Annotated in this window: 50 protein-coding genes and 1 pseudogene (2 of these 51 running past the window's edge); 17 read left to right on the top strand and 34 right to left on the bottom strand. The window is 71.9% G+C overall.

The features are described from left to right. Positions 1–204 carry the 3' end of a GvpL/GvpF family gas vesicle protein gene (locus tag ACIQHQ_RS09890; RefSeq protein ID WP_402611290.1) on the top strand. The gene continues 336 nt to the left of window position 1, outside the view, so 204 of the gene's 540 nt are visible here — the last part of the coding sequence; the start codon falls outside the window, past its left edge; the stop codon is at positions 202–204. Positions 205–282: 78 nt separating this feature from the next. Here the strand turns inward: ACIQHQ_RS09890 and ACIQHQ_RS09885 are convergent, their stop codons facing one another. From ACIQHQ_RS09885 to ACIQHQ_RS09815, 15 genes are all read right to left on the bottom strand, one after another. Continuing rightward, positions 283–1,035 carry a sirohydrochlorin chelatase gene (locus ACIQHQ_RS09885; protein ID WP_402611289.1) on the bottom strand — a complete coding sequence of 251 codons (753 nt, stop codon included), beginning with the start codon at positions 1,033–1,035 and terminating at the stop codon, positions 283–285. Positions 1,036–1,040: 5 nt separating this feature from the next. Continuing rightward, complete coding sequence (locus ACIQHQ_RS09880; protein WP_402611287.1) at positions 1,041–1,937, bottom strand: ABC transporter permease; 897 nt, start codon at positions 1,935–1,937, stop codon at positions 1,041–1,043. Continuing rightward, positions 1,924–2,712, bottom strand: coding sequence for an ABC transporter ATP-binding protein (locus ACIQHQ_RS09875; protein WP_402611286.1), 789 nt, complete (start codon positions 2,710–2,712; stop codon positions 1,924–1,926). The genes ACIQHQ_RS09880 and ACIQHQ_RS09875 overlap by 14 nt, the downstream gene beginning before the upstream one ends. Before the next feature lie 49 nt (positions 2,713–2,761). Next, positions 2,762–3,865, bottom strand: coding sequence for an aliphatic sulfonate ABC transporter substrate-binding protein (locus ACIQHQ_RS09870; RefSeq protein ID WP_402611285.1), 1,104 nt, complete (start codon positions 3,863–3,865; stop codon positions 2,762–2,764). Between the two features lie 223 nt (positions 3,866–4,088). Further along, positions 4,089–5,423: a sulfate adenylyltransferase subunit 1 gene (locus ACIQHQ_RS09865; protein WP_402611284.1), complete on the bottom strand. Its 1,335-nt coding sequence runs from the start codon at positions 5,421–5,423 to the stop codon at positions 4,089–4,091. A gap of 2 nt (positions 5,424–5,425) precedes the next feature. After that, a complete protein-coding gene (gene cysD, locus ACIQHQ_RS09860) occupies positions 5,426–6,361 on the bottom strand; it encodes a sulfate adenylyltransferase subunit CysD (protein WP_402611282.1) in 936 nt (311 codons plus the stop codon). Then, positions 6,358–6,894 carry an adenylyl-sulfate kinase gene (gene cysC / locus ACIQHQ_RS09855; protein ID WP_402611280.1) on the bottom strand — a complete coding sequence of 179 codons (537 nt, stop codon included), beginning with the start codon at positions 6,892–6,894 and terminating at the stop codon, positions 6,358–6,360. Before cysC ends, cysD begins: the two co-directional genes overlap by 4 nt. A 23-nt stretch (positions 6,895–6,917) precedes the next feature. After that, positions 6,918–7,628 (bottom strand): phosphoadenylyl-sulfate reductase, encoded by a 711-nt coding sequence (locus tag ACIQHQ_RS09850; protein ID WP_402611278.1) that lies wholly within the window; start codon positions 7,626–7,628, stop codon positions 6,918–6,920. Beyond that, entirely contained in the window at positions 7,625–7,813 is a 189-nt protein-coding gene (locus ACIQHQ_RS09845) for a hypothetical protein (RefSeq protein WP_031133932.1), read from the bottom strand. The genes ACIQHQ_RS09850 and ACIQHQ_RS09845 overlap by 4 nt, the downstream gene beginning before the upstream one ends. Continuing rightward, complete coding sequence (locus tag ACIQHQ_RS09840; protein ID WP_402611276.1) at positions 7,810–9,507, bottom strand: nitrite/sulfite reductase; 1,698 nt, start codon at positions 9,505–9,507, stop codon at positions 7,810–7,812. The genes ACIQHQ_RS09845 and ACIQHQ_RS09840 overlap by 4 nt, the downstream gene beginning before the upstream one ends. A 180-nt stretch (positions 9,508–9,687) precedes the next feature. Then, positions 9,688–9,771 carry a putative leader peptide gene (locus tag ACIQHQ_RS09835; RefSeq protein ID WP_311241247.1) on the bottom strand — a complete coding sequence of 28 codons (84 nt, stop codon included), beginning with the start codon at positions 9,769–9,771 and terminating at the stop codon, positions 9,688–9,690. Positions 9,772–9,897: 126 nt separating this feature from the next. Beyond that, positions 9,898–10,470, bottom strand: a complete 573-nt coding sequence (locus ACIQHQ_RS09830; protein WP_402611274.1) for a GNAT family N-acetyltransferase — start codon at positions 10,468–10,470, stop codon at positions 9,898–9,900. A 67-nt stretch (positions 10,471–10,537) separates the two neighbouring features. After that, positions 10,538–11,848 carry a hypothetical protein gene (locus ACIQHQ_RS09825; RefSeq protein WP_402611272.1) on the bottom strand — a complete coding sequence of 437 codons (1,311 nt, stop codon included), beginning with the start codon at positions 11,846–11,848 and terminating at the stop codon, positions 10,538–10,540. Between the two features lie 175 nt (positions 11,849–12,023). Beyond that, positions 12,024–13,301, bottom strand: a complete 1,278-nt coding sequence (locus ACIQHQ_RS09820; RefSeq protein WP_402611270.1) for a GAF domain-containing protein — start codon at positions 13,299–13,301, stop codon at positions 12,024–12,026. 262 nt (positions 13,302–13,563) lie between these two features. Beyond that, positions 13,564–15,198, bottom strand: coding sequence for an acyl-CoA dehydrogenase family protein (locus ACIQHQ_RS09815; RefSeq protein ID WP_402611268.1), 1,635 nt, complete (start codon positions 15,196–15,198; stop codon positions 13,564–13,566). 110 nt (positions 15,199–15,308) lie between these two features. On the opposite strand from ACIQHQ_RS09815, the gene ACIQHQ_RS09810 reads away from it, so the two are divergent. Further along, complete coding sequence (locus ACIQHQ_RS09810; RefSeq protein ID WP_402611266.1) at positions 15,309–16,490, top strand: YihY/virulence factor BrkB family protein; 1,182 nt, start codon at positions 15,309–15,311, stop codon at positions 16,488–16,490. A 12-nt stretch (positions 16,491–16,502) separates the two neighbouring features. Here the strand turns inward: ACIQHQ_RS09810 and ACIQHQ_RS09805 are convergent, their stop codons facing one another. Continuing rightward, on the bottom strand, positions 16,503–17,372 hold the full coding sequence (locus ACIQHQ_RS09805) for an NmrA family transcriptional regulator (RefSeq protein WP_402611264.1): 870 nt from the start codon (positions 17,370–17,372) through the stop codon (positions 16,503–16,505). A 168-nt stretch (positions 17,373–17,540) separates the two neighbouring features. On the opposite strand from ACIQHQ_RS09805, the gene ACIQHQ_RS09800 reads away from it, so the two are divergent. Together ACIQHQ_RS09800 and ACIQHQ_RS09795 are read left to right on the top strand one after the other, a co-directional pair. Continuing rightward, positions 17,541–18,425: an AraC family transcriptional regulator gene (locus tag ACIQHQ_RS09800; RefSeq protein ID WP_402611634.1), complete on the top strand. Its 885-nt coding sequence runs from the start codon at positions 17,541–17,543 to the stop codon at positions 18,423–18,425. A gap of 108 nt (positions 18,426–18,533) precedes the next feature. Continuing rightward, a complete protein-coding gene (locus tag ACIQHQ_RS09795; RefSeq protein ID WP_402611262.1) occupies positions 18,534–19,235 on the top strand; it encodes a helix-turn-helix domain-containing protein in 702 nt (233 codons plus the stop codon). Here ACIQHQ_RS09795 and ACIQHQ_RS09790 read toward each other — a convergent pair. Beyond that, positions 19,203–19,607, bottom strand: a complete 405-nt coding sequence (locus ACIQHQ_RS09790; RefSeq protein WP_402611260.1) for a VOC family protein — start codon at positions 19,605–19,607, stop codon at positions 19,203–19,205. The genes ACIQHQ_RS09795 and ACIQHQ_RS09790 overlap by 33 nt on opposite strands. Before the next feature lie 328 nt (positions 19,608–19,935). Then, positions 19,936–20,979 (bottom strand): LacI family DNA-binding transcriptional regulator, encoded by a 1,044-nt coding sequence (locus tag ACIQHQ_RS09785; protein ID WP_402611258.1) that lies wholly within the window; start codon positions 20,977–20,979, stop codon positions 19,936–19,938. Positions 20,980–21,943: 964 nt separating this feature from the next. Here ACIQHQ_RS09785 and ACIQHQ_RS09780 point away from each other — a divergent pair. Next, a complete protein-coding gene (locus tag ACIQHQ_RS09780; protein ID WP_402611256.1) occupies positions 21,944–23,548 on the top strand; it encodes a carboxylesterase/lipase family protein in 1,605 nt (534 codons plus the stop codon). A gap of 266 nt (positions 23,549–23,814) precedes the next feature. Here the strand turns inward: ACIQHQ_RS09780 and mmuM are convergent, their stop codons facing one another. Continuing rightward, positions 23,815–24,726, bottom strand: a complete 912-nt coding sequence (gene mmuM, locus ACIQHQ_RS09775; RefSeq protein ID WP_402611254.1) for a homocysteine S-methyltransferase — start codon at positions 24,724–24,726, stop codon at positions 23,815–23,817. Between the two features lie 132 nt (positions 24,727–24,858). On the opposite strand from mmuM, the gene ACIQHQ_RS09770 reads away from it, so the two are divergent. The 5 genes from ACIQHQ_RS09770 to ACIQHQ_RS09750 all read left to right on the top strand — a co-directional run bounded on the left by ACIQHQ_RS09770 (position 24,859) and on the right by ACIQHQ_RS09750 (position 31,332). After that, positions 24,859–26,262 carry an amino acid permease gene (locus ACIQHQ_RS09770; protein WP_402611252.1) on the top strand — a complete coding sequence of 468 codons (1,404 nt, stop codon included), beginning with the start codon at positions 24,859–24,861 and terminating at the stop codon, positions 26,260–26,262. 9 nt (positions 26,263–26,271) lie between these two features. Next, entirely contained in the window at positions 26,272–27,387 is a 1,116-nt protein-coding gene (locus ACIQHQ_RS09765) for an aminoglycoside phosphotransferase (protein ID WP_402611251.1), read from the top strand. A 23-nt stretch (positions 27,388–27,410) separates the two neighbouring features. Beyond that, positions 27,411–28,238, top strand: coding sequence for an MOSC domain-containing protein (locus tag ACIQHQ_RS09760; RefSeq protein WP_402611249.1), 828 nt, complete (start codon positions 27,411–27,413; stop codon positions 28,236–28,238). 558 nt (positions 28,239–28,796) lie between these two features. Then, positions 28,797–29,918, top strand: a complete 1,122-nt coding sequence (locus ACIQHQ_RS09755; protein WP_402611247.1) for a family 43 glycosylhydrolase — start codon at positions 28,797–28,799, stop codon at positions 29,916–29,918. 1 nt (position 29,919) lies between these two features. Then, complete coding sequence (locus tag ACIQHQ_RS09750; protein ID WP_402611246.1) at positions 29,920–31,332, top strand: RICIN domain-containing protein; 1,413 nt, start codon at positions 29,920–29,922, stop codon at positions 31,330–31,332. 9 nt (positions 31,333–31,341) lie between these two features. On the opposite strand, the pseudogene ACIQHQ_RS09745 reads toward ACIQHQ_RS09750, so the two are convergent. Continuing rightward, a pseudogene (locus ACIQHQ_RS09745) lies at positions 31,342–31,896 on the bottom strand (polysaccharide lyase family protein); the annotation flags it as partial. Positions 31,897–32,053: 157 nt separating this feature from the next. Between ACIQHQ_RS09745 and ACIQHQ_RS09740 the strand changes: the two are divergent. The 3 genes from ACIQHQ_RS09740 (at position 32,054) to ACIQHQ_RS09730 (ending at position 35,763) form a co-directional block, all read left to right on the top strand. After that, entirely contained in the window at positions 32,054–33,136 is a 1,083-nt protein-coding gene (locus ACIQHQ_RS09740; RefSeq protein WP_402611244.1) for a rhamnogalacturonan acetylesterase, read from the top strand. 79 nt (positions 33,137–33,215) lie between these two features. After that, a complete protein-coding gene (locus tag ACIQHQ_RS09735; RefSeq protein WP_402611242.1) occupies positions 33,216–34,898 on the top strand; it encodes a DUF2264 domain-containing protein in 1,683 nt (560 codons plus the stop codon). Positions 34,899–34,974: 76 nt separating this feature from the next. After that, entirely contained in the window at positions 34,975–35,763 is a 789-nt protein-coding gene (locus ACIQHQ_RS09730) for an isocitrate lyase/phosphoenolpyruvate mutase family protein (RefSeq protein WP_402611240.1), read from the top strand. Here ACIQHQ_RS09730 and ACIQHQ_RS09725 read toward each other — a convergent pair. The 4 genes from ACIQHQ_RS09725 to ACIQHQ_RS09710 form a co-directional block, all read right to left on the bottom strand. Beyond that, complete coding sequence (locus tag ACIQHQ_RS09725; protein ID WP_402611238.1) at positions 35,760–36,770, bottom strand: phosphotransferase enzyme family protein; 1,011 nt, start codon at positions 36,768–36,770, stop codon at positions 35,760–35,762. The genes ACIQHQ_RS09730 and ACIQHQ_RS09725 overlap by 4 nt on opposite strands. Further along, on the bottom strand, positions 36,763–37,353 hold the full coding sequence (locus ACIQHQ_RS09720; RefSeq protein ID WP_402611236.1) for a TetR/AcrR family transcriptional regulator: 591 nt from the start codon (positions 37,351–37,353) through the stop codon (positions 36,763–36,765). Before ACIQHQ_RS09720 ends, ACIQHQ_RS09725 begins: the two co-directional genes overlap by 8 nt. A 169-nt stretch (positions 37,354–37,522) precedes the next feature. After that, on the bottom strand, positions 37,523–38,842 hold the full coding sequence (locus ACIQHQ_RS09715; protein WP_402611234.1) for a jacalin-like lectin: 1,320 nt from the start codon (positions 38,840–38,842) through the stop codon (positions 37,523–37,525). Between the two features lie 114 nt (positions 38,843–38,956). Next, a complete protein-coding gene (locus ACIQHQ_RS09710) occupies positions 38,957–39,739 on the bottom strand; it encodes a hypothetical protein (protein WP_402611232.1) in 783 nt (260 codons plus the stop codon). A gap of 278 nt (positions 39,740–40,017) precedes the next feature. Between ACIQHQ_RS09710 and ACIQHQ_RS09705 the strand changes: the two genes are divergently transcribed. Continuing rightward, on the top strand, positions 40,018–41,307 hold the full coding sequence (locus tag ACIQHQ_RS09705; protein ID WP_402611230.1) for an MFS transporter: 1,290 nt from the start codon (positions 40,018–40,020) through the stop codon (positions 41,305–41,307). Here ACIQHQ_RS09705 and ACIQHQ_RS09700 read toward each other — a convergent pair. The 9 genes from ACIQHQ_RS09700 to ACIQHQ_RS09660 all read right to left on the bottom strand — a co-directional run bounded on the left by ACIQHQ_RS09700 (position 41,297) and on the right by ACIQHQ_RS09660 (position 52,415). Beyond that, positions 41,297–42,103: an ABC transporter permease gene (locus ACIQHQ_RS09700; RefSeq protein ID WP_402611228.1), complete on the bottom strand. Its 807-nt coding sequence runs from the start codon at positions 42,101–42,103 to the stop codon at positions 41,297–41,299. The two genes, ACIQHQ_RS09705 and ACIQHQ_RS09700, sit on opposite strands and share 11 nt — an antisense overlap. 1 nt (position 42,104) lies before the next feature. Beyond that, positions 42,105–42,908, bottom strand: coding sequence for an ABC-2 family transporter protein (locus tag ACIQHQ_RS09695; protein ID WP_402611226.1), 804 nt, complete (start codon positions 42,906–42,908; stop codon positions 42,105–42,107). 1 nt (position 42,909) lies between these two features. Continuing rightward, on the bottom strand, positions 42,910–43,905 hold the full coding sequence (locus ACIQHQ_RS09690) for an ATP-binding cassette domain-containing protein (RefSeq protein WP_402611632.1): 996 nt from the start codon (positions 43,903–43,905) through the stop codon (positions 42,910–42,912). A gap of 125 nt (positions 43,906–44,030) precedes the next feature. Next, positions 44,031–46,904 carry a glycoside hydrolase family 2 TIM barrel-domain containing protein gene (locus ACIQHQ_RS09685; protein WP_402611224.1) on the bottom strand — a complete coding sequence of 958 codons (2,874 nt, stop codon included), beginning with the start codon at positions 46,902–46,904 and terminating at the stop codon, positions 44,031–44,033. 12 nt (positions 46,905–46,916) lie between these two features. Further along, a complete protein-coding gene (locus ACIQHQ_RS09680) occupies positions 46,917–47,798 on the bottom strand; it encodes a carbohydrate ABC transporter permease (RefSeq protein ID WP_402611222.1) in 882 nt (293 codons plus the stop codon). Then, the gene (locus tag ACIQHQ_RS09675) at positions 47,795–48,760 is read right to left on the bottom strand and encodes a carbohydrate ABC transporter permease (protein ID WP_402611221.1); all 966 of its coding nucleotides are present in this window, start codon (positions 48,758–48,760) and stop codon (positions 47,795–47,797) included. The genes ACIQHQ_RS09680 and ACIQHQ_RS09675 overlap by 4 nt, the downstream gene beginning before the upstream one ends. Before the next feature lie 20 nt (positions 48,761–48,780). Continuing rightward, positions 48,781–50,046: an ABC transporter substrate-binding protein gene (locus ACIQHQ_RS09670; protein WP_402611219.1), complete on the bottom strand. Its 1,266-nt coding sequence runs from the start codon at positions 50,044–50,046 to the stop codon at positions 48,781–48,783. Between the two features lie 220 nt (positions 50,047–50,266). Then, entirely contained in the window at positions 50,267–51,514 is a 1,248-nt protein-coding gene (locus tag ACIQHQ_RS09665) for an ROK family transcriptional regulator (protein WP_402611218.1), read from the bottom strand. 238 nt (positions 51,515–51,752) lie between these two features. Beyond that, entirely contained in the window at positions 51,753–52,415 is a 663-nt protein-coding gene (locus tag ACIQHQ_RS09660) for an ANTAR domain-containing protein (protein ID WP_402611630.1), read from the bottom strand. Between the two features lie 227 nt (positions 52,416–52,642). Between ACIQHQ_RS09660 and ACIQHQ_RS09655 the strand changes: the two genes are divergently transcribed. After that, positions 52,643–52,993 carry a helix-turn-helix transcriptional regulator gene (locus tag ACIQHQ_RS09655; protein WP_402611216.1) on the top strand — a complete coding sequence of 117 codons (351 nt, stop codon included), beginning with the start codon at positions 52,643–52,645 and terminating at the stop codon, positions 52,991–52,993. 248 nt (positions 52,994–53,241) lie between these two features. On the opposite strand, the gene ACIQHQ_RS09650 is transcribed toward ACIQHQ_RS09655, so the two are convergent. Further along, positions 53,242–54,498, bottom strand: coding sequence for a D-arabinono-1,4-lactone oxidase (locus ACIQHQ_RS09650; RefSeq protein ID WP_402611214.1), 1,257 nt, complete (start codon positions 54,496–54,498; stop codon positions 53,242–53,244). A 176-nt stretch (positions 54,499–54,674) separates the two neighbouring features. Between ACIQHQ_RS09650 and ACIQHQ_RS09645 the strand changes: the two genes are divergently transcribed. Both ACIQHQ_RS09645 and ACIQHQ_RS09640 read left to right on the top strand, forming a co-directional pair. Beyond that, a complete protein-coding gene (locus ACIQHQ_RS09645) occupies positions 54,675–55,682 on the top strand; it encodes a hydroxyacid dehydrogenase (RefSeq protein ID WP_402611213.1) in 1,008 nt (335 codons plus the stop codon). 134 nt (positions 55,683–55,816) lie between these two features. Continuing rightward, positions 55,817–55,871, top strand: partial view of a radical SAM protein gene (locus tag ACIQHQ_RS09640; protein ID WP_402611211.1) — the 5' portion only. The gene runs 1,265 nt beyond the window's last position; the window shows 55 of its 1,320 coding nt (coding positions 1–55); its start codon is at positions 55,817–55,819; its stop codon lies off the right edge, out of view.

The following is a 55,871-nucleotide window of genomic DNA, read 5'->3' as shown; positions in this document are numbered from 1 at the left end:
CGCGGCAGCCTGGCGGGCTCGGCCCCCGGCACCAACATCGGCAACGACGCCTACCTCGTCCCGAAGGACCGGGTCGCCGCCTTCCGCACGGGCATCCTCGCGGCCGCCCGGGGCGTCCCCGGCCTCCGCGTGGAGATCAGCGGCCCATGGGCCCCTTACTCCTTCGCCCTCCAGCCCCAGCCGCACGAGGAGACGGCGGCGTGAGGGGCACCGTGACCGCATTCCCGACCTGACGGCTTCGAGCCGGGCCCGTTCGGAGCCCGCCCCGCCGGCCGGCCGAGGTCAGGCGCTGACCGCCGCGAGCAGCGGCACCCGTGCCGCCTCGTACCGTTCCAGCACCACCCGCGCCACCTCCGGCGCCGAGCCCAGGACGCCCGCCAGGACGTCCGCCTGCGCCGCGCCCCGGGCGATGCGGTCCGGGAGGAAGCCGGGGGCCAGGACGTAGGGGGCGACGGCGACGCGCGAGCAACCCGACGCGCGCAGTTCGCGGACGGCGTCCTCGGTGCGGGGGAACCCCGCGGGAGAACCAGCGGAGGCGAACGCAGGCCGCACGGCGCACCAACCGGTGTGCCGCCACTCCCGCGCGATTGCTGCGATCACCGCGATCGCCTCCGGGTCGGTGGACCCGGCCGAGGCCAGGACGACCCCGGTCGAGGACTTGTCGGCGGGGGTCAGCCCCGCCTCGTACAGGCGTCGTTCCAGGGCCCCCACGAGGAGGGGGGAAGGGCCGAGGACCTCCGCCTGGTGGATGCGCAGCTGCGGGGGCGCGTCCGCGAGGACCGCGGGGATGTCCGCCTTCGCGTGGAACGCCCGCGTCAGGAGCAGGGGCAGGGCGACGACGTCGCGGACGCCCTGCACCGCCAGGGACTCCAGGACCCCCTGCGCGGAAGGGACGTTGAACTCCAGAAAGCCCGTCTCCACCCGCACGTCGGGGCGCTGTGCGCGCACCCGGCGCACCAGGGCGTGCACCGTCGCGGCGTGGCGCGGGTCGCGGCTGCCGTGGGCGATGACGAGGAGAACGGGCTTGTCGATCATGGGCGTCAGTTCTTCACCAGCAGGCCCCGGCTGCGCAGCACCCACCGCTCGAGCGGGCTGAAGATGAGCAGGTCGATGGCGATGCCGACGATGAGGATCAGGAGGATGGCCTCGAACACCATGGCCATGTCGCTGGCGTTGCGGCCGTTCTCCAGCAACTGGCCGAGGCCGACGCCGAGGTCGGGGAAGGACGCGATGATCTCGGCGGCCATCAGGGAGCGCCAGGAGAAGGCCCAGCCCTGCTTCAGGCCCGCCACGTAGCCGGGCAGGGCGGCCGGAAGGACGATGTGCCAGGTGCCCTTCAGGCCCGTCGCGCCGAGCGTGCGGCCCGCGCGCAGGAACAGCGGGGGCACCTGGTCGACGCCGGAAACCAGGCCGTTGGCGATCGACGGCACCGCGCCGAGCAGGATCACCGCGTACATCATCGAGTTGTTCAGGCCGAGCCAGATCACCGCAGGCGGTACCCAGGCGACCGACGGCAGGGACTGCAGACCCGACAGGATCGGGCCGATCGCGGCGCGGACGAACTTCACCCGGGCCACGATCAGACCCAGCGGCGTGCCGATCAGCAGGGCGAAGCAGAAGCCGAGCAGACCGCGCGAGACGCTGGTCCAGATGTAGCCGAGCAGCTCGCCCTGGAGCCATGCCGTGTGGACGACGTCCCACACCGCGGACGGAGCGGGCAGCTTGGTCGGGTCGTCGACGATCTTGAAGGAGACGAGCGCCTGCCAGAGGGCCAGCACCAGCGCGACGGCGAGGACGGGTGGCAGGATCTTCTGGACGAAGGTCTGCCGGAACGGCGTGCGGAGCGTCTGCCTCGACTCCAGCGCGTCGAGGCCCGCCTCCAGCCCGGCGAGATCGCTGCCGTCCTTGGCGACGGTCGTCGAATCAGTGCTGGCCATGACGGCGGATCTCCCCACGCAGTTCTTCGGTGATCTCGACGGACAGCTCCGCCACGGCGGAGTCCTCGATGCGGCGCGGGTGCGGAATACCCACGGTCCACTCGCGTGCGATCCGTCCCGGACGGGAGGACAGCAGCACCACACGCTGCGCGAGCCGGACCGCCTCGCGCACGTTGTGCGTGACGAACAGGACGGACAACTGAGTCTCGCGCCAGATGCGCGTCAGCTCGTCGTGCAGCACGTCCCGCGTGATGGCGTCCAGCGCGGCGAACGGCTCGTCCATCAGCAGCAGCTTGCTCTCCTGCGCGAGCGCCCGGGCCAGCGCGACGCGCTGACGCATCCCGCCCGACAGCTCGTGCACCCGCTTGCCGTACGCGCCCTTCAGCCGCACCAGTTCGAGCAGCTCCTCGGCACGCTCGCGGCGCTCCGCCTTCGGCACACCCCTCAGCTTCAGGGCGAGTTCGATGTTCTTGCCCGCCGTCAGCCACGGGAACAGCGCGTGCTCCTGGAACATCAGCGCCGGGCGGCCGTCCGTGGTGATCTCGCCGACGGAGGGCCGGTCCAGGCCCGCCACCAGGTTGAGCAGGGTGGACTTGCCGCAGCCCGAGGCTCCCAGGAGGGTGACGAACTCGCCGGGCGCGACATCGAGAGTGATGTCGTCCAGGACGAGCTGCTGCCCGGCGGGGCCCGGATACGACTTCGACACGTGTGCGATCCGGGCGGCGTGCGTGGCCGCCCCGGTGCCGTCGGCGGCCTTGGCGAGGGTCGTGGCCATGGTCGTCACCTCCTGGGAACTCTTCACAATGCGGCTTCGGGATGCGGGCTTACTTCGCGCCGAGACCGGCGTCGTCGACCGTGGGCTCGCCCTCGGCCTTGAGGACCTCGTTCAGCGGCGCGAGGTCGTAGATGCCCTCCAGATCGGGCTTCTCGAGCAGCCCCGCCTTCACGGCGTGCTCCGCCTCGGTCCTGAGGGTGGAGGCCAGCGGGTCGTCGGTGAACTGGATCGACTTCCACGCCGGGTCCAGCACAGCGGCGGGCAGCGCCTTGCCGGAGTCCTGCTCCAGCTGCTTGTTCGCCGCCTCCTTCGCCGCGTCCGGGTTGGCGTTGATCCACTTGTTGGTCTCGACCGAGCCCTTGAGCACGGCCTCGACGACCTTCGGGTACTTCTTCAGGAAGTCCTGCCGCACGATGATGTTCGTGATCACGAACTTCTTGTCCGGCCACAGCGTCGCCTCGTCGAGCAGCACCTTGCCCCCCTCGGCGACCAGCTTCGACGCGGTCGGCTCCGGCACCCAGGCGCCGTCGATCGAACCGGACTTGAAGGCGTCCGGGGTGACCTTGTTGTCACTGCGGACGACCGTGACGTCACCCTTGCCGCTCTCGGCGTCGACCTTCCAGCCCTGCTCGGTGGCCCAGTTCAGGAAGGCCACGTCCTGGGTGTTGCCGTGTTGCGGGGTGGCGATCCTCTTGCCCTTGACGTCCTTCAGGGACTTGATTTTCTCCGGGTTGACGACGAGCTTCACACCGCCGGACGCCGAACCGCCGATGATGCGCAGGTTCTTCCCGTCGGACTTGGTGTAGCCGTTGATCGCCGGGGACGGGCCGATCCAGCCGATGTCGATGGAGCCGGAGTTCAGCGCCTCGATCTCGGACGGGCCCGCGTTGAAGGTCGCGTACTCCGCCTCGGTGGCGCCCAGCGACTTCTGGAAGATGCCCTGTTGACGGCCGACGAGGGCGGTGCCGTGGGTGAGGTTGCCGAAGTAGCCGATCTTGACGGAGTCGAGACCGTCGATCTTCTTCGCTCCGGCGGCGACCTTGGCGGCGCCGTCGTCCTTGGCCTGGGAGCCGTAGCCGCAGGCGGCCAGCGTGAGCAGGGGAAGTGCGGAGATGACCGCGAGGCTGCGGCGAAGAGCGGATGAGGCAGGCACGGGAGGTGTTCCTCTCGGAGGCCCGGCGGTCACGGTCCGATCAGGTCGTGGCCGGGAGGTCGGCAGGTTTGCGTCTACGGCGGTGGGGGGTGAGGGCGCGCATGCGGTGCGCGTACGTCAGCGCACACATCGCGCCACTCCGCCCTGTCCGCTGCCGAGCGCACCGCTGCCGACGCGGCCGCCCTCCTTGGCGAACATGGAGTAGAAGTCGGGGGAGGTCATGTCAGAAGTCCCACCCGTCGTCCTCGGACTCGTCCTTGACCGGCTCCGGGGCGGCGAACGACTCGCCGACCATGCCGGCGGTCAGGGTCGTGCCGTCGTTCGGGTCGATCAGGATGAACGAACCGGTGCGGCGCGAGTCGGCGTAGGAGTCGACCGGCAGCGGCTCGGCGGTACGGACCTTCACCCGGCCGATGTCGTTGGCGACGAGCTGTCCCGGGTGCGGGTGCAGAGACAGGTCGTCGAGCGTGAGGCGGGAGGGGATGTCCTTGACGATCGCCTTGACCGTGCGGGTGCCGTGCTTGAGCAGCACCCGGTGCCCGACCGTCAGCGGGGCGTCGGCGACATGGCAGACGGTCGCCTCGATGTCCTGCGTGGTCGCGGGCGCGTCCTTGCTCGGCACGATCAGGTCGCCGCGCGAGATGTCGATGTCGTCCTCCAGCAGGAGGGTCACCGACTGCGTCGTCCAGGCCACCTCGACCGGCTCGCCGAGCAGGTCGATACCGGCGATCTTCGAGGCCCGGCCGGACGGCAGCACTGTGACGGCCTCGCCGACGCGGAAGGAACCGGCCGCGATCTGACCGGCGTAGCCGCGGTAGTCCGGGTGGTCCGGGCTCTGCGGGCGGATCACGTACTGCACGGGCAGCCGGGCGTGGCAGTGGCTCAGGTCGTGCGCGACCGGGACCGTCTCCAGGTGCTCCAGCACGGTCGGGCCGCCGTACCAGTCCATGTTCGCGGACGGCTCCACGACGTTGTCGCCGACGAGCGCCGAGATCGGGATGGCGGTGACCTCGGGGACGCCCAGTTCGGTCGCGTATGCCGTGAACTCCTCGGCGATCGCCGCGAACACCTTCTCGTCGTAGCCGACGAGGTCCATCTTGTTGACGGCGAGGACCGCGTGCGGGACGCGCAGCAGGGCGGCGATGGCCGCGTGCCGGCGGGTCTGCTCGACGACGCCGTTGCGGGCGTCGACCAGGATCACCGTCAGCTCGGCGGTGGAGGCGCCGGTGACCATGTTGCGCGTGTACTGCACGTGGCCCGGGGTGTCGGCGAGGATGAACCGCCGCCGGGGCGTGGCGAAGTAGCGGTACGCCACGTCGATCGTGATGCCCTGCTCCCGCTCGGCCCGCAGGCCGTCCGTCAGCAGCGCGAGGTCCGGGGCCTCCTGGCCGCGGCTCGCGGAGACGCGCTCCACGGCCTCCAGCTGGTCGGTGAGGACCGACTTGGAGTCGTGCAGCAGCCGCCCGACGAGGGTGGACTTGCCGTCGTCGACGGAACCGGCGGTGGCGAACCGCAGGAGGGTGGTCTCCGAGAGCTCCTCGGTCGTGATCGTGCTCATCTCTAGAAGTACCCCTCGCGCTTGCGGTCTTCCATCGCGGCCTCGGACATCTTGTCGTCGGCGCGGGTGGCGCCGCGCTCGGTGAGCCGGGAGGCGGCGATCTCCACGATCACCTTCTCGATGGTGTCGGCGTCGGAGTCCACCGCGCCGGTGCAGGACATGTCACCCACGGTCCGGTAGCGCACGAGCCGTTTCTCGACCCTCTCGCCGTCCTTCGGTCCGCCCCACTCGCCGGCGGTCAGCCACATGCCGCTGCGGGAGAACACCTCGCGCTCGTGCGCGTAGTAGATCTCGGGCAGTTCGATGCCCTCGCGGGCGATGTACTGCCACACGTCGAGCTCGGTCCAGTTGGACAGCGGGAACACGCGGACGTGCTCGCCCGGCGCGTGCCGGCCGTTGTACAGGTTCCACAGCTCCGGGCGCTGGCGGCGCGGGTCCCACTGGGAGAACTCGTCGCGCAGCGAGAACACCCGCTCCTTGGCCCGGGCCTTCTCCTCGTCGCGGCGGCCGCCGCCGAAGACGGCGTCGAACTTCTCCGCCTGGATCTTCTCGGTCAGCGGCAGCGTCTGGAGCGGATTGCGGGTGCCGTCCGGGCGCTCCTTGAGCACACCGCGGTCGATGTAGTCCTGTACCGAGGCGACGTGCAGCCGCAGCCCGTGCCTGTCCACCGTGCGGTCGCGGTAGGCGAGGACCTCGGGGAAGTTGTGCCCGGTGTCCACGTGCAGCAGCGAGAAGGGCACCGACGCCGGGCGGAAGGCCTTCAGCGCCAGGTGCAGCATGACGATGGAGTCCTTGCCGCCGGAGAAGAGGATCACCGGCCGCTCGAACTCGCCCGCCACCTCGCGGAAGATGTGCACCGCCTCGGACTCGAGGGCGTCGAGGTGCGACAGCGCGTACGGGCTGTCGGTCTCCTCGGAAACGGTGGCGGCGGTCGTCATGCCAGTCCCCTTTCGGTCAGCAGGGCGTACACGGAAGCCGCGGACTCCTGCACGGTCTGGTTCTGCGACTCGATGCGCAGATCGGGCGACTCGGGCGCCTCGTACGGGTCGTCGACCCCGGTGAGCCCCGAGAGCTCACCCGCGGCCTGCTTGGCGTACAGGCCCTTCACGTCCCGCTCGCTGCACACCTCGACCGGCGTGGCCACGTGCACCTCGACATACGCGGTGCCGTTCGCCTGGTGGCGCCCCCGCACCGCGTTCCGGCTGTCCTGGTACGGCGCGATGACCGGGACGAGGGCCAGCACACCGTTGCGGGCGAGCAGCTCGGCGACGAAGCCGATGCGCTGCACGTTGGTGTGCCGGTCCTCGCGGCTGAAGCCGAGGCCCGCCGAGATGAACTCGCGGATCTCGTCGCCGTCGAGCACCTCCACCCGGTGGCCGTCCTCGCGGAGCCGGCCGGCCAGTTCGTAGGCGATCGTGGTCTTGCCGGCGCTCGGCAGACCCGTGAGCCAGACGGTGGCTCCGGTCGTCACGTCACTCTCCTGAATCGTCGTCGTCATCCGTGCAGCCCGCACTCGGTCTTGCCGCGGCCCGCCCAGCGGCCGGCGCGCGCGTCCTCGCCCTGAAGGACCCGGCGGGTGCAGGGGGCGCAGCCGACGGAGGCGTAGCCGTCCATCAGCAGGGGGTTCGTCAGGACGCCGTGCTCGGTGACGTACGCGTCCACGTCGTCCTGGGTCCAGCGGGCGATGGGCGAGATCTTGACCTTCTGCCGCTTCTCGTCCCATCCGACCACCGGAGTGTTCGCCCGGGTCGGTGACTCGTCGCGGCGCAGACCGGTCGCCCAGGCCCGGTAGTCCTTCAGGCCCTGCTCCAGCGGCTGCACCTTGCGCAGCTTGCAGCACAGGTCGGGGTCGCGGTCGTGCAGCCTCGGGCCGTACTGGGCGTCCTGCTCGGCGACCGTCTGAACCGGGGTGAGCGTGATGAGGTTGACGTCCATCACGGCCTCGACCGCGTCGCGGGTGCCGATGGTCTCCTCGAAGTGGTAACCGGTGTCGAGGAAGACCACGTCGACGCCGGGCATGGCGCGGGCGGCGAGGTGGGCGACCACCGCGTCCTCCATCGAGGAGGTCACGCAGAAGCGCTTGCCGAACGTCTCGGCCGCCCACTGGAGGATCTCCAGCGCGGAGGCGTCCTCCAGATCACGGCCCGCCCGCTCGGCGAGCTGCTTCAGTTCCTCGGCGGTGCGCATGTCCTGAACGGTCGTCATATCTGTGCCCCTCCGGAATCGGATCGCTTCAGCCCCTGGGCCAGCAGCCCGAGGAACTTCAGCGAGAAGGCCCGGCTGCACGCCGCGCATTCCCACGCGCCGTGCCTGCCTTCGGCGGCCTCGCTCGGACGCAGGTCCTCGTCGCCGCAGTAGGGGCAGTAGAACGGTGCCGCCCGCTCGCTCACGACAGGGCCTCCTCGCTGGCCCGCGACGCCCACGCGGCGAACCGCTCGCCGTCCTCGCGCTCGGCCTGGAACCGCTTCAGGACGCGCTCGACGTAGTCCGGGAGTTCCTCGGAGGTGACCTTCAGGCCGCGCACCTTGCGGCCGAAGCCGGCCTCCAGGCCCAGGGCGCCGCCCAGGTGCACCTGGTAGCCCTCGACCTGCTCGCCCTGGTCGTTGAGCATGAGCTGGCCCTTGAGACCGATGTCCGCCACCTGGATACGGGCGCAGGCGTTCGGGCAGCCGTTGAGGTTGATGGTGAGCGGCTCGTCGAAGTCCGGCAGACGGCGCTCCAGTTCGTCGATCAGCTGCGAACCGCGCTGCTTGGTCTCGACGATGGCGAGCTTGCAGAACTCGATGCCGGTGCAGGCCATGGTGCCGCGCCGGAAGGAGGAGGGCCGGGCGGTGAGGTCGAGCGCCTCCAGGGCCTCGACGAGCGAGTCGACCTGGTTCTCCTCGACGTCGAGGACGATCATCTTCTGCTCGACGGTGGTGCGCACCCGGCCCGAGCCGTGCGCTTCCGCGAGGTCGGCGATCTTGGTGATCGTCGCGCCGTCGACGCGTCCGACGCGCGGCGCGAAGCCGACGTAGAACCGGCCGTCCTTCTGCCGGTGGACGCCGATGTGGTCGCGCCACAGCTGGGACGGCTGTTCCGGGGCGGGACCGTCCACCAGCTTGCGCTTCAGGTACTCGTCCTCCAGCACCTGCCGGAACTTCTCCGGCCCCCAGTCGGCGACGAGGAACTTCAGGCGGGCGCGGGTGCGCAGCCGACGGTAGCCGTAGTCACGGAAGATCGAGATGACGCCTTCGTAGACGTCCGGGACGTCGTCGATCGACACCCAGGTGCCCAGCCGCACGCCCAGCTTCGGGTTGGTGGACAGGCCGCCGCCGACCCACACGTCGAAGCCGGGGCCGTGCTCGGGGTGGACGACACCGACGAACGCGACGTCGTTGATCTCGTGCACCACGTCCAGCACCGGCGAACCCGAGATGGCCGTCTTGAACTTGCGGGGGAGGTTCGAGTACGCCGGGTTGTTCAGGACGCGGCGCTTCATCTCCTCCAGCGCCGGGGTGGCGTCGATGATCTCGTCCTCGGCGATGCCCGCCACCGGCGAGCCGATCATCACACGCGGGGTGTCGCCGCAGGCGGTGACCGTCGACAGGCCCACGCCCTCCAGCCGGTTCCAGATCTCGGGCACGTCCTCGATGCGGATCCAGTGGTACTGGACGTTCTGCCGGTCCGTGATGTCGGCGGTGCCGCGCGCGAACTCCTGCGAGATCTCACCGATGACGCGCAGCTGCCGCGTGGTCAGCGCCCCGCCGTCGATCCGGACGCGCAGCATGAAGTACTCGTCGTCCAGCTCCTCCGGCTCCAGAATGGCCGTCTTGCCCCCGTCGATGCCGGGCTTGCGCTGGGTGTACAGCCCCCACCAGCGCATGCGGCCGCGCAGATCGTTCGGGTCGATCGAGTCGAAGCCCCGCTTGGAGTAGATCGTCTCAATGCGTGTCCGCACATTGAGACCGTCGTCGTCCTTCTTGAACTGCTCGTTGCCGTTCAGCGGGGTGAAGTGCCCCGCGGCCCACTGGCCTTCACCGCGGTGACGGCTCACCTTGCGGCGGGGAGTCGCGGCGGCAGGCTTCTGCGGGGTGGCGGCCATGGTTGATACGTCCTTCGGACAGGCAATGGGCAGGGGGCGGCGCGCGGCGCCGTCGTTGAGGGGTGGCGGTCGGGTGACGGGAGGGAGGCGCTGACCTGCGCGTGCGCGCACGGGCATACGTGCGCGTCATTGCGCGGGAAAGGGGGAGAAGCAGGGGAGCCGGGCGCGGGCTGAGTACGCTCAGTGCGCCGGACAGATGGCGCTGGACATGCGGCCGAGGTCGACGTGCCGCCGACTCACCAAGGCAATTCCAGTTCCGGACATGACGGAAGCGTGTCACGGCGATCTGGACACAGTCCAGCTTCGTCCAAAATGCGGACACCCTTGTCTCGCACAGCAAGACAAGGGTGTCGTGAGTCACATCGGGCGCCCCCGCCGTGTCCGTCCAGGTCAGACGGGGAACGCTCCAGGCCACGGTCCCGGAGCGGCGGCCTCCGCCTCCTGCTCGACCTTGGTGTCGAACAGCTTGAAGCCCCGCCGCCGGTAGTTGTCCATCGCGTGCTCGCCGTCCTTGCTGCAGGTGTGCAGCCAGACCCGCTTCGTCGGCGCCAGACCCGCCCAGCGGTCCGCGAGGTCCCAGGCCCGGGCCGTGCCGTACGACAGCAGGTGCCCGCCGATGCGCCGGCCCCGGAAGGAGGGCAGCAGCCCGAAGTAGACGATCTCCACGACGGCCTCGTCCTGCGCCTCCAGCTCCACGTACCCCGCGGGCGTGCCCCGGTCGTACGCCACCCACGTCTCCACGCCGGGCCGCTCCAGGTGCTCCACCCACCGCGCGTACGACCAGCCGAGCCGGTCCGTCCAGAGGATGTCGCCGCCCACCGACGCGTACAGGTACCGGCTGAACTCGGGCGAGGGCACCTCGGAGCGGACGACCCGGACGTCCCCGTCCGGCGCGGCGCTCGGCAGCAGGTCGGTCGGGGCGGTCTGCTCCAGGGACCAAGTGGTCACGGCGATGGTGGTCATACGGGTCAGACAATCATCCGCCCCGCCGGTCTGTCGATCGGCCCGGTGTCTTCGTGAGCGGCGCCCGTCAGTCCAGCGCCCGGTCGACCGACGCCAGCGGCAGCGCGAACAGCGTCCGCCCCGACTGGGACCAGACCTCGCCGGTCTCCTCCCAGTACGACAGGGAACCGGACCGGCCGCTCCAGCAGTGCCGTGTCTCGTCCGTCCCGCACTCCGTCGCCCGCGCGCCCTCCGTGTCCTGGCGCCACAGCGTTCCGTGACCGCCCGGGCCTCCCGCCGCGCGGTCCAGATACCAGCCCGAGCGGTAGGCCAGGACCCCCCGCACATCGGTCGCCTTCGTCTCGTACGCCTCGACCGGGGCGGCCCGTCCGGAAAGGTCCGTGCTGAGCAGGCCCGAGCGGGCCGGGTCCCGGCTCAGCGCGTAGCGCCACAGCCGGGTGCGCCGGTCCCCGTCCGCGGGTACCCACTCGCTCGCGACCAGAGTGTCGGGGGAGGTGCTGCGGTCCAGGGAGACGGTGGCCGGGCGGGACACGTCGTCACCGCCGGGCAGGGTGTACGAGGCCACGGCGGGCAGCACGTACCGGTAGCCGTGCGCCGCCCAGCCGCCCCGGACCCGGCCGACCGCGTCGGACTCGACGGTGGCGCGCTGGATGCGGTCCATGTCGTACACGTACAGCGCGTCCCGGTCGCGCTCTCGGGTCGTCACCAGCAGCTTGTCCTGGTACCAGACCATGCCGGACAGGGGGGAGACGAGCCCCCGGTAGTCCTGCCCGCCGTCCACCGGGACGGCCAGCAGGGCCCAGGTGTAGCGCAGCCGGGCGGGGTCGTTCGCGTCCACGAAGGCGACCTTGGCCAGGCCCTGCCCGGGAGCCGGGCCGTCCATGGACCCGCCCTCGGCGGCGCCGCGGGTCCAGCCGGAGAGGATCACGCGGTTGCCGCCCCAGCGGCCGTCGTCGTCCGCGTCGCCGGAGGTGGTGACCGCGCCGGCCCGCCAGCCCCGGGTGTCGGAGCCGCCGAAGCAGTACGCGCGTGTGGCCGCCGGCTCCACCGGCAGGCTGTGCTTCTCGGCCGTCGAGCAGTGGGCCGCGTCCCGCAAGAAGAGGTCGGCATCCTCCAGCACCGCACCGACGCCCACGGGCCGGCCCATCTTCGACGCGAGCCGGTCCAGCCACCTTCCGGGCACCCGGTGCTCGGCCAGCGGCAGTCGCCCGCCCTCGTCGTGCGCGACCGGCTTGAGCGCCCCGGGAGCATCGGCGACGGTGGCCTGCGAGGCGCTGATCAGGGTGGCGGCGGCGGTGAGCGCGAGGGCCGTCCCGGCCAGTGTCGCGCGCAGCGCCCTGCCCCGCCTGCGCCGCCGGTGTCTGCCGCGATGCTTCATAACGTCCTCCCGAGACGGACCAACTGCGCCTGGTGATCCGTACGTTGACGGAGGAGCAGGTGGGGTGGCCCGTAGAGGGATGCTACGGCAGGTAAGCGGTGCGGGGGACGAAGACCCTGGAATTATGCGAAAGATGCAACCCTCGGGGCGGCTTGTGAGGCACGCGCAGTGAACCTCAGGGCGTTGATGCGGACCCCTGCCGCCTGTTCACCGCCGGTGCGGTCGAGTGCGGCAGCAGATCCCGCGGGTCGTCCGGAAGCAGCACCTCCACCTCGGCGTCCTCCGCGAACCGGTACGGCCGGTGCTCCAGCAACGCCCCCAGATACCGCCGCACCCGCGACATCTCGGCACGCACCGTCACCGTGCGGGCCGGGTCGCCGAACACGTCCCCGGCCAGGCCCGAGGCGCTGCGGCCCGAGCGGTGGACGGCGAGGAGGTACAGCAACTCCGCGTGCCGTGGGCTGAGTTCCCTGGTCCAGGGGCCCGCCCCGCCGTGCACCTCCACCGACCAGTGCCGCGCCTGCCTGAGGTCCAGCACGATCCGGGCCGGGCCGCGGGGCACCGGCTCATCGGCCGCCACCGAGAGCAGCCAGCCCCCGGCCAGCGGCTCCACGGAGCACAGCCCGAGCGCGGGCAGCCATCTCGGGCCCGGCGACAGCGACTTCGGCAGGGCCACACGCCGCACGTACGGCATGCCGCCGACCGCGGCGGTCCAGCCGTCCGGGTCGACGGCCAGGGCACGGCCGCCGGCCCGGGCCAGTACCGGCGCCGCCACCGCCCGCAGCCGCTCCAGCGACTCCACGTGCATCTCCCGCAGCCGCGCCTCGGCCAGCTTGGCCACCGAGGCCACCCAGGCGAGCGTGGCCGGATGCATCGTCTCCAGCGGCCCGCTCACGTCCACCACACCGAGCAGCCGGCCGTCCCGCGGATCCGTCAGGGGAGCACCCGCGCAGGTCCACCCGGCCTGGGAGCGCACGAAGTGCTCGGACGCGAACACCTGCACCGGCCGGCGCACCACCGCCGGGGTGCCCACGCCGTTCGTGCCGACGACCTCCTCACGCCAGTCCGCGCCGAGTTCGAAGCCAAGCCCGTCGGCCTTGCGCAGCACCGGCGGACTGCCCTCGCGCCACAGCACCCGGCCGTCCTCGTCGGCCACCACCATGATGTGGTGGGCGATGTCCGCGGCCGCCAGCAGCCCCTCCCGCAGCACCGGCAGTACATGGCGCAACACCGACGTCTCGCGCCGCCGCTGCACCTCCTCGCGGGACAGCAAATCCGCCCGGAAGCCGTGCTCCGGGTCGACGCCGCTGCGCAGCATCCGCTCCCAGGACCGCTCGATCACCGGACGCGGCGCCATCGGAGCGGGCTGCCCGGCCAGCCGGGCGGAGCGGACCTCGCTGAGGACCCGGGCCGCGCGCGAGCTGTCCACGGCGGCCAAGTGCGTGACGTCCATACGCGGTGTGCCCCCCGGGAGTCGCTTCTGACTGTCCGTTCATAGTGCCGCCTGCCCGAGGGGCGTGCGCACGGTCCGCACACAGTCAGCAGCAAGTTGCAACCCCTTGCAACCCTGGTGGCACGGTCCGGCCTTGTCCGAAACTTGAGGGACGCCGTCCCGAGCGGCGTTCAGTGGCTCGAACGGGCCAGTGCGGCGGGGGTGGTGCCGTGTCGGCGCAGCACCACCCCCGCTCTTCCCGTCCACGCGACGGCGGACCGGGTCAGGACACCGGCCGGGCCCGCTCCACCACCGACGCCAGGTCCAGCGTGTGCGGCAGTGTCCCGAAGACCGCGCCCCCGTCGGCGCCGAGCCGTCCCGCGCAGAACGCGTCGGCGACCTGCGGCGGCGCGAAACGGACCAGCAACGACCCCTGGAGCACCAGCGCGAGCCGCTCCGCCAGCCGTCGCGCCCGCCCTTCCACACCCTCCAGATCGGCGAGTTCGGTCAGCAGGTTCTTGATGGCCGCATCCAGGCGGTGATCGGCGCCGCGCGCCTGCCCGACCTCTCGCAGATACGCGTCCAGCGCCCCCGGCTCCCGCTGCAACGCCCGCAGCACGTCCAGCGCCTGGACATTGCCCGCACCCTCCCAGACGGAGTTCAGCGGCGACTCGCGTACCAGCCGCGGCATTGTGGACTCCTCCACGTACCCGTTGCCGCCGAGGCACTCCGCCGCCTCCACGGCAACGGACGGGCACCGCTTGGTCACCCAGTACTTGGCGGCCGGCACGGCGATCCGCAGCAGCGCCCGCTCCTGCTCGCCCCCGTCGTCGCAGGCCGCCGCGAGCCGCAGCGCCAGGGTCGTCGCCGCCTCCGACTCCAGCGCCAGGTCGGCCAGGACGTTGCGCATGAGCGGCTTGTCGACGAGCTTCCCGCCGAACGCCTCGCGGTACGTACAGTGGTGCACCGCCTGCGCCACGGCCTGCCGCATCAGCCCGGCCGAGCCGAGCACGCAGTCCAGCCGGGTCGCCGCGACCATCTCGATGATGGTGCGCACCCCGCGTCCCTCCTCGCCCACCCGGCGCGCCCAGGTCCCCTCGAACTCGACCTCGCCCGAGGCGTTCGACCGGTTGCCGAGCTTGTCCTTGAGCCGCTGGATCCGGAACACGTTGCGCGTGCCGTCCCCGAGCACCCGCGGCACCAGGAAACAGGTCAGTCCTCCCGGGGCCTGCGCCAGCACCAGGAAACCGTCGGACATGGGCGCCGAGCAGAACCACTTGTGCCCGGTCAGCTCGTACGTCCCGTCCTCGGCGAGCGGCCGGGCCGAGGTGGTGTTCGCCCGGACGTCGCTGCCGCCCTGCTTCTCCGTCATGCCCATGCCGAACAGGGCCCCGGCCTTGAGGTGGGCGGGCCGCAGCTCACGGTCGTAGATCATGGACGTCAGGCGCGGTTCCCACTCGGCGGCCAGGTCCGGGTCATGGCGCAGAGCGGGTACCGCCGCGTGCGTCATGGACAGCGGGCAGCCGTTGCCGGCCTCGACCTGCGTCCACACCAGGAAGGCGGCGGCCCGCCGCAGATGCCCGGCCGGCCGGCCCCACGCCGCCGTCAGACCGGCCGAGACGCCCTTGCCGAGCAGCCGGTGCCAGGAGGGGTGGAACTCGACCTCGTCGACGCGGTTGCCGTACCGGTCGTGCGTGAGCAGCCGGGGTGGGTTCTCGTTCGCCAGCCTCCCCCACTCCTGCACCTGGGCCGAGCCGGAGGTCCGGCCGAGTGCCGCCAGCTCGCCGAGGACCTCCTCGCGCAGCTCCGGGTCGAGGTGCCGGCCGACCGCGGCGGCCAGGGCCCGGTCGGCGGAGAAGACGTCGTAGCCGACCAGCGGCGGGACCTGGTTCGTCACGGTGTGGGTGCTGCCTGCCATGCTGCGAAAGTACCCCGCGGTAGCACCTTGGCACCCGGCGGACCCGGGCCGGTCCGCGAAGACCCGGCCTGTGGGTGAGTGGGGCCGGGCACGACGGATACCGTTAGGGGGTGCAGCCAGCGAGTGAAACCCCCGACACGCCCTCCGGGCGCCTCCACCGGGCGCGGGCCCTCTACCGGAACGTCTCCAAACGCAGGACCGCCTGGCTGTTGCTCAAGGACACCGTCAACTCCTGCGTCGAATACCGCATCCTGGGCCTCGCCGCCGAGGCCGCGTTCTTCACGCTGCTGTCGGTGCCTCCGCTGCTGCTGAGCATGATCGGACTGCTCGGCTACGTCGACGCCTGGACCGGCGCGGACACCATCGAGAGCCTGCAGACCAACCTCCTGGAGGCCTCCCGCACGGTCCTGTCCGACCAGGGTGTCCGCGAGATCGCCCAGCCGATCCTGCACGACGTGATGAAGGGCGGCCGGCCCGACGTCATCTCCATCGGCTTCCTGTTCGCCCTGTGGTCGGGCTCCCGCGCGGTGAACGTCTTCATCGACACCATCACCGTGATGTACGGCCTCGACGGTGTCCGGGGCATCGTCAAGACCCGCCTGATGGCGTTCCTGCTGTTCATCGTGGCCCTGCTGATCGGCTCGGTCGCGCTGCCGCTGATGGTGGCCGGGCCGGACGCGGTGGTGCGGGTCGTGCCGTGGTCGACGACGGTCGTGCAGGTCCTGTACTGGCCGGTGGTGATCCTCCTGTCGATCGCCTTCCTGACGACGCTGTACCACGTGTCCGTCCCGGTCCGTTCCCCGTGGATCGAGGACGTGCCCGGCGCGCTGGTCGCCCTCGGCATGTGGGTGCTCGGCAGCTTCCTGCTGCGGATCTACCTGACCAGCACGGTGGAGGGCCCCACGATCTACGGCTCCCTCGCCGCGCCCGTCGCCGTGCTGCTGTGGATCGGTGTGTCCGCGTTCGCCGTGCTCGTCGGGGCCGCCGTCAACGCCGCCATCGACCGGGTCTGGCCGGCCGCCGCCACCGCCGCGGCCCGCGAGGCCAACGAGCGGCTGCGGCAGGCCCAGGTCGCCGAGTACGTCGCCCGCGCCGCCGCCGCGGGCGAGGCCGATCCCGACATGCCCTCCGAGTTCCCGGAACGCTGGTCCCGCTTCCTGCCGCCGGAGGACGTGTCGGCCCGGCTGCGCACCCACGTGAAGAACTCCCATGTGAAGACCTCCCACGTGAAGAGCACCCACGTGCAGACCACCCAGGTCAACGGGGAGGGGCAGCCGCCCGGGGAGAAGTGACGGACGCCGGTCTCAGGCCTTCCAGGTCCCGGCCGCGGCCTCCTCACGCACGAAATCGCCGAAGTCCCGGGGCGCGCGGCCCAGGACCTCCCGCACCCCGCCGCAGAGGTGGGCGTTGCGACCGTCGAGGAGGGTGTCGAAGACCTCCGTCATGCCCGCCACCTCCTCCGGCGGCACACCGAACCCCACCAGCGCCTCCCCGTAGTCCCGTGTCGAGACGGCCCGGTACGTCAGCGGACGCCCCGTCGCCCCGGCGATCTCCGCCACGGCCTCCCCGAAGGTCAGCAACCGCGGCCCCGAGAGCGTGAGGGTGCGCCCCGCATACCGGTCGCCGGCCGTCAACGCGGTCACCACCACGTCCGCGATGTCCCGCACGTCGAGGAACGGCTCCCGCACCTCGCCGGCCGGGAACACCAGCTCCCCGCGCTCCCGCAGCTCCGCCACCAGCGGGCCCTCGCTGAAGTTCTGCGCGAACCACGCGGCCCGTACGACCGTCCAGTCCGCGCCCGACGCGTGCAGCGCCTCCTCGGTGGGCAGGGCCTGGTCCTCGCCGCGCGCGGACAGCAGCACCAGCCGCCGCACCCCGAGCCCGACCGCCTCCCGCGCGAGGGCGCCGACCGCCTCGGCGGCACCCGGAGCGCCGACGTCGAAGGGGTGGACGAGGTACGCCGCGTCGGCGCCGCGCAGGGCGTCCGCCCAGGTCGAGCCGTCCCACCAGTCGAAGCCGGTGGTGCGCGACGCCGCCCGCACCGTGAGCCCGGCCGCCGCCGCGGCCCGCGCCACCCGGCTGCCGGTACGTCCCGAGGCGCCCGTCACCACCACCGTCATGCCCTGTGGGTTCCGTGCCGTGCTCCGTGCCGTGTTCTCCGCCGTGTTCGTCATGCCGTCGAGTCAACTGCCGTACACCGCACGGAACCATCGCTGAACGGCTCATTCCCATACGCCCGCGTCTACGCTGGCCCCATGGACGCGCCCCCACGCTCGAACACCCTCACGCGGGGGGACCCCCTCGCAGGTCTCCTGGAGGGCCCCCGCGCGCGGGGCGCGTTCATGATCAGGGCGTGCTTCGACCCGCCGTGGGCGGTGCGCGTGGAGGACCGGGCCCCGCTCACGGTGATGCTCGTCGTCCGCGGCGAGGCCTGGATCGTGCCCGACCGGGGGGAGTGCACGCGGCTCGGTGCCGGGGACCTCGCCATCGCCCGCGGCCCCGGCCCGTACACCTGCGCCGACGCCCCGGACACGGCACCACAGGCGGTGATCCTGCCGCACCAGGAGTGCCGCTACCCCGACGGACGGCCCCTCAACGGCTCCATGGACCTGGGCGTCCGCACCTGGGGCGACCGGCTCGACGGCGCCACCGTCATGCTGATCGGCACCTATCCCCTGCAGGGCGAGATCAGCGGGCGGCTGCTGGACGCCCTGCCGCCCCTGCTCGCCCTCACGTCCGACGTGTGGGACTGCCCGCTCACGCCGTACATCACCGAGGAGATCGTCCGGGACCAACCCGGCCAGGAGGTCGTCCTCGACCGCCTGCTCGACCTGCTGGTCATCGCCGCGCTGCGGGCCTGGTTCGCACGCCCCGAGGCCGAGGCGCCGGCCTGGTACCGGGCCCTCGCCGACCCGGTCGTCGGCGGCGTGCTGCGCCTGCTCCAGGACGACCCGGCCCACCCCTGGACCGTCGCCGGGCTCGCCGCGAAGGCCGGAGTGTCCCGTGCCGCGCTGGCCCGCCGTTTCACCGGCCTCGTGGGCGAACCCCCCATGTCCTACCTCACCGGCTGGCGCCTCGCCCTGGCCGCCGACCGCCTGCGCGACTCCACCGACACCCTCGACGCGGTGGCCCGCAGGGTGGGCTACGGCAGCGCGTTCGCCCTGTCGACGGCGTTCAAGCGGGTGTACGGGGTGAGTCCGGCGGAGTACCGGGGGCGGGTGGCCTAGCGCGCCGGGCCCGGACGTGCCGCCGTGCCGCGCGTACCGGGGGCGCGAGGCAGGGTGAGGCACCGGGACCCCCGGCCGGCTCCCGTGTCGGGGCGTAGCCTGGCCCTCGTGTACGTGGAGCGGGCGTCGCGGCTGCCGGGCGCGGTCGTATGGACCAACACCCCCTCCCGGACCGGAGCGGGGCGGGTCCTGCCCGACGGGTGCATGGACCTGCTGTGGCACGACGGGCGACTGCTGGTCGCCGGGCCCGACACCCGCGCCCACCTTCCGGACGGTGCGACCGGCCCCTGGGCCGGGGTCCGTTTCCACCCGGGCACCGCCCCGGCGCTCCTGGGCGTGCCGGCGCACGAGCTGCGTGACCGGCGCGTCGCCCTCGCCGATCTGTGGCCGGCCGCGCGGGTACGGCGACTGGCCGACCGTGTGAACGCGGCCCGCGACCCGGCGAGCGGCCTGGAGGACCTGGCGCTGCGGCAGGCGGCCGGCACCGAACCCCCGGACCCGCTGCTCCGGCAGATCGTCACCGCCCTCGACGCGGGCCGTTCGGTCGCCGCCACCGCCGACGCACTGGGCGTCGGCGCCCGCCGGTTGCACCGCTGCTCGCTGTCCGCCTTCGGCTACGGCCCCAAGACCCTCGCCCGCATCCTGCGGCTGAACCGCGCCCTCGCACTGGCCCGGAGCGGTGTGCCCTTCGCGGAGACGGCCGCCCGGGCCGGTTACGCCGACCAGGCCCATCTGGCGCGGGACGTGAGGGAGTTGTCCGGTCTGCCGCTGGGGGAGCTACTCGGCCGCGCCGGCCAGCGGGGCGAATAGATCCACCCCGTTGCCGTCCGGGTCGAGCACGACGGCGTACCGCTGCCCCCAGAAGGCGTCCCACGGCGTGAGCTCGCCGTGGTACCCGGAGCCGACCAGCTCCTCGTACAGGGCGTCCACCTCCCGCGGCCCGTCGCACCGCAGGGCCAGTGAGGTCCGGCCCCCCGGGGCGGGCGGCCGCCACTCGGGCATGAAGGAGCGGACCGTCTCCTCGGTGTCGAACATCAGCCGCAGCCCGCCGGGCAGTTGGGCCTCGGCGTGCGGCTGTTCCTCGGCGCCGTCCGGGAAGGCGAACCCGAGCCGGCGGTAGAACGCGACGGAGGCGGCCATGTCGGAGACGACCAGGCCGATGGCATCGAATCGTGCAGTCATGGAGCCACCGTAGGCAGACCCGCGCAGTTCGCTCTTGAACGAATCGGACATCCCGGTCCGGCCGTGCCGGAGGCGCCGGGCCCGAGAATCCCGGTCGCCGCCCGGGCCTGCCCGGCGGCCTCGGATCCCCTTGGGTGCGGATGGTCGTGGCACCACCGACTGCTCGTCCCCACCCGACCACGTGCCGTGCCTCCCCCGGCAGTGCGTCCGGAAGCGGCCGACGGCGTTTCATGGCCGTCCCCCACCGCTCGCCGCCGCCCTCCCCGCCGGGCAACGGCCCCTCCCCACCGCATCGTTCGACGCCCGCCCGTCCCTGCCGTTCCCCCTCCTACGCGCGGGGCGCCGCCGTACTCGCCCGTTCCACCAGGCGCGTCGACAGTTCCGTGCGCGTGGACTCCGGATGATGGCCGTCCATCAGGCGCAGCAGCGACCGCAGGGCCGTCGCGGCCATCTCCGACAGCGGCTGGCGGACGGTGGTCAGGGCGGGGGAGGCCCAGCGGGCCTCGGGCAGGTCGTCGAAGCCGACCACGCTGATGTCGTCGGGAACCCTCAACCCCCTTTCGCTCAGGGCCGCGTAGACACCCAGCGCCATCCGGTCCGAGCAGACGAAGACGGCGGTCGGCGGCTCGGACAGGTCGAGGAGCTCCAGCATGCGGCGGTGGGCGACGCTCTCGTCGAAACCGGCGTGCCGGACGTACTCGGGGCGGTGCCGGACGCCGGCCGACGCGAGCGCCGAGCGGTACCCGGCGACCCGGGCGCTGCTGCACATCGTGCGGCGGGGACCGGCGATGACGGCGACCCGCTCGTGCCCCAGCGACAGCAGATGCTCCGTGGCGGTCAGACCGCCCTGCCAGTTCGCCGCCCCCACCGAGACCACGCCCTCCGGCGGTTCCTGCACCGGGTCGATCATCACGAACGGGATGCGGTGCTGCTCCAGCCACGCGTACTGCGAGTCGCTGAGCTCGGCCAGGTTGAACAGGACCCCGGAGGAGCCACGGGCGACCAGCTTGTCGAGCCAGCCGCGCTCCGGGCGGCCTACCCGGGAGCGGATCAGTGCCGCCGACACCACGACCTCCAGGCCCGCGTCGTGCGCCGCCTCCTCCGCACCGTGCAGCACCGCGCCCGACCAGGAGCTGTCCAGCGAGTGCACGACCAGATCTATCAGCCGGGGTGGCTTCGCCGCGTCGAAGCGGGGTCTGCGCACGTACCCGAGCCGGTCGAGCGCCTCGGTCACACGGCGGCGGGTCTCGGGTGCCACGTCCTCGCGGCCGTTGACCACCTTCGAGGCGGTCGGCACCGAGACACCCGCCTCGCGCGCCACGACCGCCAGGGTCGGACCGGCCGTCACGCTCGCACTCGCCGTGCGGACCATCGGGAACCCACCTCTCCGGCCCACCCGTGGGCCGTGGAAAGTTTCGACCAGCGCTGCACACGGCGGTCACGAGGTCCGGCCGGGCAGAAAGCGCTTCCTACTGTAGGTGCGGCGCAGGACGGCGGGAAGACAACTGAATTCTTTGCTTCGCGCCGGGCAAAACTTTCGAAACGCCGACAACGCCCGCAGCGGGGTGGGCAGTTCAGCCGAAACCCGGTGAAGTACGCCGTGCACGGCGCGGCCGCGAGGTCCCGGGCGTGACGCCCCGCGTCTCCCCGGTCGAAGCGCGGCCGGGAGCCGTGGTCGTCGGCAACCGCTGAACCGGCGGACCCGGCGCCCACCGCGATTCCGGTCCGTGCCGCCCGCACGGCCGGGTGCAGCCCGGGCAGGTCGTGGTGCCGGTCCGTGCCGCCCGCGCGGCCGGGACCGGCCCGGGCAGGCCGTGGTGCCGGCCCAGGACGGGCCCGGCGGTTCGCGCAGGGTGCTCCATGGCCCGGACGGTCCTCCGGGGGTGCGAGGCGGGGGCGGCGGATGCGACCGCGTCGGTACGTCGGCCTCGACCCCGGGGTGCCGTCCGCCCTGCCGCAGCCGGGGGCCGGCCCTCCGCGTCCCAGGTCACGGTCTGGAGCGCGGTCTCCCGGCGGAGCGGGCAGCGGGGCCGTGCGGGGTGTGCAGCGGACGGGGTGCCGGAGGACGGAGCAGCCCTCGCGCCGGGCGTCCCGACCAGCTTGCCGTGCCCGGCGTCCTGCAACGGCACCCCCGGGTCGTCCCGGGTGGTCAGCGGCGGCCGGTCGTCGACTGCGCAGGGACCGGTCGGTTCCCCGGCACGAGCCTCCCGCCCCGGGTTCGGCACGCCGATGTGCGCCACATGGCGGAATCACCCGCCCGTGCACGGGAATACCGGGCCACCATGAGTTGCTCTGATCTCCACGGTGCACGAGCGCGGTGAGGGGCTGGTGGACGTATGACGGCAGACCAGGCGGACCCCGTGGTGAGCACGCCCCACGGTGCCCTGCGGGGCCGGTACGAGCGCGGGGTCGCGGTCTTCCGCGGCATCCCGTACGCCGCCCCGCCCTTCGGCCCCCGCCGCTTTCGCCCGCCCGTGCCGCTGCCGCCCTGGGACGGCGTCCGCGACGCCGGCGCCTTCGGCCCGACCTCGCCGAAACCGCCGTACTCCGACGCCTTCGCCCACTACCTGTCCGACCCGGTCGTGCCCGGCGACGACTGCCTCAACCTCAACGTCTGGACGCCGCAACCCGACACCGGAGCCCGCCTCCCCGTCCTTGTCTGGTTGCACGGCGGTGCCCTGACCAGGGGCTCCTCCGCCGTACCCGTGTACGACGGTCACGCCTTCGCCCGCGACGGCGTGGTCTGCGTCTCCATCAACTACCGGCTGGGCGTCGAAGGGTACGGGCTGTTCCCGGACACGCCCCCGAACCCCGGGCTGCGCGACCAGATCGCCGCACTGACCTGGGTGCACGAGGCCATCGAGGCGTTCGGCGGCGATCCCGGCCGCATCACCCTCTCCGGCCAGTCCGCCGGAGCCATCAGCGTCGGAGCCCTCCTCGCCGCCCCGCAGACCCAGGGGCTGGTGCGCCGGGCCGTCCTGCAGAGCGGACCGCCGGAGGCGTCCGAGCGGGCCAAGGTACGGCGGATGGTGCGCCGGATGGCCTCCCGGCTGAAGATCCCCGCCACCGCCGAGGCCTTCGCGGCCGTCGACCGCGACCTGCTGCTGCGCACCCAGGCCGAAGTGGGGAGACTGGGCAGCCCGGTGGTCGGCGGACCCGCCTTCGGCCTCGTCGTCGACGGTGACGTCGTCCCGCGCGACCCGCTGGAGGCCCTCACGGAGGGCGGCGCCGCCCCGGGCGTCGAACTGCTGCTGGGCTGGACCCGCGACGAGCACCGGCTGTGGCTGGTGCCGGGCGGGCTGCTGGAGCGCGTCGACCGTCTCGGAGCCGTCGCCTTCGCCGGTGCCATGGCCCGCTGTCGCTGCGGAAGCGAGGTGCCGCGCGGCTACCGCACCCTGCACCCGGAGGCGGGCACGGCGGACATCGTCGGCCAGCTCGTCACCGACCACCTGCTCCGCATCCCCCTGCACCACCTGGCCGACGCCCGGACGGATCCGTCGTACGTCTACGAGTTCGCCTGGCCCTCGAACCTGCCCGGCCTCGGCGCCTGCCACGCGCTGGAGCTGGGCTTCGTCTTCGACACCGGAGACATCGAGGAGTCCCGGAAACTGGCGGGGGAGGGGGCCCCGCAGGATCTGGCCGACGCGATGCACACGGCCTGGGTGCGGTTCGCGACGGACGGAGACCCGGGCTGGGAGCGCTGGAACGGCGAACACCCGGTGCGGGTCTTCGGAGACCGCGCGCCCGACGCCGAGGACGGCCTGGCCTACACCGCCCACGGCCCCCGCGACCGTGAACTCGCCCTCTGGCGGGCCGACGCCCTCAGGCCCCCGGAGCCCCCGCCCGTGCCGATCCCGTCCGACGGTTCGCCCACCCGCAGCACGGAACTGCGATCGGCCGTACGACTCCTCCGCCGCTCCGGGGCCCTGCGCCGGCACTGACGTCCTTCACGCCGCCGGGCGGGCCGTACGGCCGGCGCGACCGGCAAGGCCCCGCCGAGTCCCTCACCACCACGTGCGTGCCCAGCAGCAGGTGTTTCGAAGCCGCTTCGGTGGCTGCGACGGGTCGGCCAGGTGGGCGCCCGGGGTGTGCTCCACGGCTCCGTGCGGACGGCGAGGCGGCCCGGTGCCCCGGAGGAGACGTGGACCGTCGGCAGGGCGGGATCCGGTCCGCGCGCAGGGCCCGGCCGGTCCGGGACGCCGTCGCCCTACGCCGCTTCCAGCGTCCCCGCGATGTCCGAGATCCCCTCCGGGCCCACCCGGCAGCAGCCGCCGATCAGCCGGGCCCCCGCCTGCCGCCAGCCCTTCACCTGGTCGGCGGTGAAGGTGGAACGGCCGGTCCAGGCGCGTGCCCCGGCGTCCCAGGTCTCGCCGCTGTTGGGGTAGACGACGACCGGCTTGCCGGTGACCCGCGCCGCGGTCGCCGCCGCGGCCTCCACGTCCTCGGGGGCGCAGCAGTTCACCCCGACCGCGATCACCTCGTCCGCCTCCGCGGCCAGGGCGAAGGCCTCCTCCAACGGCTGCCCGGCGCGCGTGCGGCCACCTGCGACGGAGTAGGTCAGCCAGGCCGGTACCCCGAGCCCGCGCACCGCCCGCAGCAGGGCCGTGGCCTCGTCGGCGTCGGGGACCGTCTCCAGCGCGAGGACGTCGGGCCGGGCGGCGGCAAGCACCTCAAGGCGCGGCCGGTGGAAACGCTCCAGTTCGTCCACGCCCAGCCCGTAGCGCCCCCGGTACTCCGAACCGTCCGCGAGCATCGCCCCGTACGGACCGGCCGAGGCCGCCACCCACAAGGGCCGCGGGACCCGCGCCCGCCGGGCCGCCTCGCGGGCCGACTCCACGCTCAGCGCCATCAGTTCGGCGGCCCGGTCACGACCGATCCCGCGCTTGGCGAAGCCCTCGAACGTGGCCTGGTAGCTGGAGGTGATCGCCACGTCCGCACCCGCCCGGAAGTAGGCGAGGTGCGCCTCGGTCACCGCCTCCGGCTGTTCGGCGAGCAGCCGCGCGGACCACAGCTCGTCGCTCAGGTCGTGCCCGGCCGCCTCGAGCTGGTTGGACATGCCGCCGTCCAGGACGACCGTCCCGGCGGCGAGGGCTTCGGCGAGGGTGAGGGTGCTGGTCATGACGACGACGGTAGTCGAGGAACCGTGCCGGACCCCAGCCACGTATGTCCATTGTATGAACAGGTCGACCAGCATGTGGGACAGCGAGTTACGATCACGGCCCTCCCCCCTTCCGCTCGTACAGGAACGCCCATGACCGTCCCCCGCCCCGCCGAGGCCGCCGAACCCGTCGGCCCCGCATCCCCCGAGCCGGCCGCGGCCACCGGCGTGACCCCGCCTCGCCGCCGTACCTTCGGTCTCGCCGCCGCCACGGCCCTCGTCATGGGCAACATCATCGGCGGCGGCATCTTCGCCCTGCCCGCCACCGTCGCCCCGTACGGCACGGTCAGCCTGCTCGCCTTCCTCGTGCTGTCGGTCGGAGCCGTCCTGCTCGCCCTGCTCTTCGGCCGGCTGGCACGGCGCAGCCCGGTCACCGGCGGCCTGTACGTCTACCCGCGGGACGCCTTCGGCGAGTTCGCCGGATTCCTGTCGGCCTGGTCGTACTGGACGATGTGCTGGGTCAGCATCGCCGCCCTGGCCGTCGCCGTCGTCGGTTACGTCGAGGTCCTGATACCCCTGCACGGCAATCACGCTCTCCAGGCAGCCGTCGCCCTGGCCGCCCTCTGGCTGCCCGCCGCGGCGAACTTCGCCGGCACGCGCTGGGTCGGCACCGTGCAGGTCGTCTCCACGATCTTGAAGTTCGTGCCGTTGCTCCTGCTCGCCACGATCGGCCTGTTCTTCGTCGACGCGGACAACTTCGGCCCGTTCAACGCCTCCGGCCAGAGCGTCTCCGGCGCGCTCGCCGCCTCCGCCGCGCTGCTGCTGTACAGCTTCCTCGGGGTCGAGTCGGCCGCGGTCAGCGCCGGCGAGGTCCGTGACCCCGAGCGCACGGTCGGCCGGGCCAGCGTCCTCGGCACCCTGGCGTCCGCCCTCGTCTACGTCCTCGGCACGGTCGCCGTCTTCGGCCTGGTCCCGCACGACCGGCTCGTCGAGTCGGGCGCCCCCTTCGCGGACGCGGTCGATGCGATCACCGGGGGCGGCTGGGGCGGGGCCGTCATCGCCCTGGTCGCCGTCGCCTCGATCACCGGCTGCCTCAACGGCTGGATCCTCATGGCCGCGCAGATGCCCTACGCCGCCGCCCGCGACGGTCTCTTCCCGGCTCCGTTCGCACGGCTGGGCAAGGGCGGCGTCCCCGGTTTCGGCGTGTGGGCCTGCGTGATCCTCGGCTCGCTGCTCATCGCCCTCAACTACACGGCCGGCCCGGACACCACCTTCCGCGTCCTCGTGCTGATCACCACGTTCACCGGCTGTGTGCCGTACCTGCTGTCGGCGGCGGCGCAGCTGTACTGGCTGGCCCGCGGCACCCGCGAGCGCGTCCGCCCCGCGGGCCTCGCCCGGGACCTCACGGTCGCGGCCCTCTCCTTCGGCTTCTCGTTCTGGCTGATCGCCGGTGCCGGGTACGCCGCCGTCTACCAGGGCGTGCTGTTCCTGTTCGCCGGTATCCCGGTGTACGTGTGGCTGCGGGGACGCAAGGACACGGCGGAGGCGTCGGCATAGCATCGGGGGATGCCCGAGGTCGCCGCAGCGCATGCCGAAGTACGTGAGGTCCTGGGAGTCCCAGCCGGCCGGGCGGTGTTCGAGCCGCTCCCGCACAACCCCTGGAACGGCGTCACGGCCGGGGTGTGGCGGGTCACCGGCGGCGACCGCTCGGCCGTCCTGAAGGTGCTGACGCGGACGAGGGAGACCGGCGTCGCCTGGTCGGCGTCCAACGACCCGCGCCACTGGAACTTCTGGCGCCGCGAGGCGTACGTCTACCGGTCCGGCCTGGCCCAGGTCTGGAAGCGGCACGGCATCCGCGCGCCCCGGCTGCTGGAGTGCGCCGAACGCCCGAACGGTGACGTGGCGTTGTGGCTGGAGGACGTGCCGGGCGAACCGGCGACCGCCTGGTCCCTCACCCGCCACGTCGACCACGCCCACCGCCTGGGCGCCGCGCAGGGCGCGGTCGGAGCGGGGGAGGACACCCCCTGGCTGTCGCAGGGCTTCCTGCGGGAGCACACCTCGGGCAAGACGACGGGCGAGGCCCTGCTCGACGACGAGGCGTGGCAACACCCCCTGGTCCGGCGGCACTTCCCGCCCGGCCTGCGCGAGGACATGGTCCGCCTCCACCACGACCGCGAGTGGTTCCTCACAGTGATGGAATCGCTGCCCCGCGCCCTCTCCCACCTCGACCAGCGGCCGGCGAACCTGCGCTCCGACGGCCCGGGCACCAGCGTCCTGTTCGACTGGGCGTTCAGCGGCGACGGCGCCCTCGGGGAGGACCTCGGCCATTACCTGCCCGACTGCGTCGTCGACCGGTTCGTGCCCGCCGCCGACCTGCCGGGCCTGGCCAAGGCGGCCTACGACGCCTACGTGCACGGCCTGCGCGGCAGCGGCTGGAGGGGCGACGAACGCCTCGTACGACTCGGCGTGTGCGCCTGCGCGGTGAAGTCCGGCCGGCTCACGGCCCTGATGCCGGCGCGGGCTGACGAGGAGCGGGCGGCCCACGGCGGCGCGGGCGCCGTCCCGGCCGAACTCCGCTACCGGGAGAGGGCCCTGGCTCTGGAGTTCCTGGCCGAGTGGGCCGCCGAGGCCCGGCTGCTGGCTTTCCGGCTCGGCTTTCCCGAAGCCCCCAGCGGCCGCTGAAACGCGGAAGGGAACCGGAGGTCATGGCCCGAGTCGTCGAGCTGTCGTACTACCCCGTCAAGGGCTGCGCCGGGACGTCGGTACGCGAGGCGCTGCTGACGCCGGCCGGACTGGCGCACGACCGCAGCTTCATGGTCGTCAGCGAGGAGGGCGTGTACCGGACGCAGCGCCGGGATCCGCTGCTGGCCGTCATTCGCCCCCTGATCGCCCCGGACGGCGGCCACCTCACCCTCACCGCACCCCAGGCCGAGTCCCTCCACCTCCGGGTGGACACCTCCGGCACCCGGCGGAAAGTGGACCTGTTCGGAACCGCTTACCGGGGCATCGACCAGGGTGACGAGGCGGCGGACTGGCTCTCGGAGCGGCTCGGCGCGCGGAGCCGTCTGGTGCGGGTCCCGCCGGAACACGACCGGGTGACCGACGGCCTGACACCGGGCACCTCGGGCTACGCCGACAGTTGCGCCCTGCACGTCATCTCCCGCGCCACCCTGGACCTCCTCGACACCAAGCTCACCGACCGCGGTGCCCGCCCCCTTCCTCTCGACCGTTTCCGCCCCAACCTCGTCATCGACGGCTGGGCGGACCCCCACACGGAGGACCGCGCCCACCGCCTGCGCATCGGCACCACGGAACTGGGCTACGCCAAGCTCGCCATCCGCTGCGCGGTCACCCTGGTCGACCAGCAGGCCGGCACCCGGGCGGGCCCCGAACCCCTCCGTACCCTCGCCAGCTACCGCCGCGCCGCCCAGGGCGGCGTCGCCTTCGGCACGAAGTACGCGGTACTGCGGCCCGGCAAGGTGGCGGTGGGGGACGAGGTGGACGTCACGGTGTGGGGCGAGTCCGAGCTGTGACGCCGGAACTCAGGCCGCCTGAACGGAGTCCCCGCGGCGGCCGGTCCACACGGCGAACACGGATCGACGGGCTTTGACGAGCTGTTCGACGGGCACCGTCAGAAGAGCGGCGGGGACCTCGTCGTCCGGCAAGGCGCCGGTGTAGGCAACGGCTTGGGCGGGAGACGACACGGGCAGCTTCCCGCGCAGGGCGCGCCGACGAGCGTCACGTCCCGGCCGGCCAGCACGTCGGCCGTGACGTCCCGGGCGCCGGCGGCCACCGCCGCGGGAGCGGTGACCGGGGAAGCGACCGCCGCGAGGACGCCCGCGGCCGCTGCCGTGGTGTGGGTGAGGCTGCGCACATGACCGGAGACGGGCCATGTCCCCGCCGATAACAGAAAATTCGGCGGCTGGTGTTGCCGAAACACACGGGACGTGTTCGTCCCGTCAGACCCGTTGACCTCCTCGTGCCACCCCCTTACCTTTTCGGCGTTCGTAATGACAGATGGTGTTCGAAATTTCAGATGTCGTTGAAACGACAACGCCGTGTGTCCCCAGTGAGAGGCAGGCCCCCTGCGCATGAGCCGCGACCGCGACCACGCTCTGCCCGAACCCCCCAGCCGTAGACTGCTGTTGAAGGGTGCCGCAGCCGCCGGTGCCCTGGCCGCCGTCCCCGCCCTCCCCGGCGTCGCCGAGGCGGTACCCCGGACGGAAACCGCTGCCGAGGCCCCCGGCGGGTACCCGAAGCCGGACCCCTTCGTGAACCCCCTGGTCCGCAACCGTGCCGACCCGCACATCCACCGGCACAAGGACGGTTTCTACTACTTCACCGCCACCGCCCCCGAGTACGACCGCATCATCCTGCGCCGCTCCCGCACCCTGAACGGCCTCGGTGCGGCGGACGAGTCCGTCATCTGGCGGGCCCACGCCACCGGCCCCATGGGTGCCCACATCTGGGCACCCGAACTGCACCGCATCGGCGGCAAGTGGTACATCTACTTCGCCTCCGCGCCCGCCGAGGACGTCTGGGCGATCCGCATATGGGTGCTCGAGAACGCCCACCCCAACCCCTTCAAGGGCACCTGGGTGGAGCGGGGCCAGGTCAGGACGGCCTGGGAGACCTTCTCCCTGGACGCCACCACCTTCACCCACCGGGGCAAGCGCTACCTCGCCTGGGCCCAGCACGAGCCCGGCCTGGACCACAACACCGGCATCTTCCTCTCCGAGATGGCGAACCCGTGGACCCTGAAAGGCCCACAGGTGCGGCTGTCCACCCCGGAGTACGACTGGGAGTGCATCGGCTTCAAGGTCAACGAGGGCCCGTACGTCCTCAAGCGCAACGGCCGCCTCTTCATGACGTACTCGGCCAGCGCCACCGACTTCAACTACTGCGTGGGCCTGCTGACCGCCGACGCCGACAGCCACCTCCTGGACCCCGTGAGCTGGACCAAGTCACCGACCCCGGTCTTCACCAGCAACGACACGACCAAGCAGTACGGCCCCGGCCACAACTGCTTCACGGTCGCCGAGGACGGCCGCACCGACGTCCTCGTCTACCACGCCCGGCAGTACAAGGAGATCAACGGCGACCCGCTGAACGACCCCAACCGCCACACCCGCGTCCAGAAACTCGGCTGGAAGCGCGACGGCACCCCCGACTTCGGCGTCCCGGTCGCCGACACGGTGAAAGTGAGCGACTGACATGAGACGTGCGTACGCCACCCTCCTCGCCCTGTGTCTCGCGCTGTTCGGCGCTCTCGCCACCGGCGGGCCCGCCCAGGCCGCGCCCCAGACGATCACCAACGGAACCCAGTTCACGGACACCTCGGGCAGCCCCGTCCACGCGCACGGCGGCGGCGTCCTCAAGGTCGGCAACTACTACTACTGGTTCGGCGAGCACCGCAACGCCGACAACACCTTCCGGTACGTCGACGCCTACCGCTCGACCGACCTGAAGAACTGGGAGTTCCGCAACCACGTCCTGACCGAGGCCAGTGACCCCGAGCTCGCGACCGCCAACATCGAGCGGCCGAAGGTCATGTACAACGCCTCCACCGGCAAGTTCGTGATGTGGATGCACAAGGAGAACGGCACCGACTACAGCCAGGCCCGCGCGGCCGTCGCCGTCTCCGACACCGTCGACGGCAACTACACCTGGAAGGGCAGCTTCCGGCCGCTCGGCCAGCACATGTCCCGTGACATCACGGTCTTCGTCGACACCGACGGCGCCGGCTACATGATCTCCGCCGCCCGTGAGAACTACGACCTCCAGATCTACCGCCTCACCGCCGACTACACGGGCATCGCCGGCCTGGTCGCCAACCCCTGGCCCGGCGGCCACCGCGAGGCGCCGGCGCTGTTCAAGCGGGGCGGCGTGTACTTCATGCTGACCTCGGGCGCCACGGGCTGGAACCCCAACCAGCAGCAGTACGCCACGGCCACCAGCATCGCCGGCCCCTGGTCGGCCATGAGGAACATCGGCGACTCGACGACGTACGGTTCGCAGACCGCGTTCGTCCTGCCCGTGCAGGGCACCTCGGGCACCTCGTACCTGTACCTGGGCGACCGCTGGGGCAACTCCTTCGGCGGCACGGTCAACGACTCGCGTTACGTGTGGCTGCCGCTGACCTTCTCCAACTCGACCACGATGTCCATGTCCTGGACGCCCGAGCTCACCGTCGACACGGCCGCCGGGACCGTCACCGGCACCAGTGCCACGTACAACACGCTGATCGCCCGCCACTCCTCCAAGTGCGCGGACGTGACGAGCCAGTCGCTGTGGGCGGGCGCCCAGCTCAAGCAGTACGACTGCAACGGCGGCAGCAACCAGAAGTACTGGTTCAAGTCCGTCGGAAGCGGCTACTACCAGCTGATGGTCAGGAACAGCAGCCTGTGCGTGCAGGAGAACACGAGCACGGTCACCCAGGAGAACTGCGCCTCCGCCGCGGCGAGCCAGCAGTGGTCGCTGACCACCACCGGCTCGTACGTGAACGTCAAGTCCCGCGCCAGCGGCGAATGCCTCGACGTGAACGGCGGGTCCACCGCCAACGGTGCCGCGCTCATCACGTACACGTGCAACGGCGGCACCAACCAGCAGTGGACACGCGGTACCTGACCCGCCCCGGGCCGGCAGGTCGATCGCGTCGACCGCCGTCCCGGCGCTGAGGAACCCGCCGGCCCCGTCCCGCTCACCACGTCGATCCTGAGCACGTCGTACCGACTCGGGTCCGTCTTCCAGGCGGACGCCGGAACGCTGTACGTGAACATGTGGTTGTTGCCCCGGTGGGAACCGTTGGTCAGCGACCGGGGTTCGGCCGGGTGGGCGGGACGGGATGCCGAGGTTCGGGTGCCGTTGACGTGACCTGGGGCCGGCCGTTCGCGTAGGCCGTCCTCACCCTGGTGCGCGGCGGCCGCCGGCCGGACGTACACCAGGTCCCGCTGTCGACGTCCTTCCAGAGGTGGCAGGGGAAGGCCGCCGTCTCGCCGCTGCCGATCACCACGTTCCCGGTCCAGCCGCGGCCCGCACGCCCGACGGATGCGCGTACGTCATCAGGTCCGCGATCATGCGGCCCGTCGGCGTGCCGTTGCAGTCGCCGATCCGCCGGATCGCGTCCGCGTTCGACGTGTCGTAGGAGGCGGGGATCGCGAGCGTGCTCAGCGTCGTCGTGCCGGGGCGGGTGTCCGGGAGCGCGGGTGGTAGTTGAATCGATTTCTCGAAAGTGCTTTCACTCAGGTGCGGGCGGAGATCGGTGAATGCCGCTCGGGGACTAGAAAGCGCTTGCCCAGACCGGTACGGTCCCCCTCCAGGTCTTGTCGATCGCGGGGAGGAGCCTGGAGTGAGACGTTTCAGCAGCACCGTCGTGGCGGCGGTGACCCTGGGTGCCGTGTTGTCGTCCGCGCCCGCCCACGCGGGCGAGGCGAGCCGAGGACCGGGCCTCGCCCACTGCGCCGCCGGCACCTGCCACTTCGATGTCCCGCCGGGCACCTACGACGTCCGGGTCACCCTCGGCGGCAAGACGGCGTCCAGCACGAGCGTCGGCGGTGAGACCCGCCGATCCCTGCTCCCCGAGACGGTCGCACCGGCCGGCAAGCACGTCACGCGCAGCTTCACGGTGAACGTCCGCACCCCCGAGGGCGAGCCCACCGGCCCCGAGGGAACACCCGGCCTCGACCTGCGGATCGGCGGCTTGGCCCCGGCCCTCGCCGGCATCAGGGTCACCCGGGCCCTCCCCCGAGCTCTCGGCTCCGCTCGAGCAGGGGGGACCCCCATCACCCGCCAGATCCTCCTGGTCGGCGACTCCACCGTCTGCGACCAACCCGGCGACCCGTACTCCGGCTGGGGCCAGCAACTGCCCCAGTACCTCCGCAAGGGTGTGTCCGTCGCCAACTACGCCGATTCCGGGGAGAGTACGGTCTCGTATCTGGGGAACCCGAAGCTGTGGGCCACCGTACGGCCCCTGATCCGCCCCGGCGATCTGGTCCTGGTCCAGCTCGCCCACAACGACAAGACCACGGACGAGGCCACCTACCGGGCCAACCTGGAGACCCTGGTGGCGGGTGTCCGGGAGCGGGGCGGACAGCCGGTCCTTGTCACTCCCATCGTGCGGCGCTGGTTCAACCCCGACGGCACGCTGAACAACGGAACCGCGCTCCTGGTCAACGGCCTCGGTGTCGACCACCCGGCCGTCATCCGCTCGGTCGCCGCGGCGCACGACGTCCCGCTGATCGACCTCACGGCCAAGACCAAGGCGCTGGTGGAGTCCCTCGGCGCGGAAGGCTCCAAGGCGCTGTACCTCACCAACGAGGCGCGGGACAACACGCACACCTCCGTGCGCGGTGCGACGGCCTACGCGGGCCTCGTCCGCGACGAACTCGTCACCCGGCACCTGGTGCCGAAGGGCACGGTGCGGGTGGGATGAACTCCTGGGGCGCCCCGACCGGAACCGGGGCGTTCCAGGTCTGATCCGTTCCGACCGGCCCGAGCCCGAAAGACATCCGATGCAGCTGCCTCCCGCCGACCGCACGACGTCCCCGTTCACCGGATACACCCGCGCCCACTGGGAGGCGGCGGCCGACTCCCTGCTCCACGCCGTCGAGCCGTACGCGAGCGAGGACCGCGCGCTCTACCACCTGCCCGGCGGCCGGACGAGCTGGTCGGGCCGCCTCTCCGACGGACTGGAGGGCTATGCCCGCACCCTGCTGCTCGCCGCCTTCCGCCGCGACGAGAAGGCCCTGGAACGCTACGCGGCCGGCCTCGCCGCGGGCGTCTCGGGCGTCTGGCCCCGCATCGAGGACCGCAGCCAGCCCCTGGTGGAGGCGGCGTCCGTCGCCCTGGCCCTGCGCCTGACCCGGGACCTGCTCTGGGACCGCCTGGACGAGGGCGTACGCCAGCGCACGGCGGACTGGCTGGCCGACGCCCTCACGGCCGAGCCCTGGCCCTGCAACTGGGAGCTCTTCCCGGTCACGGTGGGCGGCTTCCTGGCCGAGATCGGCCACGAGCCGGACGCCTCCCGCGCGGCGATCGACCGCGGCCTGGAACGCATCGAGCAGTGGTACGTGGGCGAGGGCTGGTACACCGACGGCGACGGTCGCAAGTACGACTACTACAACGGCTGGGCGATGCACCTCTACCCGGTGCTGCACGCCTGGCTGGAGGACGACGAGCGCCTGCTGGACCTGTACGGCGACCGCCTCTCGCGCCACCTGCGTGACTACTCCCGGCTCTTCGGCGGCGACGGCGCCCCCCTGCACCAGGGCCGTTCCCTGACGTACCGCTTCGCGACGACGGCCCCGCTGTGGCTGGGCGCGCTGACCGGCCGTACGCCCCTGCCCCCCGGCGAGACCAGGAGGCTGGCCTCGGGCGCGCTGAAGTACTTCCTGGAGCGGGGCGCCGTGGACGACCGCGGCCTGCTCTGCCTCGGCTGGCACGGCCCCGACGAGTCCGTCCTGCAGGGCTATTCGGGCCAGGCCTCCCCGTACTGGGCGAGCAAGGGCTTCCTCGGCCTGCTGCTGCCCCCGGACCACGAGGTGTGGACGGCACCGGAGGAACCCGGCCCCGTCGAGCGCGGGGACTTCGTCACCCCCGTCGGTCCGCCCAACTGGCTGCTCCAGGCGACCCGTTTTGACGGCGTGGTCCGCCTCCACAACCACGGCAGCGAGGACGTCCGCTACGACCCGTACTACACGCGGCTCGCGTACTCCACCGTGACGACGCCCGCCGAGTCGTACGACAACAGCGTCCTGGTCGCCGGGGACCCGAGCCGCACCGGTATCGAACCGCTCGGCGTGGGCGACGGATGGGTGGCGTCCCGGCACGCGGCGGGCGGGGGAGCGCGGGTGACGAGTGTGGTGCTGGCACGCGGGGCGGTGGAGGTGCGTGCGCATCTGGTGGTGGGCGCGAAGCCGGGGACGCGAATCCGTGTGACCGGCTGGAGCGCACCGGACGGTGTCCGGGCGGAACTGTTGCCCGCGGCCGGCCTCGACGAGGACCTCACCGGCGTCACGACCGGGGACTGCACCCTGTTCGTCGCCCTGGCCCGGCTCACCGCCGAGGCGGATCCGGCTCCACTGGCCGAGACAGCAGCCGTCACCGCTGCCACGGACGCCGGTTTCACCGTCCGCTGGAGCGAGGGACCTGAGGTGCGGGTCCGGCTGGACGGGGCCGGGGTGAACGTCGACTGAGGTCTTCGCGGCCGGTTCGCCCCGCGGCCGCCGTAGTTCGGCCCGCGCCGAAGCGAGCCGGGCCCAGCATGGCGGCATGACCACAGATCCGCGGCAGACGCCCTCACGCCGGGCCGCGCCCGCCTTCGCCCGCCTCCATCGCGCCGGAGAGCCCCTGCTCCTGCCCAACGCCTGGGACCACGCGCCCGCCCGGGCCCTCGCGGGGCAGGACTTCCCGGCCATCGGGACGACGAGCCTGGGCGTCGCCGCTGCCGCAGGACTGCCCGACGGGGCGGCGGCGACCCGCGAGGAGACGCTGCGGCTCGCCGTGGCCCTGGGGTCCGGGCCGTTCCTGCTGTCCGTCGACGCGGAGGACGGATTCAGCGACGACCCGGACGAGGTGGCGCAGTTCGCGCGGGACCTGTACGCGGCCGGGGCGGTCGGCATCAACTTCGAGGACGGGCTCGGACCGGCCGCCCGGCACGCGGCGAAGATCGAGGCGGTCAAGCAGGCCGCTCCCGGCCTGTTCGTCAACGCCCGTACCGACACCCACTGGCTGGGCGACGGCCACGGCACCCTCGCGCGCCTCGCCACCTACCGGCAGGCGGGCGCGGACGGGGTGTTCGTCCCCGGCCTCACCGATCTGCGGGCGATCGAGGCGCTGCTGCGCCACCTGGACGTGCCCCTCAACGTCCTCTACTCGCCCGGCGGCCCGCCCGTCCCGCACCTCGCCGACGCAGGCGTACACCGCATCAGCCTCGGCTCGCTGCTGTACCGGCGGGCGCTGGGCGCGGCCCTGGAGACGATGGCGGACCTGCGAGCCGGCCGGACACCGACGGGTGCGACACCTTCCTACGACGCCGTGGCGGCCTTCGCCGGCCGTTAGGGCCGCCCGTCCAGCACGGCGACCAGCAGGGCGACGGCCGCGAGATCCGGCACGGTGCGCAGGCAGGTGACGGCCTGCCGGCCGCCGAACTCGCGCTGTGCGGCGGTCACGGTGGGATCGACGGCCGTCTCGGCCTGCACTCGGATGTAGTTCAGGGCGGTGGCGAAGAGCATCGAGAAGGACTCCGGGCCGATGGCGACGGCCCGGCCGCCGGCCTCGCGGTAGGCCCGGGCCAGGCGCCGCGCGGCGGCGATGTCGACGTCGTTGCCGCCGGACCAGACGTAGAGGGCGCGGGCGAACTCCCGTTCCGCCGAAACGGGCCCGGCGTTGTCCCAGTCCAGGAGGACGGGGCCGTCCCGGCCGACCAGGACGTTCTGGGGCTGGAGGTCGAGGTGGGAGGTCACCAGGCCGCCGGACGGTGAGGGGGTCACCCAGTGGGCCAGCCGGGGTGCGGACGTGGCGATGAACCGGTCCAGTTCGTCCGACCACGGCAGGCCGGCGTCACGCACCTTCTTGAGGACGTCCTCCCAGCCGGCGTCGTCGGGACACCGCTCGTACCAGTCGTCGGGGGGCCCGGCGGCTCCCTCACCGGCCCGGTGGAGCAGTGCCGTGGTCCGGCCCAACCAGTCCAGCACGTGCGGGTCACAGGCGTCCGCCCGGACGCCGTCGATCCAGTCGTACAGCTTCACCCAGGACCCGCCGCTCGCCGAGCCGAGGCGGGAGACGTGTGCGCCGTACCGGTCGGGGTGGAGCCGGGGCGAGGCGATGCCCAGGTCCGCGGCCAAGTCCCGTAACGCGGCCTCGCGGGCCACCTGGGCCTTGTCGCAGCCGAAGAGGAGTTCCTTCACGGCCCAGGAGCGTCCGCCACCGGACAGTTTCCAGATCCGGCCGAGGGCGCCCCGCGTGACGGGGGTCAGGGTCCAGGGGCCGGTGCCGAGCGCGTAGGTCCCGGCCACGGTCTCGGCCATGATCCCGGCCGTGTCCTCGGGGCGGGCCGGTTCAGCCATCGGGTGTCCTCTTCTCGCGGGGCCAGTTTTCGAGCAGTACGTGCAGGGCGTGGATCGCCCTGTCCCAGGAGGCCTGGACGTCGCGGGGCGCGCCGAAGGCCCCGGTGGACTCCAGGGCGCAGTAGCCGTGGAAGGTGCTGCGCAGCAGGCGCACGGCGTCGGTGAGGTCGGGTTCCTCGAGGCCGTAGGGTCGGAGCATGCCGTGGATGACGTCGGCCGTGCGGCGCATCGCGGGGGAGCCGGTGAGGAGGTCCTGCTCGATCCGGATCTGCGTCGCCGCGTAGCGGCCCGGGTGCTCCAGCGCGTAGGCCCGGTAGGCGGAGGCGAAGGCGGCGAGCGTGTCCCGGCCGGCCTCCCGGCCCTCGACCGCCTCCGCGATCCGGTCGATCATCTCGCCGCCCGCGAGGAGGGCCATGCGGGTTCGCAGGTCCTTCAGACTCCGGACGTGGGTGTACAGACTCGCGTCCTTCACCCCGAAGCGCCGCGCCAGGGCGGAGAGGGTGACTCCCTCCAACCCGGCCTCGTCGGCGAGCTCGACTGCGGCGGCGACGAGGCGCTCGGGAGTGAGACCGGCTCTGGGCATGGGGGTCGGGGTTACCTCTCGAAGAGGGCCAAGTCGGGGACGGGATCCCACGGACGCAGGGAGCGATCGTAGCCGCCGGGGGGACGCCGTCGCGCGGGGCCGGGACCACGCCCGGACCCGGAGGGGCCGGCCCCGGCCACGGACGGACGGGCGGGGCCGGCCGGGTCGTTCAGCGGATCGGCGCGTACACCACCCCCAGCTTGTCGAGCTCGGTGCCCGCGCGGCCGGTGAAGCCCACGATCTGCCAGCCGGAGGGGGCGGTGAAGGTCTTCGCGTCGGACGTCGCCGTCCCGGCGGACAAGGTGCGGTTCCGGTCCGTGGTGAAGGCCGCCGAGAACAGGCGGGTACGGCCGTCCTTCTGGCCCTGCGTCAGCCTGACCGAGGTCAGGTGCTCACCGGCGGCCAGGGTCAGGGAGGTCGCGGTGCCGCCCGTGCCGCCGTGGGTGAGGGTCGTGCCGCCGTCGTGGGTGAGGGACACGGCGTCCAGGCGGGCGCTGCCGCGCAGCGTCAGGGTGCGGGGAGAGGGGGACGGCGGCAGGTCGTCCGCGTCGTTGAAGGCCGTGCCGTGCGGGCCGCCGAAGAAGTCGCTCGCGCGCAGCGACGAGTTGAGCGTGTACGAGAAGTCGACCGCGTGCGGGAAGTGGTCGGAGAGATTGCCGCCGGCCGGATCCAGGAAGGACGCCCACGCGTTGCTGTAGCGGGTCGCGTTCAGGTTCAGCAGCCGACTGCCGCGGTAGAGGACCTTGTCCACGACCTCGCAGTCGTTCGTGGGTGCCGTGGTGGGGCAGACGAGCGCGTCACTGCCCTGGGCCGGGGGCGTCCCGCCCCTCACATGCTGGACCCATGCGTCGGTCAGGCCGTTCTCGGTCACGAGGGTGCGGATGTTGTCGCCGGTGCGCGTGTAGCGCGTGTTGGTGTCGCCCATGACGATCACCGCGTTGCCGGACGAGTTCGCCCGGATGAAAGCGGACAGTTGCTCGACGTTGGCGCGGCGGGCGGCGAGCGCGTCGTCGGTGGAGTCCGCGTTCGTGTGCACGTTGTAGAGGTCCAGGAAGACACCCTCGGCGAGCCGTACCCGCGCCAGGGAGAAACCCTTCGGGGTGAGGCAGTTGGTGCCGGTGCACTTGTTCCACTTCACCCGCTGGAAGTCCTCGAAGGGCACGTCCGAGAGGGTGTTGAGGCCGTCTCCGAAGGGGACGCCGCCACTGGTCGCGGTGCGGTGGGCATGGTTGTCGCCCGCGTACAGGGCGGCGTGGTAGTTGAAGTCCTCCTGCACGTTGACGAGGTCGTACGCCCCGAGGCGCGGGGAGATCAGCGGAGTGTTCTTCTCCGGGTTGCCGGAGCTCAGGCCCTCGGGAAGGCCGGCGACGTTGTAGGTGAGGACGTTGAAGGAGCCGGAGTCCGCGGCGACGGCGGGTGTCGCGGCGGTGGTGGTCAGGCTCGTGACGGCCAGGGCGGCGGCCACGGCGGTGCCGATCAGTCTCTTCATGGGGGGTGTCTCCGGTCGGAGGCGAAGGGGAAGAAGTTGAACGGTGCTCAGGTTCGAGGTCAACACCCGTGGTGCGCAAGGGGAGCCGCGCGAACAGTGGGGGACACCCTCGTGTCAGAAGTGACGCAGCAGGTCCAGATCCGTGCCCCAGGAATCGAGGACCTCGCCGTGGCCGGCACCGCGCGCCGCCTCCTCGATCCCGGCGAAGAGGGCGCGCTGCGGGGGCGGGTCGCCGTCGGCCAGGATGCGCCGCAGGACCGGCAGGAGCCGGCGCGCGTCCCACCGGGGGTCGCCCAGCGGCTGCCGCTCCAGCTCCCACCGCAGGTACTTGTTGTAGGGCCGGACGCGGCGGTGCAGCGCGAAGAGCACCTCCAAGGCGTACGGGACGGCCTCGGCGGCGTCCAGATGGCCCAGGTCGGGGCGGTCGTCGCGGTAGCTCTTCAGGGAGCGGTAGGTCTGGTTGACGTAGGCGTCGAGCCAGCCGGCGGCGGCGTCCCGGGCCTCGTCGGCGCCGAGCGCCCGCTTCTCGTCGAGGATCCGGGCGAGCGCCCCGTCGAGCCGGTCGAACAGCACCTCGGCGTGGACGTAGGAGTACCGCGCGAAGCTGTCCGGGCGGCCAGGCATCCCGCGAGTGCGGAACTCCGCGAGGGTGATGACGACGAGGTCGAGGTGGGCCGAGCGGAAGCGGTCCCAAGCGGCGAGGGCCGGGACGCTCTCGTCGCGGACGACGACGTGCAGGTCGTAGTCGGAGTGGACGGTCGGCATCCCGGCGTGGACCCGGGAGCCGCTGAGGACGAGCCCGACGACGCCGGGATCGGCGGCCGCCCGGGAGGTGAAGGCCCGCAGCGTCTCCTCGGGGGTCGCGCCGGGGACGGGGGCGTAGCTGTCGCGCACCATGGTGATCTCTCCATGCGGAAGCGTCCGCGGCGAGCGTGGACCGGCCGCGGGTACGGATCGGTTCGCTTCTGCGGCACCGGGAGCACCGCCGGAGAGATCACTTCACATCGCCGAGGTTACCCGTCCAGGCCTGTGGCTTCAGCCCTTTTGCGCAGCGCGGAACGGTTCCTGCCGCGGGCAGGGGGTGCGGGTGCGGGCTTCCCCCGGCCCGCTGGCACAGCCGTAAGGTTGCCGGGGACGCGGGGCGCAGGACCGGGCCCGGACGCGGGGGAGGCGGCATGACGCACGGTGCGGCACGGCGCGAGGACGGGCACGGCAGCCCCGCGGAGGCGGCCGACGACGGCTTACGCGGTACGCGTCCGTTGTGGCGGCAGCGCGACTTCGGCATCTTCTGGGCCGCCCAGACCCTCTCCGTGCTCGGTGACTCCTTCGCGCTGATCGCCCTGCCGCTGCTGGTGCTGGAGGCCACGGGTTCGGTCGCGCGGATGGGCCTGCTGACGGCGGTGGGCGGGGCGGCGGCGGTCGTGGCGGCGGTGTTCGCCGGGGCGGTCGTGGACCGGGTGGACCGGCGCCGGCTGCTCATCGCCTGCGACCTGGTGCGCATGGGACTGTACGGCGTGATCCCGCTGGTGTGGCTGTCCGGCCCGCGGATCTGGTTGCTCTACGGGGTGCTGCCGCTGTGCGAGGCCGTCGGCATGCTGTTCGCGGTCGGCTACGTCACGGCCGTACGCGGGCTGGTCGGCACCGGACAACTCACGGAGGCCAACGGGCGGTTGAATGCCACGGCCGCCGCCGCGGGCGTCCTCGGGCCGCTGTGCGCCGGCCTGGTCGCCGCCTGGTCCGGCCCGGCCGCGGCCGTCGGCGTGGACGCGGCCAGCTTCGGGGTGTCGGCGACGTGCCTGTTCTTCGTGCGGTTTCGCCGACGCACTCCGGACGAACAGCCGGGCGAGCGCACCGGACTGTGGCAGGACCTCCGCACCGGCATCACCTTCCTCTACGGCCACCCCGTGCTGCGCTCGCTCACGGTGCTGCTGTTCGTCTTCAGCTTCCTCACCCTCGGCATCAACGACCTGCTCATCTACCACCTCAAGCACGACCTCGGGCACGACGACGGCACCGTGGGCACCGTCATGGCCGTCGGCGCGCTCGGCACCATCACCGGCGCCCTGCTCGTAGCCGGGATCCGTCGCCGCCTCGGCTTCGGGCCGACGTGGACCGGCTCGGTCGCGGGCTGCGGTGTGGCTTTCGTCGGTCTCGGCTGGGCGGGTGACGTGCCGGTCGTCGCGGCCCTGAGCGCCGCCTTCCTCGCCTGCGCCGCCATGGGAGGCACCTGCTCGCTGTCGCTCCGCCAGGAGGTGACCCCGGAACACCTCCTGGGCCGGGTCACCTCCGCGTTCTGGACCCTTCACTACGCGGCGGCGCCGATCGGCGCCGCCGTGCTCACCTGGGCCGCGGAGGAACAGGGCACGGCACCGGTCGCCCTGACCGCCGGAGCGATCTGTGTCCTGCTCGCCGTGACCGCCCTGTTCACCCCGATCCACAGGTCCGGCCGGACCGTCAGCCGTTGATCCCGCTGTAATGCCGCAGGCTCCATCTCCACAGCCCGCGCGCCGCCAGATACGCCAGCAGCCCGAGCAGCGGTGAGGCCGCCGCGAGCCAGTACGGGACTCCGGTCGAGTGGCCGTGGCCCGTCAGGACCGCCGCCGGGAAGTAGGCGACGAACGCGAGCGGCAGCCCGAAGGTCAGGAAGCCGCCCACCGCCTTGGGCAGCACGTTCAGGGGGTAGCTGCCGAAGGTGCCGAGGAGTTCCTCCAGCCAGCGGCCCCACATGTCGGCGGCCGGGAAGCGCAGCGACGCACTGGCCACGACCGTGAACAGGGCCGCCTCCAGCAGCATGCCGCCGAGGACGGCAGCGATCAGGTACGTGACGCGGCCCGTCGTCCAGTCCAGATCGCTGCGGGAGAGCGCGCCCACCATCAGGCCCGCCGCCACCGTCAGGTCCCCGATGGCGTTCGTCGGGAAGAACGCCAGCTGGATCTGGCGGTGGACCGGCATCGGGCGCATCAGATAGATGTCGATCCTGCCTTCCTGGATCTGCCGGCCGGCCCAGTGCATGCGCCCCAGGAACAGCACGAACAGTCCGTGCGCCAGCATCCGCGTCGCCGGGATCAGCAGCACGTCGGAGCTGTCCCAGCCGCCCATGCCGGCGAACCGCGACAACAGCACCGTCGCGAACACGATCACCGACACCTGCCAGATCGCCCCGATCGCGATCATCAGCAGGAACTCCGTGCGGTACTCCAGCTGCGCGCGGAAGTTGAGCGCCGTCACGCGCCACACGATCCGCAGTGCCTTCAGCGACACCTCAGCCTCCCTGCGAGATCACACGCCGGGCGGCCCGCCGCCACAGCAACCGGGTGAACAACGCCAGCGCCACGACCCACGCCGCCTGCACGGAGAGCTGGAACGCCGCGTCCGACAGGGGAATCCGCCCCACGTACAGCGACAGCGGCACGCTCAGCGTGGCCTGGAAGGGCAGGAACGCGCTCATCGTCACGAACCAGTCCGGGAAGAACCACAGCGGCGCGTACACCCCGGACAGCAGGTTCTGCGCGAACAGCAGGATCAGCATGGCCGCGGTGTTGCGGACCGTCCAGAAGCACAACTGGTCCAGGACCAGCATGACGTAGTACAGGACCCACTGGCCCAGCAGCATGCTGAGCAGGAACACCCCCGCCACGGCGGGCGACGCGGGCGGCTCGACGACGCCCGCGGCCAGGCAGATGAGGTATCCCGCCAACGCCCAGGCCAGCCCGTACAGTTGCTCTCCGGCGGCCCGCAGGGCGTAGTAGCGCTGCGGTGGCAGCGGCCGCAGGTACCAGTACACGATGGTGCCGAAGTGCATGTGCTGCAGGACGGTGTCCCGGCCCGCGTACTGGTCCAGCTCCCGCAGCCGGGACGCCAGCACGGCCAGCACGGCGTACGTGACCGCCTGGTCGCGGCTCAGGCCGGCGGTCGTGCCGGTCTGCGCGTACAGGCCCCTCCACAACGACCAGACCAGCACCACCTGCACGGCCAGCCGCAGGGCGACGGCGGTCATCCGGGGCGGTGCGTTCAGCTCGCCCAGCGGGGTGACCCGGGCGGCGCGCCAGGCAGGGAGCAGGGCCACGTCAGACCTCCCCGGCGTGCGCGTACGCGGCCCGCATCACGTCCTCGAGGTCCGCCTCGTCCAGGGCGATGTCCGTCACCTCGAACCGCTCGATCACCGCCTTCAGCGCCTGCTGGACGGTGGGCGCGTCCGCCCCGTCCGGGCCGAGGACGATCTGCGCGCCGGTGTGCCGCAGCAGTGCGGTGCCCGGCGGCGGCACGACCTCGGTGTGCGGATCGGCCAGCGTGGCCCGCACCTGCCAGGTCGAGCCGAACTTCCGGCGGATCTCGTCGAGCGAGCCGTCCAGCATGAGCCGGCCGTGGTTGACCAGCACGACCCGCTCGGCGAGCCGCTCCACCTCCGTCATGTCGTGCGTGGTCAGCAGCACCGTACGGCCCCGCTGCTCCACCTGGTGCCGCAGGAACTCCCGCACCTGCTCCTTCACCACCACGTCCATGCCGATGGTCGGCTCGTCGAGGAACACCACCGGCGGGTCGTGCAGCAGGGCGGCGGCCAGATCGCTGCGCACCCGCTGGCCGAGGGAGAGATGGCGCACCCGGGTGTCCCAGAACGACGACAGGTCGAGGATGCCGTCGAACTCCTCCAGCCGAGCGGCGTGTTCGGCCTTCGGCACCTCGTAGATGTCCCGCAGGATCGCGAACGACTCGCGCACCGGCAGGTCCCACCACAACTGGGTGCGCTGCCCGAACACCGCCCCGACGTTGCGGGCGTTGCGCTCCCGCTCCCGGTACGGCACCACGCCCGCGACCCGGGCCTCGCCGGACGTGGGCGTGAGGATCCCGGTGAGGATCTTGATGGTGGTGGACTTGCCGGCGCCGTTCGGGCCGAGCAGGGCGAGGAGCTCACCCGCCGCCACGTCGAAGGTGATGTCGGAGACGGCGTGCTTGGCCACCCGCTCCGGGTTGACGAGGGAACGGACGGCACCCGTGAAGCCGGGGCGGCGGACGGTGGTGTGGAAGGTACGGGACAGCCCGCGGACCTCGATGGCGGCACTCAACTGACCCACCAACTCCCTTGCGGTGAACACAGCGACGGCCGGTCGGCACGGGGGCCGACCGGCCGCGGACGACAACCCGACCCTGTCGGAATGTCGATCAATCGGTCAATCGATTAATCGGTTCCTTACCTGACGGTGGAGATGACGAACGAGAACTCCACCGGCTCCGCCCTCAGGAAGTACCGCGGCAGCGGACCCGGGCCGCAGGACTGCGAACCGATGCCATGCAACCCGTGGTCGAGGTTGACCCACACCGTGTCGCCGGCCGTGAGGTCGCTGCGGTGCCGGGCGGCGTCGAGCTGCTCGGTCGTCCAGCGCCGCGCGGTGAACCAGAACTCCGGGTCGCCCTCGATCCTCAGGCCCCCGAGCTCCACCCAGCGGACGTCGGCGCGGGCACCGTTCTCCTGCGGACGGACGTACGGCGTCTGCAGCCCGTCCACCGTCGACTGCCAGCGGCCCACCATCGACGCCTTCCGGGTGTCCGGATACGCCTCGCCGGGACCGCCGCCGAACCACTCCACCCGGCCCGCCTCCGCCAGCCCGAGGCGGACCCCGAGCCGGGGCAGCGGCACCGTCCAGTCGCCCTCCGGCGTCACGGACACGGACAGCCGCAGCCGCTCACCGTCGGACGTCCAGCGGTACACCGTGTCCAGGCCCACCTCGCGGGCGGCGGGCGCCACCCGGGTCCGGACCGTCAGCGCGTCGTCGCCGGCCTCGACCGAGACCAGGCGGTGCCGCATGCGGTGCAGGCCGAGCGTGCGCCACAGCATCCCGTAGCGGGTGTCGGTCTGCCACTCGGCGCCGTCGTCGTTGTCGGTCGGCGCCCGCCACACGTCCAGCCGCGGCGCGGCGGTGACCTCCACCCCGTCGACCGAGAGCAGCGCACCGGTGCGGGCGTCGAAACGGGCCGGGCCGAGCGTGATCCGGCCCCCGTCGAGCACCGGCCGGTCGGTCGCGGGGAAGGACGGCAGCGGCCGCGCCCCCACCGCGAACTGGCCCCAGGCCACGACGTGGCCCTTCGCGGCCCAGGACGTGTCGTCCGCGAGCAGCGCCCGCACGGTCCACTGGCGTTCGCCGCCCCGGCCGTCCACGGGCGGCTCCGGCAGCTTCACCTCGGCGCTCTCGCCCGGCGCGAGCGCCGGCACCGACAGCGAACCCGACTCGACCGTCTCGCCGTCCACCTGGCACGACCACTCGAAGGCCAGCGCCGACAGGTCGGCGAAGTCCTGCTTGTTGGTGACGTGCACGATGCCGTTCGCGCCGTCGCCCTCGATGTGGACCGGCTCGATCACCTTCTTGTACTCGATCAGGCCCGGCGACGGCGTCCGGTCCGGGAAGACCAGGCCGTCGCACACGAAGTTGCCGTCGTGCAGCTCCTCGCCGAAGTCACCGCCGTAGGCGTAACCCAGCTCGGCGTGCCGGACACCGTGGTCGATCCACTCCCAGACGAACCCGCCCTGGAGCCGGTCGTACTTCTCGAACAGCTCCTGGTAGTCGGCGAGCCCGCCCGGGCCGTTGCCCATGGCGTGCGCGTACTCGCACTGGATGAACGGCAGCGCGCGGCGCTTGTGGGTGCCCCCGTCGAGCTGCTGCCCGATCTTGTCGACCTCGTCGTGGAACGCGTACATCCGCGAGTACACGTCCGTGTCCCGGCAGTTCCAGTCGCCCTCGTAGTGCACCAGCCGCTCGGGGTCGCGGTCGTGGATCCACTCGGCCATGGCGGTGAGCCCGCGGCCGGTGCCGGCCTCGTTGCCCAGCGACCAGAAGACGACCGACGGGTGGTTCTTGTCCCGCTCGACCATGCGCGCCGCACGGTCCAGCAGGGCCGGGGTCCAGCGGTCGTCGTCGACCGGGTTGTCCCGCCAGTCCTGCTCGGTGAAGCCGTGGGTCTCCAGGTCGCACTCGTCGATGACCCACAGGCCGTACTCGTCGCACAGGTCCAGGAAGGCCGGGTGCGGCGGGTAGTGCGAGGTGCGCACGGCGTTGAGGTTGTGCCGCTTCATCAGCAGCACGTCCTCGCGCATGGTCTCCAGGTCGAGCGCGCGCCCGTGCTCGGGGTGCCACTCGTGCCGGTTGACGCCCTTGAACAGCACGGCCTTGCCGTTGACCTTGATGAGCCCGTCCTCGAGGACGACGGTACGGAAACCGATCCGCAGCGGCACCCGCTCCCCGTCCGTGGCCAGCACAGCGTCGTAGAGCTTCGGTGTCTCGGCGGTCCACGGCTCGACCGCGACCGTCACCGGCTCGCCGGTGGCGATATCGATGTCCAGGGCGGGGACGGTCACCCGGCCGTCGACGTCGGAGTCGACGCGCAGGGTGCCCTCGCCGGTGGTGTGGTCGTAGGAGGCGTGCACGAAGAAGTCGCCCACACCGCCCGCCGGGCGGTGCAGCAGCGTCACGTCACGGAAGATGCCCGGCAGCCACCACTGGTCCTGGTCCTCCAGGTACGACCCGGCCGACCACTGGTGCACGCGCACGGCGAGCACGTTGGCGCCCGGCTTCAGCAGCTCACCGACCGCGAACTCGTGCGGCAGCCGGGAGCCCTTGAACTCGCCGAGCTCGGTGCCGTTCAGCCAGACACGGGCGCAGGACTCGACACCGTCGAAGCGCAGCACCGCCCCGCCGTCCGACGGCCAGTCGGACGGCAGGTCGAAGACGCGCAGATGGTCACCGGTCGGGTTCTCCGTCGGGACGTACGGCGGGTCCACCGGGAAGGGGTAGAGGTGGTTGGTGTAGATCGGGGAGCCGAACGCCCCGTCGCCCTGGAGGACCCAGTGCCCGGGGACCGTGACCTCGGCCCAGTTCCCGGCGTCGTAGCCCTCCTCGGCGAACGAGTCGTCCTCGGCGCCGGCGGTGGCCGACAGCCGGAAACGCCAGCTGCCGTTCAGCGACAGGGACCGCGCGTCCGAGGACGCGTACCAGGCACGGGGCGGCAGGGCACCGCTGCCCGGAGAGACGTCCTCGACGTAGTCGACGGATGGGGTCGTGCGGAAAGACATCGGTCTCCTAGCTCAGCCCTTGATGCCGGTCTGTGCGATCCCCTGCACCAGCCAGCGCTGGAGGAAGAGGAAGACGAAGATCAGGGGCAGGATCGAGATGGCGGTGGCCATGAAGATCAGGTGGTAGTTGACGGTCTGGTTCGTCATATACGACGACAGCGCCACCTGGACTGTCCAGGCACTCGGATCCTGTCCGATGACCAGGGGCCACAGGAAGGCGTTCCAGCCGTTGATGAAGGTGATCGTGGCGATGGCCGCGAAGAAGTTCAGCGAGTTCGGCACGACGACACGCCAGTAAGCGCCCCAGTAGCCGAGCCCGTCCACGCGCGCCGCCTCCTCGAGCTCCTTCGGGAACCCCAGGAAGTACTGCCGGAACAGGAAGCACGTGAAGCCGCTGAAGAGGCCCGGGATGATCAGACCCCGGTAACTGTCCACCCAGCCGAGGGACGAGACGAGGACGAAACTCGGCACGAAGGTGACCGCCGTGGGCACCATCAGGGTGGCCAGGACGGCGTAGAAGACCTTGTTGGCGTGCTTGTACGGGATCCGGGCGAGGCCGTACCCGGCGAGCGAGCAGATCAGCAGGATGCCGGCGGTGTGCAGGACGGCGACGACGACCGAGTTCCACAGGGACCTGGCGAAGTCGACGGTGACGTCGTCGAAGGGTTCGGTGATGTTGCCCCACTGGATCGCCGTGGGGAACCACTTCCACTCCTCGCCCGTGATCTCCGGGTCGGTCATCAGCGCGTTGCGGACGATCAGGTAGAAGGGGACCAGGAAGAGGAGGGCGGCGATTCCGGTCGCGATGTACAGGCCGGTGTTGCCGATGACGCCGCCGCGCTTGACCTTGCCCGGCTTCGCGGTCTTCCTGACGCCGGGTGCTGTGGTGGTCACTTGGACTCGTCACCCCTTCCGAAGCCCATGATCTTGCCCTGGAGCAAGGTCACGACGCAGATCAGCACGGTCAGGACGACCGCGCCCGCACTGCCCGCGCCGTAGTTCTGGTTCTCGCCGAGGGCCATCTTGTAGAGCTCGACCAGCGGAGGCTGGCCCCAGGTGGCCTTGGTGAGCAGGTTGAAGAACTCGTCGAAGGCCTGGTAGGCGGCGATCAGCAGGAGCAGGATCACCGCGGTGGACGTGGCCCGCAGCTGCGGCAGCGTGATGTGCCGGAAGGTCTGCCAGCCGGGCTTGGCGCCGTCGATGGAGGCGGCCTCGTACAGCTCCCGCGGGATGTTCTGCAGCGCCGCCAGGAACAGGATCATGAAGAAGCCCGACTGGAGCCACAGGCGGACGGTCACGATGACCAGCCAGTACCAGGGCGGGTCGGGACTCGCCAGCCAGGCGATGTTGTCCACGCCGAACCAGCCGATGACGGTGTTGGCCAGGCCGAAGCGGACGCCGTTGAACAGGGACATCTTCCAGATCAGCGAGGCGGCGACGTAGCTGACCGCCGTCGGCAGGAAGAACACCGACCGGAAGAAGGCCCGCATGAACCGCAGCCGGTTGACCAGCAGTGCCAGGCCCAGTGACATCGCCCAGGTGGCGGGCACGATGAACGCGGCGAAGACGGTGAAGGTGACCAGCGAGTTGAGGAAGTCCTCGTCCGTGAGGACCTGCCGGTAGTTCTCGAAGCCGACGAACTGACTCGGCGTGACGGTGAAGCGTGCCTCGAAGAAGCTGAGCCAGATGCTCCAGCCGATGGGCACGAAGACGAAGATGATCAGGCCGATCAGGAACGGCCCGGTGAACAGCCAGAAGTTGAAGGTGCTGCTCGCCCTCAGGCCCCGCCGCGGCCGAGGCTTGGAGACCTTGGCCGGGGCGGGCTGGGCGACCCCGCGCGTGGTGGTGGTCGACATGTCGAGATCCGTCCGGCGGTCTAACCGAAGAGCTTCTTGAGTTCGGCGTCGACCTTCTTCTCGCACGCGGCGAGCTGGGCCTTCGGGTCGCCGTTCTTGCGAACCGAGTTCGCGATCACGTCATTGAACGAGGCGATCATGGCCTGCGTCCAGCCGATGTTGTCGAAGTGGCCGAACTCGTTGAACAACTTGACGCCCTCGGCCGGCAGGCCCGACTTCAGCTTGTCCGCGGACTGGGCGAGGGAGGTGCGCGGCGGGATGTGGAAACCGTAGGAGGTGGCGAAGTCCTCCTGGTACTCCTTCTGATCGATCCACAGCCACTTGACGTACTCCTTGGCCGCCTCGACGTTCTTGCCCTTGGCGTTGACGAACATCGACCAGCCGCCGTTGTAGACCGACTCCTTGCCGGCGGACCCGACCTTCGGGAAGGGGAAGATGCCGATGTCGTCGCCGAGCGCCTTCTGCATGACCGGCATGGCCCACATGCCGCACCACTGGATCGCCGTCAGGCCCTGCGTGAAGGCCGACGGGTCCCACCAGTCGGTGGGGGCGCCGAGCAGCATGTTGCCGCTGGTGAAGAGGCCACGCAGCTGCTTGAGACCGTCGGCGACAGCGTCGGTGTTGAAGGCGGGCTTGTTGTCCGCGGTGAGGGTGTCGGCGCCGGCCGACCAGATCAGGTTGTGCTGGACCGGGGTGATCTCGTTGCCGAAGTAGACGCCCTTGACCTTGCTGGTGGTGAGCTTGTCGGCGGCCTCGATCAGCTCCTCCAGCGTGGTCGGCACCTTGACCTTCGCCTTCTCGAACATCGACGGCCGGTAGAAGAAGAACTGCGGGTCGTCGATCATCCGGACGCCGTATATCTTGCCGTCGACCGTGTGCGACTTGATGTCGGCCTGGTTGAAGTCGTCCTTGACCGGCTCGATGATGTCGGTCAGGTCCGCCACCTGGCCGCTCTTGATGAGCTGGATCTGCGGGTGGAACTCGAAGACGTCCGGCGCGTTGTCGGTGAGCAGCGCGGCGAAGAGCTTCTGCTCGAAGTTGTTGCCGGTGATCCACCGAGTGGTCACGTTGGCGTCCTTGTAGGCCTTCGCGTAGCGCTTGACGGCCTGCTCCACGCCGGCCTCGCCGTAGGCGTGGAAGTACTGCACCAGGTTCTTGCCTGATCCCGAGCCGCCGCCCCGGCCGGTGTTGCTGCCGCACGCGGCGAGTCCGCCGGCGGCGGCCAGGCCCATCGCGGCCCGCAGTACGTTTCGGCGGTCCCAGTTCATGTTGCTCGATGCCGACATGCTGACGTCCTTGTCTCGAGTGCGGCTGCGGCTCTGCGGCTCACTGCCTGATGGCTCACGGCCCGGGGGCTCGCGCCAGATGGCTCAAAGAGAGGTGCGGTGCGGGACGCTAGAGCTTCGGTTAAGGCTTCGGCAAGGGGTTGGACGAAGTCTGTGCGAAGCGTTGTGTCCGGTTCGCGATTTCGAACACGCGGGAGGAGTGGAGGAGTTGGCTCCGCTCCTACGACGGTGGGGTGGTGGTGCGTCTCCTCGCGGGGGCGGCGCGGGTGCCGTTCCGCTGCCCGACGGCCTGGAGCGCGCCCTCCAGCGCGAACGTCGCCGCGCCGAGGCACACCGGGTCGGTGGGGATCGGGGAGAGAACGATCTGGGTGGCGGCCAGCGGCCGTGGCAGCGCGTGACGGGTCACGGCCTCGCGCACCTCGTGCAGCAGCGGCTCGCCCAGGGTGCGGGCCACCCAGCTGCTCAGCACGACGATCTCGGGGTTGAACAGGTTGACCAGGTCCGCGACGCCGGCGCCCAGATAGCGGGCGGTCTCGTGGACGACCCGGCGCGCCACGGGATCGCCCGCCGCGACCCCGCGGGCCAGGGCGTCGATGGTGGCCGTCTGGTCGTCGGGGTGCAACAGCGCGCTGTCGGGGCTCAGTTCACACAGGTTCAGCATGATGCCGCGTGCGCCGACGTACGTCTCCACACAGCCGTGGTTGCCGCAGCGGCACAGGCGTCCGTCCAGCACCATCGTGGTGTGGCCCCACTCGCCGGCGCTGTTGCTGACGCCGCGGTGCAGCCCGCCGCCGAGGACGAGTCCGGCGCCCACGCCGGTGCCGAGGTTGACCACCACGGCGTTCCCGCGCCCGCGCGCGGCCCCGAACCACAGCTCGGCGACCGCGCTGGCGCGCAGCGGGTTGTCCAGGTGCAGCGGGTAGGCGATGTGCTCGGTGAGCAGGTCGAGGAGTGGTACGTCGTGCCAGTCCCAGTTGGGCGCGTACTCCGAGATGCCGGTCGCGCGGTCCACCTGCCCCGGCACGCTCACGCCGACCCCGAGCACCCGGGCGCCCTCGATGCCGGCCTGGGTGACCACCGAGCCGACGGCGGCGGCCACGTGGCCGACCACCTGCTCGGGCAGGCTCTCGCTGGGCCGGACGTCCTCCTCGGCGCGGGCCAGGACGTTCAGGCCCAGGTCGAACAGTTCGACGTGGACGTACGTCTCGGCGATGTCGACGCCGATCAGCGCCCCGCCCGAGGTGTTGACCGCGACCAGGCCGCGGGGGCGCCCGCCCGCCGAGTCCTCGAAGCCGACCTCGGTGATCATGCGGAGGTCGAGCAGCTCGCCGACGAGGGTGGCGACCGTCGCGAGGCTGAGACCTGTGGCGGCTGCCAGTTCCTGCCGGGATGTGGGTGACTCCGCGATGATCTGGCGCAGCACCTCATAGCGGTTCGCGGTGCGGATGTCACGTGATGTGCGCTTCACCGGGGTGCCCCATTCCTTCCGAGACCGGCCGGGCCGGGTCGGAGTGTCGTCGGCACCGGCGCGGCGCAAGGCTATGGGCTGCCGGGACTTTCGACAAGGGGTTAGGAAAGGGGCTTTATAAAGTGCCCGCCTGGTGAAAGCCGGTGATGGCCGACCATGGCCTGCCCATGATGCCTCAGTGTGGGTGTGGGTGTGGGTGTGGGTGCGGGTGCGGGTGCGGGTGCGGGGCGGCGTGTTGTCAGTCCGCGTCCTCGGCGGCTCCGCCCGTGGGGCACGCCGCTTCCTCGCCCGGGCGGCTCGTGCCGGCGACCGCGGCGGCCAGCTGCCGCTGCACCTGCTCCGGCAGGGTGGCGCCGCGCACGGTGCCCACCAGGTCCTGGGCCAGGCTGTGGAGCTTGGTGTTGGTGTTCTGGGAGGTCCGGACCAGCACGCTCCAGGCCGTCTCGGGGCTCAGGCCGAAGGATGCCATCAGGATGCCGCGGGCCAGATCGATGGTGGGCCGGGTCTGCATGGCGCGGCGCAACTGGGCGACTTCGGCGCGGAGGTCCTGGTCGTCCTCCGGCGGCGGGTCGGTGGCGGGCGCCGCGCCTTCCTGTGGAGCGGTGGCCTCGAACAGCTCCCGTGTACCCGTCAGGTCGAGAAGACGCTCGACCGCGACGCCGCAGGACCGGACGGTGACCGTCTTGCCCTGGTCGACGGCGTGTTCACGCAGGTCCAGCAGCGCCTTGAGGCCGGAGCAGTCGCAGAACCCGACCGCGTCCAGACGTAGATCGATGCCGCTGCCCGACAGCTCCAGCAGGTCGTGGAGCTCGGGGAGCAACCTGCGGCTGCCCAGGTCCAGTTCGCCCCACATCGTCACGGACATCCGGTCGCCGTCCGAAACGACGTCCATGGTCGCCATGCACGGCGGGACCGCCGCCGGCGCACTGTCGCCCGCCACGGGTGCGGCCCCCGGCTGCGTGTGGGACGGCGCAGCGTCCGTAGGCTCCGGCATGGCCCTGTTCTCCCTCGTCCGTCCGCCTTGCCTCCGCTTCCGGCGTTGCCCCTTTACCCCACACACGTCAATCGATACATGAAACGGAGTACGTGTTTTTGAGTGCGTGAATGTTATGTCGTTAGAATCGGGGCATGGATGGAGTGCCCGAGCCACACACCGGATGGACGTTCCTCACCAACCACGCCCGCGTGCTGGCCGCCATTGCCGACAACCACAGCGCCCGCATCAGGGACATCGCGGCCCACTGCCGGCTCACCGAACGAGCCGTGCAGAAGATCATCGCCGACCTGGAGCAGGACGGATACCTCTCCCACACCCGGGAGGGGCGCTCCAACACGTACCGGATCGACCCCGGCAAGGTGCTGCGCCACCCTGCCGAGGCGGGTCTGACCGTGGCGTCCCTGATGACCCTGCTCCTTCAGGACGAGGCCGACCGCGCCACGAACACCACCACCCGCGTGCGCCCCCACGCCACCACCTGACCGACGGACCGCCGCGGCCGGCCGGTGTCGCCGTCCGTGCGTGCGCGTGCGCCCCGCGGGACGCGGGAAGCGGCTCCGTGGCACGGGCGTGTCGGAAAGACCGCGCTGCGCGGCCTGCCTGGAAGGGCGCCGCCGCCCCTCCCGGATCGTGTCGAGCGCGTACGGCGTCTCCGCGGTACGCGCCCGCGCGCCATGACCTGCCACGGCAGGACGCCCGCCGCGGACGGCCGACCGGCCCCGGTGTCCGGCTACGCGCCCGCGAGCACCTCCCGCACGAAGGTGTTGGTGAACTTCCCCCGGGGGTCCAGCTCCCGCGTCAGCGCCCGGAAGTCGCCGAGCCTCGGATACAGCTCGCGCAGGGCGGGGGCGGGTACGGCGAACACCTTGCCCCAGTGCGGCCGTGCCTCGAAGGGGGCCAGAGCCTCCTCGACCCGCCGCACCACCGGCAGCACCGCCCCGGTGTCCTCGATCCAGGTGAAGTGCGCCGCGACGGTGTCCCGGCCGTGGGACGGGCTCAGCCACTGGTCGTCGCCGGCGACCGTGCGCACCTCGCAGGTCTGCAGCACGGGTGCGATCGTCTCGCGGATCGCGTCGAGCGCGTGCAGCATCTCCACGGCGTGCCCGCGCGGCAGCAGGTACTCCGACTGCAGTTCCGCCCCGCTGCTCGGGACGAACTCCGCCCGGAAGTGCGGCAGTCGCTGGTGCCACGGCCCGGGCACACCGAACTGCTCGGTGCAGTTGAGCGCGGGCATGCCCGGCACCGGGTGCATCTTCTCGGTGGCGGGAGTGGCCCAGGGGAAGGCGGGCAGCGGCTGGTCGGTACGCCGCTTGAGCCACACCTGACGGAAGCCCGGCGCCCGCCAGTCGGTGAACAGGCTGACGCTGTACCCCGTCGCCATCACCGTCTCGAACGCCCCCTGGTCCAGGCCCTCCAGCGGCAGTTCGGTGAAGACGTGCTGCTCGACCTCGTAGGCCGGCTCCAGGTCGAGGGTGAGCGCGGTGACGACGCCGAGTGCGCCGAGTGAGGTCACGGCCCCGCCGAACCGCTCATCGCCCCGGCCCATGGCGACCGCCGAACCGTCGGCCGTGACCAGCTCCACCTCCCGCACGCACGCCGAGAGCGGGCCGTTGAGCACCCCCGAGCCGTGGGTGCCGGTCGCGACCGATCCGGCCACCGAGATGTGCGGAAGGGACGCCATGTTGTGCAGCGCGAGTCCCTGCCCGTGCACCCGGCGGGCCAGTTCCGCGTAGCGCACGCCGCCGCCGACCCGGACCGTACGGGCGGCCGTGTCGACGTCCACCTCCAAGGGCAGATCGGCCAGCGACAGCAGGACGCCCTCGGGACCCGGTTCGGCGATCTCGTTGAACGAGTGCCCGCTGCCCAGGACCCGCACCCGCTCGCTGCCCCCGACGAGCGCGCGCAGCGCGGCGAGCGAGCCGGGCCGGTGCAGCTCCTTGGCCGCGTACGTGATGTTGCCCGCCCAGTTGGTCACAGTCCCGTTCATGGCGTCGTCCTTCCCCGAGGCAGCGGGGACCGGGAAGTCCCCGCCGGAACCTACCCGGCCCGGTGTCCATTGCCGCCGCCGCCCGGCCCGGCCTACCGTAGGCACGGTAGAGAGCGGTTTCTACCCCGGTGGGGGAAGCCGTTCCGCAGCATCCCCCGAGCCGGAAGGTCACCTCCTTGAGCCAGCGCCCGAAGGCACTGTTCGCCATGGCCGCCGAGAACGTGCCGCAGGTCTTCCCGCCCGGGGTGCTGTCACGGCTGCGCGAGTCCGTGGACATCGATGCGGACCTCGTGGCCCAGGACTTCACCGACCCGCGTGTCCTCGACGCGCTGGCCCGGACCGAGATCCTGGTGACCGGCTGGGGGTGCCCCCGCCTCGACGAGGCGGTCCTGGACGCCGCTCCCCGGCTGCGGGCGGTGCTGCACTCGGCCGGCTCCGTGAAGTCCTTCGCCACCCACGCCCTGCGCGAGCGCGGCGTCGCCGTCTCCTCGGCCGCCGCCGCCAACGCGCTGCCGGTCGCCGAGTACACCCTCGCCATGATCCTGCTCGCCGGGAAGGACGTGCTCGCCGCCCGCGACCGCATGCGCACTTCCCGCACCCGCGCCGGCTGGAGCGTCATCCCCGGCATCGGCAACTACGGCCGCCGGGTCGGTGTCATCGGCGCCTCCCGCATCGGCCGCCGCGTCCTCGACCTGCTCCGCCCCTTCGACCTGCGCCCCGCCCTCACCGACCCGTACATCGACGAGCGGCAGGCCGCCGCGCTCGGCGTCTCCCTGCTGCCCCTGGACGAGCTGCTGCGCACGTCCGGCATCGTCACCGTCCACGCCCCCGAGACGCCCGAGACCCACCACATGATCGGCCGCCGTGAGCTGGCCCTGATGCCCGACGGGGCCGTGCTGATCAACACCGCCCGCGGCGCGCTGGTCGACCACGACGCCCTCGTGGGGGAACTGCGCACCGGGCGCCTGACGGCGATCCTCGACGTCACCGACCCCGAGCCGCTCCCCGCCGACTCGCCCCTCTACGACCTGCCCGGCGCCTTCATCACCCCCCACCTCGCGGGCTCCCAGGGCAACGAGCTGGCCCGGCTCGGACTGACGGTCGCGCAGGAGGCGGAACGGCTGCTGGCCGGGGAGGAGCCGGCGCACGCGGTCGACTGGGCGGCACTGGCTCGCGAAGCCTGACCCGCTCGCCCACCCCGGCGAGAAAATCGTCACGAACAGGACGTTCCATCGGCTCGGGGGGACCCGGTACCGGCCACGTACACCCATGGGCATACCGTGAGGAGTCGTACGTCCGAACCGGGAGGAGACACGGGATGGGCAGCCGTACCGCGCTGGTCGAGGATCTGATGGAGCGGTTCCCGCACGTGC

Origin of the sequence: Streptomyces sp. NPDC092370, from assembly GCF_044755265.1 — a bacterium.
In the GTDB taxonomy this organism is placed as follows: Bacteria; Actinomycetota; Actinomycetes; order Streptomycetales; family Streptomycetaceae; genus Streptomyces.
The sequence above is the reverse complement of the archived record's forward strand: the minus strand, read 5'-3'. Positions and strand labels throughout refer to the sequence as shown.

What these genes read in the sequence shown, in the direction of transcription:
- ACIQHQ_RS09765 (WP_402611251.1), top strand. Translation starts at nt 26,272, where the DNA reads ATGCCCGAGGTCGCCGCAGCGCATGCCGAAGTACGTGAGGTCCTGGGA.
- ACIQHQ_RS09675 (WP_402611221.1), bottom strand. Translation starts at nt 48,760, where the DNA reads ATGTCGACCACCACCACGCGCGGGGTCGCCCAGCCCGCCCCGGCCAAG.
- ACIQHQ_RS09805 (WP_402611264.1), bottom strand. Translation starts at nt 17,372, where the DNA reads ATGACGAACACGGCGGAGAACACGGCACGGAGCACGGCACGGAACCCA.
- ACIQHQ_RS09705 (WP_402611230.1), top strand. Translation starts at nt 40,018, where the DNA reads ATGACGCACGGTGCGGCACGGCGCGAGGACGGGCACGGCAGCCCCGCG.
- mmuM (WP_402611254.1), bottom strand. Translation starts at nt 24,726, where the DNA reads ATGACCAGCACCCTCACCCTCGCCGAAGCCCTCGCCGCCGGGACGGTC.
- ACIQHQ_RS09735 (WP_402611242.1), top strand. Translation starts at nt 33,216, where the DNA reads ATGCAGCTGCCTCCCGCCGACCGCACGACGTCCCCGTTCACCGGATAC.
- ACIQHQ_RS09685 (WP_402611224.1), bottom strand. Translation starts at nt 46,904, where the DNA reads ATGTCTTTCCGCACGACCCCATCCGTCGACTACGTCGAGGACGTCTCT.
- ACIQHQ_RS09880 (WP_402611287.1), bottom strand. Translation starts at nt 1,937, where the DNA reads ATGGCCAGCACTGATTCGACGACCGTCGCCAAGGACGGCAGCGATCTC.
- ACIQHQ_RS09875 (WP_402611286.1), bottom strand. Translation starts at nt 2,712, where the DNA reads ATGGCCACGACCCTCGCCAAGGCCGCCGACGGCACCGGGGCGGCCACG.
- ACIQHQ_RS09750 (WP_402611246.1), top strand. Translation starts at nt 29,920, where the DNA reads ATGAGACGTGCGTACGCCACCCTCCTCGCCCTGTGTCTCGCGCTGTTC.
- ACIQHQ_RS09820 (WP_402611270.1), bottom strand. Translation starts at nt 13,301, where the DNA reads ATGGACGTCACGCACTTGGCCGCCGTGGACAGCTCGCGCGCGGCCCGG.
- ACIQHQ_RS09725 (WP_402611238.1), bottom strand. Translation starts at nt 36,770, where the DNA reads ATGGCTGAACCGGCCCGCCCCGAGGACACGGCCGGGATCATGGCCGAG.
- ACIQHQ_RS09660 (WP_402611630.1), bottom strand. Translation starts at nt 52,415, where the DNA reads ATGGCGACCATGGACGTCGTTTCGGACGGCGACCGGATGTCCGTGACG.
- ACIQHQ_RS09720 (WP_402611236.1), bottom strand. Translation starts at nt 37,353, where the DNA reads ATGCCCAGAGCCGGTCTCACTCCCGAGCGCCTCGTCGCCGCCGCAGTC.
- ACIQHQ_RS09785 (WP_402611258.1), bottom strand. Translation starts at nt 20,979, where the DNA reads ATGGTCCGCACGGCGAGTGCGAGCGTGACGGCCGGTCCGACCCTGGCG.
- ACIQHQ_RS09835 (WP_311241247.1), bottom strand. Translation starts at nt 9,771, where the DNA reads ATGTCCGGAACTGGAATTGCCTTGGTGAGTCGGCGGCACGTCGACCTC.
- ACIQHQ_RS09715 (WP_402611234.1), bottom strand. Translation starts at nt 38,842, where the DNA reads ATGAAGAGACTGATCGGCACCGCCGTGGCCGCCGCCCTGGCCGTCACG.
- ACIQHQ_RS09815 (WP_402611268.1), bottom strand. Translation starts at nt 15,198, where the DNA reads ATGGCAGGCAGCACCCACACCGTGACGAACCAGGTCCCGCCGCTGGTC.
- ACIQHQ_RS09865 (WP_402611284.1), bottom strand. Translation starts at nt 5,423, where the DNA reads ATGAGCACGATCACGACCGAGGAGCTCTCGGAGACCACCCTCCTGCGG.
- ACIQHQ_RS09780 (WP_402611256.1), top strand. Translation starts at nt 21,944, where the DNA reads ATGACGGCAGACCAGGCGGACCCCGTGGTGAGCACGCCCCACGGTGCC.
- ACIQHQ_RS09730 (WP_402611240.1), top strand. Translation starts at nt 34,975, where the DNA reads ATGACCACAGATCCGCGGCAGACGCCCTCACGCCGGGCCGCGCCCGCC.
- ACIQHQ_RS09850 (WP_402611278.1), bottom strand. Translation starts at nt 7,628, where the DNA reads ATGACGACCGTTCAGGACATGCGCACCGCCGAGGAACTGAAGCAGCTC.
- ACIQHQ_RS09830 (WP_402611274.1), bottom strand. Translation starts at nt 10,470, where the DNA reads ATGACCACCATCGCCGTGACCACTTGGTCCCTGGAGCAGACCGCCCCG.
- ACIQHQ_RS09790 (WP_402611260.1), bottom strand. Translation starts at nt 19,607, where the DNA reads ATGACTGCACGATTCGATGCCATCGGCCTGGTCGTCTCCGACATGGCC.
- ACIQHQ_RS09840 (WP_402611276.1), bottom strand. Translation starts at nt 9,507, where the DNA reads ATGGCCGCCACCCCGCAGAAGCCTGCCGCCGCGACTCCCCGCCGCAAG.
- ACIQHQ_RS09655 (WP_402611216.1), top strand. Translation starts at nt 52,643, where the DNA reads ATGGATGGAGTGCCCGAGCCACACACCGGATGGACGTTCCTCACCAAC.
- ACIQHQ_RS09650 (WP_402611214.1), bottom strand. Translation starts at nt 54,498, where the DNA reads ATGAACGGGACTGTGACCAACTGGGCGGGCAACATCACGTACGCGGCC.
- ACIQHQ_RS09825 (WP_402611272.1), bottom strand. Translation starts at nt 11,848, where the DNA reads ATGAAGCATCGCGGCAGACACCGGCGGCGCAGGCGGGGCAGGGCGCTG.
- ACIQHQ_RS09800 (WP_402611634.1), top strand. Translation starts at nt 17,541, where the DNA reads ATGATCAGGGCGTGCTTCGACCCGCCGTGGGCGGTGCGCGTGGAGGAC.
- ACIQHQ_RS09710 (WP_402611232.1), bottom strand. Translation starts at nt 39,739, where the DNA reads ATGGTGCGCGACAGCTACGCCCCCGTCCCCGGCGCGACCCCCGAGGAG.
- ACIQHQ_RS09755 (WP_402611247.1), top strand. Translation starts at nt 28,797, where the DNA reads ATGAGCCGCGACCGCGACCACGCTCTGCCCGAACCCCCCAGCCGTAGA.
- cysD (WP_402611282.1), bottom strand. Translation starts at nt 6,361, where the DNA reads ATGACGACCGCCGCCACCGTTTCCGAGGAGACCGACAGCCCGTACGCG.
- ACIQHQ_RS09885 (WP_402611289.1), bottom strand. Translation starts at nt 1,035, where the DNA reads ATGATCGACAAGCCCGTTCTCCTCGTCATCGCCCACGGCAGCCGCGAC.
- ACIQHQ_RS09670 (WP_402611219.1), bottom strand. Translation starts at nt 50,046, where the DNA reads ATGTCGGCATCGAGCAACATGAACTGGGACCGCCGAAACGTACTGCGG.
- ACIQHQ_RS09760 (WP_402611249.1), top strand. Translation starts at nt 27,411, where the DNA reads ATGGCCCGAGTCGTCGAGCTGTCGTACTACCCCGTCAAGGGCTGCGCC.
- ACIQHQ_RS09770 (WP_402611252.1), top strand. Translation starts at nt 24,859, where the DNA reads ATGACCGTCCCCCGCCCCGCCGAGGCCGCCGAACCCGTCGGCCCCGCA.